This window comes from Rhodococcus sp. FG69 (assembly GCF_057808915.1).
Window position 1 is genome coordinate 1 of record NZ_JBMDIX010000014.1, and the last position, 57,671, is coordinate 57,671.

Genomic DNA, 57,671 nt, shown 5'->3' on the forward strand with positions numbered 1-57,671 from the left:
ACGCAGGCTCCGCCCACACTCTCCTCGAAAGGGCCCTTCATGGTCGGAACCACGCGATCGTCTCGGTACGCAGCCGCAGCCGTTGCGGCGGCTTTGCTCCTCTCTGCCTGCTCCAACTCGTCCGACGACACTGCCGACTCCGGTAGCGACACCGGTTCGGGCGGCGCCTTCCCCGTCACCGTCGAGCACGCGTTCGGCGAGACCACCATCGACGCCGAACCGACGCGTGTCGTCGTCGTCGGATACACCGAGCAGGACACCCTGCTCGCCCTCGGTGTGACGCCGGTCGGGGTCACCGAGTGGTACGGCGAACAGCCGTATGCGACGTGGCCGTGGGCACAGGAAGCACTGGGCGATGCGACACCCGAGGTGCTCAGCGCCGACGACGGATTCCAGTACGAGCGAATCGCGGCTCTCGACCCGGATCTGATCATCGGCACCAACGCCGGCATGGACGAAGAGAGCTACACCACCCTGAGCGACATCGCGCCGACGCTCGCCCATTCCGGTGACTACACCGGATTCTTCGAGCCGTGGGATGTACAAGCCACGAACATCGGTACCGCGCTCGGCAAGAAGGAGGAAGTAGAAGATCTCATTGCGAGTATCGACGAGCAGTTCGCCGCAGCAAAGACCGAGCATCCCGAGTTCGTCGGGACGAAGGCCGTCTTCCTGCAGAACGCGTTCTACGACGGCGCAGCGATCGCGTACCAGGATGGGCTCAGCACCGACTTCATGACCGATCTGGGCTTCGTCGTTCCGTCGGAGATCGACGCGTTCGCACCGCCCGAGGGCGGCGGGCAGGCAAACATCCCGCGTGAAAACCTGTCGGTTCTCAATTCTGCGGACGTGCTGCTGTGGGGTACCGAATCACCGGCGGATCGCACTGCTCTCGAACAGGAGCCGGTTTACCAGAACCTGGACGCGGTCAAGGACAACAAGCTCGTCTTCACCGACGGGGTCACCGCGGGCGCGATCTACTTCACCAGCGTGCTCAGCCTTCCCTACGTGATCGACAAGCTGACGCCCGCGTTCGCGAGCACCCTTGCGGGCGACGGCGCAGCCACCACAGGCTAGACACATTCGCCGAAATCGAGGTTGTGCGTCGAATCGGACGACATTCGCGGCACAACTTCGATCTCGGCGGACGGGCGGGAGGTCGAGCGGTGTCAGGCAGCGTTCGCGTCGGCCCGGCGCTGCATCCACATCGCGGTCGAAAGGACAGCGAGGCCGGCTACCGCCAGGACCGCACCGACCGCGGCCGGGGCGGTGTAGCCGAATCCTGCAGCGATGACCGCGCCGCCGAGCGCTGCGCCGATGGCGTTGGCGAGGTTGAACGCCGCGTGGTTGAGCGACGCCGCCAGCGTCTGGGCGTCATCGGCGACATCCATCAATCTGGTCTGCAATCCAGGGATCACCGACGACCCTGAAGCACCGATCAGGAACACCAGAATCAACGCACTGACCGGATTGTGCGCTGCGATCACGAACATCGCGAGGAACGCGGCCATCGAGGCCAGACCGACAAATGTTCCCCGCAACTGATAGCGATCGGCCAGCCACCCGCCGACGTAGTTGCCCGCGACCATGCCGAGGCCGTAGATCATCAACGCGACGGGCACGAGCGCACGGGCCAGACCTGCGACGTCGGTGAGCGTCGAGGCAATGTAGGTGTAGACCGCGAACATGCCGCCGAAGCCCACCATGCCGACGAACAACGTCATCCACACCTGCCCGCGACGCAGGGCCCCGAGTTCGGTGATCGGATTGGTCGTGGGCATTCCGTCGAGACGAGGCATCCACACGATCAACGCAGCCACGGTGAGCGCGCCGATCACGGCGACGACGGCGAAGGCACTTCGCCACCCGAGCGCCTGACCGAGCCACGTTGCGATCGGTACACCGACGACATTGGCAATCGACAGACCCATCATGACCATGGCAACGGCTTTGGCGCGTTTGCCGGGCTCGGCCAGATGCGCAGCTACCAGAGCCGCGATCCCGAAGTACGCGCCGTGCGGCAGACCGGCGACGAATCTCGATGCCACCAGCTCACCGAAGCTCGGTGCGAACACTGTGCCGAGGTTGCCGAGCGTGAACGCCACCATCAGCACGATGAGCAACGCTCGCCGCGGAACTCGCGCGGCGAGTGTGGCGATCGCAGGCGCACCGACGACCACACCGAGCGCATACGCCGAAATCATGTGCCCGGCGGACGGCTCCGAGATGCCCATCGTCTGCGCGACGTCCGGAAGCAGGCCCATCGATGCGAATTCGGTGGTACCGATTCCGAAGCCACCGATCGACAGCGCCAGCATGGCCAGACGCCTGCGGGTCGAGAGCGGTCTGTGACTGGCGCTCGGCCCGTTCGACACCCTGTCGCGCACAGCGCTGACATTCTTGGCGAAAGCCGAATCGGTGACAGTCACAGCAGAACAACCTTGTCTAGTGTCGGGGCATGAAAAAGGGACGACCCCAGTAGGGAACGTCCCTCGGATCGATTGTCATCCCGGATCCACGTGGATTTCGGACAGATCGACGGTGATTGTCCTCACCTCACTCGGCGCCGCCGAAGGCCAACCATTCCCCCGCAGGTCACAGCACTGAGGCGACTACCGGTGGTGTCGTTGTTTCCTGATCTACCCGTCCCCGCTAGGATTCACGCCAGGTCATGAGTGCCAGCATCGAGCCCCGGCTTGCTGGCCGGCAACCCTCCAACCGCGGTGGGGTGCCCCGGGTGAACGACCGGGTTAGTCGGCTATACGAGAACGTGTAGCCGGAGAACAAGCGCGGGTCCGCTCGAATTGGTTTCTTTCGTCGGCGGACCCACTGACGGAGCACGCCGGAATGCGGCGTGCCCGAGGAGGAGGTCCCCCATGTGTTGTTGTCTCGATACACCCCGCCCCGGCTTTCCCGCCGAGAGCCGATTCGAACCCTGACACATTCTTCGAAGACGGAGTTATCCACACCATGACCGACAGCACCCCTGACGTCGTAGACGCAACAGGCACCCCCATCGAAGATCCCACCGCATCGTGGAGCTTCGAAACCAAACAGATTCATACCGGGCAGACTCCCGACGGCGCCACCAAGGCGCGCGCGCTCCCGATCTACCAGACCACGTCGTACACGTTCGACAACACCGATCACGCTGCTGCTCTGTTTGGGCTTGCCGAGCCCGGCAACATCTACACCCGGATCATCAACCCGACGCAGGACGTCGTCGAGCAGCGCATCGCGGCGCTCGAGGGCGGCGTCGCGGCGCTTCTGGTGGCGTCGGGGCAAGCGGCGGAGACCTTTGCGATCCTCAACCTCGCCGAAGCGGGCGACCACATCGTGTCGAGCCCGCGGTTGTACGGCGGAACCTACAACCTCTTCCACTACACCCTTCCCAAGCTGGGCATCGAGGTCACGTTCGTCGAGGATCCCGACGATCTCGAGCAGTGGCGGGCCGCGATCAAGCCGAATACGAAGGCGTTCTACGGCGAAACGATCTCGAATCCGAAGAACGACGTCTTCGATATCCCCGGCATCTCGGCGGTCGCGCACGAGCAGGGAATACCGCTCATCGTCGACAACACGGTCGCTACCCCGTACCTGATCCAACCGCTCGCGCACGGCGCCGACATCGTGGTGCATTCGGCGACCAAGTACCTCGGTGGACATGGCACCGCGATCGCAGGAGCCATCGTCGACGGAGGCACCTTCGATTGGACGCAAGGGCGCCACTCGAACTTCACCACACCGGACCCGAGCTACCACGGTGTGGTGTTCGCCGACCTGGGCGCGCCGGCGTTCGCGCTCAAGGCACGGGTCCAGTTGCTGCGCGACATCGGCGCAGCGGTGTCTCCGTTCAACGCGTTCCTGATCAGTCAGGGCCTGGAAACACTCAGCCTGCGGATGGAACGACACGTCGAGAATGCGCAGAAGGTCGCGGCGTTCCTCGAAGCGCGTGCCGACGTCGAATCCATCAACTACGCAGGCCTGAAGTCGTCGCCGTGGTACCAGCGGGGTCAGGAACTCGCTCCGAAGGGACAGGGCGCGATCATCGCCTTCGAATTGACGGGCGGAGTCGACGCGGGCAAGAAGTTCGTCGACGCACTGAGCCTGCACAGTCATGTGGCTAACATCGGTGATGTGCGTTCACTGGTTATCCACCCCGCATCGACCACTCATTCGCAGCTGACCCCCGAGGAGCAACTCGCGTCGGGAGTCACTCCGGGACTGGTCAGGCTCGCCGTGGGCATCGAGGGGATCGACGACATTCTGGCCGATCTCGAACGCGGATTCGCAGCGGCGGCATCTTGACCATCGGCTCCGTGCACGACGTCCGTCCGGCGGCGGGATTCCCGCCGCCGGACGGACGGCTCGGCAACATCGACATCGGCCCACTCGCATTGGAAAGTGGCGCCACGCTTCCTCAGGTGACCGTCGCGGTGCAGCGGTGGGGCGAGCTCGCACCGAATCGCGACAATGTGGTGTTGGTGGAGCATGCTCTGACCGGAGACTCCCACGTCAGCGGTCCGGCAGATGCCGACCATGCTCTGCCCGGTTGGTGGAACGGGATGGTCGGCCCCGGCGCACCGATCGATACGGACGAGTGGTGCGTCATCGCGTCGAACGTCCTCGGCGGGTGCGGCGGGACCACTGGCCCCAGCTCTCTCGCTCCCGATGGCAAGCACTACGGCAGCAGGTTCCCGGAGATCTCGATCCGCGACCAGGTGGCGGCGGAGGTTGCGCTCGCCGACGTTCTCGGGATCGAGCGCTTCGCCGCGGTGGTCGGTGGATCGATGGGCGGAATGCGGACCCTGGAGTGGATCGTCGGCCATCCCGATCGAGTGGGCGCGGCGCTCGTCCTAGCCGTCGGTGCCCGCGCGACGGCAGATCAGATCGGTACTCAGACGACGCAGATCGACGCCATCGTCTCCGATCCGGACTGGCAGGGCGGCAATTATCACGGAACCGGCCGAACGCCCCGAACCGGACTGAAAATTGCTCGACGCATCGCGCACCTGACGTATCGCACCGAGAGCGAACTGGATCTGAGGTTCTCCAACTCCGCTCAGGCCGACGAAAATCCCTGGAACGGCGGCAGATACGCAATCGAGAGCTATCTGCAGCATCAGGCGACCAAACTGGCCGACCGATTCGACGCCAGCACGTACGTCCTGCTGAGCGAAGCGATGAACAGACACGACATCGGACGAGGGCGGGGCGGTATCGACGCAGCACTTGCGCTGGCAACCGTGCCCACCATCGTCGGCGGAGTCGACTCCGATCGGCTGTATCCGCTGAGACAACAGAAAGAGATCGCGCGGGGCCTACCCGAATGCCGCGGTCTCGAAGTCATTCAGTCCAGAGACGGTCACGACGGTTTTCTCACCGAGGCCGGAGCGGTGGCCGCGCTTCTCGGCGAGACGATGGCGCACGCCCGGTCCGCTCGTGTAGAGCGGACCGGCTGACACGTACTTTCGATCAATCCGTGCCGAGCGGGTCGATCGATGACGACAGAAAGACGATGGCGCCACCCACCAGCGCCAGCGCCGACACGTCGAAGGCGCGCCCGCGGACCGCCAGCAGGCCTACGCGATTCTCCGGCAGACACAACCGAAATCCCGCGGCCAGGATCGTCGCAATCCCGAGAACGAACGATCCACGGCGCCACCGATCCGCGACAACGAGAACCAACGCCCCTGCGATGACGACGAGTACGGCCAGCAGGGGCAGGTTCTTGCGGATCTGATTTCGCATCGGATCAGACCGCAGTCCGTGCCAGCAGATCCTGTTCCGCTCGCTCCACCACGTTTGCGAGCAGGAAAGCGCGGGTGAGTGGTCCGACGCCTCCAGGATTGGGTGAGAGGAACCCTGCGACGTCCGCGACATCCGCCGCAACGTCCCCGCGCAAACCGTCGTCCGTTCGGGTGACTCCGACGTCGAGAACGGCCGCGCCCGGCTTGACCATGTCGGCTGTGACAATTCCCGGCACTCCTGCCGCTGCGATGACGATGTCTGCGCGTTTCACCTCGGCGGCCAGGTCTGTGGTGCCGGTATGACACAGCGTGACGGTCGCATTCTCGGATTTGCGAGTCAGCAGAAGACCGATCGGGCGCCCTACGGTGACACCGCGGCCGATGACCACGGCATGAGCGCCTGCGATCGCGACGTCGTAGCGCCGCAGCAGGTGGACGATCCCACGCGGAGTGCACGGGAGCGCAGCCTCCTTGCCCAACACCAACCGGCCGAGGTTGATGGGGTGCAAGCCGTCGGCGTCTTTGTCGGGGTCGATGCGTTCGAGCGCAGCATTCTCGTCGAGGTGCTTCGGTAGCGGCAACTGCACGATGTAGCCGGTGCACGCTGGATCCGCATTGAGATCGTCGATGACGGCGTCCAGATCGGCCTGGCTGATATCGGCTGGAAGGTCGCGTCGGATCGAAGTGATCCCGACCTTCGCGCAGTCGTTGTGCTTGCCACGCACGTACGCGGCCGAACCCGGGTCATCGCCGACCAGCACGGTCCCCAATCCCGGAACGATGCCGCTGGCGCGCAGTGTCTCCACTCGCCGGGTCAGGTCGACGAAGATCTCGTCACGGGTGGCTTTGCCGTCCAGAATCGTTGCAGTCACATCGACATTGTTCCAGGGCGGCATCGCGACAGGTTCGTCAACCCTCGACGAACAGCCCGTGCGCCTGCGCGTACGCCACCGCCTGGGTCAGCTCGATCTTCGCTCCGGTGAGGGATGCGGCGACCCACAGGTTCACGTCGGCACGCGCGCCACGCAGGTCCGCGTTGTCGAGTCTCGCTCCGGTGGCCCGGGCACCGGACAGATCGACCGACGCCAACACGGACTTGCGGAGGTCGGTGTCCACCAGATTCGCCTCGACCATCCGACAGCCGCTCAGGTCTACTCCACGGAGGTCCGCGCGCCCTATTCCGACGAGCGTGAAGTCGACCTCGTCGTATGTCGCCGGCCGCATACGGCAGTCGTCGAAGGTGGACCCGATGAACGTGGACCGGCGAAAAACGCTGTGCTGAAGATTCGTCCGGGTGAACGTGCACGACCTGAATGCCGAGTCGACGTGGACCGATTCGGTGAGATCCGTCCCGGTGAAGTCACATTCGGTGAACACCACGGACGTCGTCTTCACACCACTGAGGTCGGCGTCACGGAAGTTGCACGCCACGTAATTGCGCCCGTTCCACTGTTGCTGGTCGAGCTGGGCGTCGGAGAAATCCTCGCCGACAATCTGTTCGTCGTCCACCTGCACCATCCTTCCTTCGGCGGTGATGGCAGAGTGAGCCGGGTGTTTCGACTCATGTTCTTCGAGCCCCGGATTCCGCAGAACACCGGCAACGCCATCCGCCTCGTCGCAGGTACCGGGTGCGAGCTCCACCTGGTCGGCCCGCTCGGCTTCGACATGTCCGAACCGAAACTCAAGCGTGCCGGGCTGGACTACCACGACCTGGCGTCGGTGACGGTGCACGAGAATCTGTCGGCGGCATGGGACGCGCTCGAACCCGATCGTGTGTTCGCCTACACGGCACACTCGACGCGGTTCCACACGGACGTGAACTACCTCCCCGGCGACGTTCTGCTCCTCGGGCCGGAACCCACCGGCTTGCCCGAGAACGTGTTGAACGATCCACGCGTCACCGACAAATTACGCATCCCGATGATCCCGGGTCGACGTTCCCTCAACCTCGCCAACGCTGCAGCCGTCGTGATGTACGAGGCGTGGCGTCAGCACGGATTCGAGGGCAGCGTCTAGGCCTGTGCATCCTTGGCCTCGTTCGGTTCCCCTGCTTCATCCGCTTCATCCGCTTCGTCCAGCCTGCGAGCCGGTGCGCTCGACGTCGGGTGCGTCCTTGCTCGTACGATACGAACGACGCCGTACACCAGCCCGGCACCGATCACGAGCGCACCGACCCACGGGATGGCGCGCCCGAGTGCGACGACACTGCCTCGGAGTGCATCCAGCAACGAGTTCCACCCCGCCACCAGGCCGTCCAAGAAGCTGTCGGGGCCAGGAGACGGTGTCACGTCGTCGGTACTGAATTGCACAGTGATGGTGGACAAATCCACCTGATCGGCCAAATAGTTCTTCTGAGACGTCAGGCTGTCGAGCTCACCCTGTCTGCTGGACAGCGCCGACTCCGCCTCGATCAGGTCCGCGGTGTTGGTGGCGCCTGCGATGAGGGCTCGCAACCGATCGACCGAGGACTGCAGCGCCGCGATGCGGGCATCGAGATCCTGGTATTGCATCGTGACGTCGTCGCGGCTGATGCTGACGCTGGTGACCTTGCCGAGCGCTTCGATGCGGTAGACGGCTCCGGTGAGTTCGGAGGCCGGAATGCGGGCGGTGAGGGAACTACTCGCGGGCGAATTGTCGGTCTCCGGATTCTCGGTGCGATTGTCGATGCGTCCGCCTGCCTTCTCCACGATGCCGACTGCATCGCGTGCGGCCTGCACGGGATCGGCGGCGGTCACATAGATCTGGCCTGTCACAACCTCTTTGCGCTCCGCAGGCTGTGGAGCCTGATCGCGCACGACACTCCCCGCCTCGGGCGAGAATTCCATACCCGAGGCCGGCATCGACGAGTCGACGGCAGGCGCGTCCGCGGTGCCGTTCGAACCACTACAACCCGCGAGAACAAGGAAGATCCCGGCCAGTGCGGCAATCAGACAGCGCTTCATCTTCGGAGATGCTAGAGCAACTGGGTGCCCGAGGAGGAGCTGTGACGTGGGAACGTCGAATTGTTACATCTATAGGGAAGATTCACTGATGACCTCCGGTCGGAACCGGGGTACGGTGTGCCGCATCCACACAATTCGTTTCCCTGAAGGAGCCCCCTGTTGTTCTCCGCTTCGCCCTCGTTCTCCACGCTCGTCCGCTCCGCCCAGGATGGCTCCTTCCACCGCATCGGTAGTCGAATCACCCGCACCGCAGCGCTTTTCATCATCGGCAGCAGTATCGCAACTGCCGGCGTCCTCGGTACAGGCGTTGCCTCGGCCGCGCCGGTGACCTGCGTGTCCCCTCCGTCGGCAAACGACATTCAGGTTGACGGGACGGCGAGCTGCGGCGCCACTGCGGCCGACGCGGCACGTGCAAGTGCGACCGCCACCGACAGCGGCACCGCCGTCAGCGTCGCTGAGGGTGCGGGCAACACTTCGACTCTCGCGACGGGCTACGGAACTGCTCTCGGCGCGTCGCGCGCGGGTGGTACTGCGTACGCCGGTGCACTGGGCGGAGGCATCGCACACTCGTGGGCCGACAACGCAGATACCACCATCGCCATCGCGGGCTGGGGGTCGGGCGCAACCGCCGAAGCCGCCGGTGTCGACTGCGTCGGGCAATGGTCGCTCGCTCTGAATCTTTCGTCCGGCCAGTTCTGCGCATTCGGCAACTGATCTTCCTCGCACTCTTCAGCCCTGCCGCTCGGTTTCTCGAACGGCAGGGCTGAAAGACGTCGGGTCGGTGAAACCGCCGCAATCTACGACCAAAGGTAGTAACTCGAGCCTTCTCCGGTTTACGATGTCCCCACCGCATCCCCAGGAGGATCAGTGACTGCCCTAGCGCCTAGGCCGACTCCCGCTGTTGCTGCGGCGAGACCTTTTCCCCCGCGGATGGGACCGAAGGGTTCTTTTCTTCACAAGGCGGTGACGACGACTGATCCCAAGATGTTGGGGATCATGTACATCACGACGTCTATTGCGTTCTTCCTGGTCGGTGGGTTGATGGCGTTGCTGATGCGCGCCGAGCTAGCTGTGCCGGGAATGCAGTTCCTGTCGAACGAGCAGTACAACCAGCTGTTCACCATGCATGGCACGGTCATGTTGTTGTTGTATGCGACGCCGATCGTGTTCGGATTCGCGAACTACATCCTTCCGCTGCAGATCGGTGCGCCGGATGTCGCGTTCCCGCGGTTGAACGCGTTCTCGTACTGGCTGTACCTGTTCGGTGCGTTGATCGCCTCGGCCGGGTTCATCACTCCCGGTGGTGCGGCCGACTTCGGGTGGACCGCCTACACGCCGCTGACGAGTGCTCTGCATTCGCCGGGTGTAGGTGCCGACCTGTGGATCATGGGTCTGGCAGTGGCCGGTTTGGGCACCATCCTTGGTGGCGTCAACATGATCACCACGGTGATCTGCCTGCGGGCCCCCGGTATGACGATGTTCCGGATGCCGATCTTCACCTGGAACATCCTGGTGACGTCGATTCTGATTCTGCTGGCGTTCCCGTTGTTGACGGCGGCATTGTTGGGGTTGGCCGCCGATCGTCATCTGGGTGCGCATCTGTTCGATCCGGCCACCGGTGGAGTAATCCTGTGGCAGCACCTGTTCTGGTTCTTCGGGCATCCCGAGGTGTACATCATCGCGTTGCCGTTCTTCGGGATCGTGTCGGAGATCTTCCCGGTGTTCTCGCGTAAGCCGATGTTCGGATACACCACCTTGATCTACGCGACGATCGCCATCGCGGCGCTCTCGATCGCGGTCTGGGCGCACCACATGTACGCCACCGGTGCGGTGTTGTTGCCGTTCTTCTCCTTCATGACGTTCCTGATCGCAGTGCCGACTGGTGTGAAGATCTTCAACTGGATCGGCACGATGTGGCGTGGCCAGATAACGCTCGAGACACCGATGTTGTTCTCGATCGGCTTCTTGATCACGTTCCTCTTCGGTGGTCTGTCCGGTGTGCTGTTGGCCTCGCCGCCGATCGACTTCCATGTCACCGACACCTACTTCGTGGTCGCGCACTTCCACTACGTGGTGTTCGGAACGGTGGTGTTCGCGACGTTCGCGGGGATCTACTTCTGGTTCCCGAAGATGACGGGCCGGATGCTGGACGAGACGCTCGGCAAGTGGCACTTCTGGTTGACGTTCTTCGGATTCCACGGCACGTTCCTGGTGCAGCACTGGCTCGGCACCGAGGGTATGCCGCGTCGCTACGCGGACTATCTGGCCTCGGATGGGTTCACCACGCTCAACATCATTTCCACGATCGGTGCGTTCGTGCTCGGTGCGTCGACGTTGCCGTTCGTGTGGAATGTGTTCAAGTCCTACCGGTACGGCGAAGTGGTCACCGTCGATGATCCGTGGGGATATGGCAACTCGTTGGAGTGGGCGACCTCGTGCCCGCCGCCGCGACACAACTTCACGGAGTTGCCGCGGATCCGGTCCGAGCGGCCGGCGTTCGAGCTGCACTATCCGCACATGGTCGAGCGGCTCCGCGCCGAAGCCCACGTCGGACCGGGCAGTCACGGTGGACAGACCACCGAAGTCCTCGAACAGGCACGCCGCGCACCGATCGCCACCAGCGACCACGAACACTCCGGCGACTGACAAGCGGGCCTTCTCAGACCACTCTCAGTACCACCGAGGGATACTGGAGCGATGCCGACGCTGCCCTACTCCGGAACGAGGGCAGCCAGCACACTTCGATCGATACGGTCCGCATTGTTTTCTTATCACCACAGCTTTTCACTGCACAGTCGGATTCGAATCCTGACGATGAGTCTCGCTGCACTCGCCGTAGCGGTCAGCGCGCTCGCGATCTACGTGGTCGCGGAGCAGGCCCTGCGGGACCAATTGGGTGACCGGGTGTCGCGAAACGCCGATGCTCTGATCAGCGGTGCAACGACCGGAGTGCCCTCCACCGCGTTCGGTTTCGGTGCAGGCAATCCCGATGGGCCTGCGATCAAAGCGGCGCTCGTGACGTCCGATGGAGAATTCGTCACGTTCACCACCGACTCCACGCCGTTCACCAACTCGGCCGGTGTGTTCGACGAGCCCGAACAGAACGTCGTGAACGGAACGACCAGCGAGTCGCTTCGTGAAGTGCGCGGATACGCGTTGACCGCGAAGCGCACCACGTCCGGCGAAACCCTCATGGTTGCCGAGTCACTCCATTCGAACGAGCCTCTGCTCACCAAGCTCACACTCGCACTGGTCTCGATCGGCGCATTTCTCGTGGCGCTCGCAGGCATCGCCGGATCCGCGGTTGCCCGTACCGGGCTGAGGCCGGTGAAGAGGCTGCGCAATGCCACCGAGCGGGTGGCACGAACGGGCGAGCTCGAACCTATCGTCGTGACCGGGGACGACGAACTCGCCTCGCTGGCCAACAGTTTCAACGAGATGCTCGCGGCACTTGCGGTGTCCGGTGCGCGTCAGAACAAGCTGATCACCGATGCCGGTGAGGAGCTGATGGAACCGCTGCAGGCATTGCGGGCGAAGATCGATATGGTCATGTCGTTCGACGCCGATTCCCCGTCGCCAGTCAGCCGCGCCGAACAGGATGAAGTGCGGGCCGGCGTCATGTCGGACATGGATGTCATCATCCGACTCGTGCACGATCTCGTCGATCAGGCCCGAGACAGCTCCCCTACCGCACGCACGTGACCAGTGGCGAACGACTGGGCTACGGTGCTCACCGCACGGGAAGCCGGTGGATCTCGACACCGTGCAGGTCCCCGCGCTCGATCACCGCTGTCATGTACGTGCAGAATGGCTGTCGGCGGCGATCGGTCGGAGAACCTGGGTTGAGCAGTCGAATTCCGTTGTCGGTGAAGCTGTCCCACGGAATGTGACTGTGCCCGAACACCAGCACGTCGACGTCCGGATACTGTGCGGCCATTCGCTTCTCGCGGCCCACGGCAGCACCCGTTTCGTGAACAACGGCAATCTTCACACCGTCGAGGGTGGCATCGGCGCGTTCGGGCATACGTGCTCGGAGTTCGTCACCGTCGTTGTTGCCCCAGCATGCGATCAATCGCGTCGCGCGAGTCTGCAACTCCTCGAACAGAGCGACATCTACCCAGTCGCCTGCGTGAATCACGACGTCTGCGGCGTCGACAGCGGCCCAGACCTGTTCGGGTAGGGCCCGCGCGCGCTTCGGCACGTGCGTATCGGCGAGCAAGAGCAGGTTCACGTCTCCAGTGTGCCTGGTGAGTGTTCACTTGAAGTCCCGAGACTTCGAACGCACCCTCAGATCCATGAGCTGCAGATGATCTGCGACGACGGTTGCTGCACCCTCGGCGTTCTGCACCTTGCCACGAATGAGCAGGGCCGGAGCTGTGAGTGCCAACTTTCGGTACTTTGCCCACAGCCCCACCGAGCACACGACATTGACCATTCCCGTCTCGTCCTCCAGGTTGATGAAGGTGACGCCACCTGCTGTCGCGGGTCGTTGACGATGAGTCACTGCACCACCGACGAGTACCCGGTCGCCGTCTGGAACCTGCAGCAGACGATTCGCAGGAAGAACTCCCAACCGATCGAGTTGTTCGCGAAAGAACTGAGTCGGATACGACGTGGGTGATACCCCCGTTGCCCAGACATCGGCCGATGCCAGATCCAGATCACTCATTCCAGGTAGCACCGGCGCCCGCGTCGATGCTCCGAGTCCAGGAAGCAGATGTGGACGTTCCCCCGCTGCGGCACCGGCCGCCCACAAGGCTTCCCGACGAGTGATCCCGAAGCAACCGAGAGCTCCTGCAGTTGCCAGAGATTCGGCCTGAGCCGTGGACAGCTCGACTCTGCCGGTGAGATCCACGAACGACGAGTACGGCCCGTCGAGGATACGAGTCTCGACGATACGTTCGGCGAGATCCTGGCCGATATTCCGCACATCTGCCAGCCCCATCCGAATCTCGAACCCACCCCCGGTGAGGTCTGCATACCAGGAACTGGCATTGACATCGGGTCCATGGATCTGGACACCGTGGCGCCGCGCATCGGCAACCAAGGACTGCGGAGAGTAGAACCCCATCGGTTGAGCTCGCAGGAGCCCGGCGCAAAACGCTGCGGGATGATGCAGTTTGAACCAGGACGAGTAGAACACGAGGGACGCGAAGCTCTGCGAATGGCTTTCGGGAAAACCGAAATTCGCGAATGCCGACAACTTTTCGTAGATACGATCGGCAGCGGCGCCGATGATTCCGTGCAACTCCCGCATACCGTCGTAGAATCTGCCGCGCAACTCGTTCATCTTCTCCGGAGAACGCTTCGACCCCATGGCGCGACGCAGCTGATCCGCATCGGCAGCGCTGAAACCCGCGACATCGATCGCCATTTGCATGAGCTGCTCTTGAAAGAGCGGCACTCCGAGCGTGCGATCGAGGGCCTTCTTCAGCGACGGATGATCGAACGTGACGGGCTCGAGTCCATTGCGGCGTTTGATGTACGGATGAACCGAGCCGCCTTGGATAGGTCCCGGTCTGATCAGAGCGACCTCGACGACCAAGTCGTAGAACTCGGTCGGTTTGAGGCGCGGCAATGTTGCCATCTGCGCGCGCGACTCGACCTGGAACACGCCGATCGAATCGGCGCGCTGCAACATGTCGTAGACAGCCTTCTCCCCCAGGTCTATGTCCGCCAGATCGATCCGAACTCCGTTGTGCTCGTCCACCAGATCGATCATGTAGTGCAGAGCAGACAGCATACCGAGACCGAGCATGTCGAACTTGACCAAACCCACTGCAGCACAGTCGTCCTTGTCCCACTGCAATACGCTGCGATCCGCCATGGTCGCCCATTCGACCGGGCACACATCGGCAATAGGACGATCGCAGATCACCATTCCACCCGAGTGGATACCGAGGTGTCGCGGGAAACCCTCGATCTGCCGCGCCAGTTCGAGAACGGGTTTCGGTATGTCGCTCCCCTCCTGGTCGCCGATGTTGGACCAGCGGGTGACCTGTTTGCTCCAGGCATCCTGCTGGCCCTGCGAGAAGCCGAGCGCACGCGCCATGTCACGCACCGAGGACTTACCCCGATACGTGATCACGTTCGCGACCTGCGCTGCATGCGAACGACCGTACTTCTCGTACACGTGCTGAATCGCCTCTTCGCGCCTGTCCGATTCGATGTCGACATCGATGTCCGGAGGCCCGTCGCGCTCGGGTGCCAGGAACCGCTCGAAGAGTAGTTTGTTCGCGACGGGATCTACATTGGTGATTCCGATGGCGTAGCACACCGCCGAGTTCGCAGCCGATCCTCTTCCCTGACACAGGATGTCACTACTCTTGCAGAACGCGACTATGTCATGGACGACCAGGAAGTACCCAGGAAAGTTCAACCGCTCGATGATGTCGAGCTCGTAGTCGATCTGTGCATAGGCCGACGGATGTTCGGTCGGTGTGCCGTATCTGCGTGAGGCGCCGTCGAGTGTGAGCTTACGGAGATAACTGATCTCGGTATGACCGGCAGGTACATCGAACGGCGGAAGCTGCGGGGCGATCAACCGAAGATCGAACGCGCACTGACGTCCGAGTTCTGCCGCAGCACGTACGACGCCGGGGTAGTGCCGAAACAAGCCGGCCATCTCGTCGCCAGAACGCAGATGCGTCCCACCGGTGGGGGGCAACCACCCGGAGGCATCATCCAGGCTGCTGCGTGCACGCACCGCCGCCATGGCCATCGCCAATCGTCGACTGTCCGGCGTCGCGTAGTGCGCCGCGGTAGTGGCGACAACGGGAAGAGAGCACCGCACTGCTGCCTCGAACAGCGCGTCGTTGCGCTCGTCGTCCTCCGGCACACCATGACGAGTGAGTTCGACGGTGACTCGGTCTGCGCCGAACCTGTCGACCAGATCTCGCAACGCAGCATCCACAGCGTCAGGTCCACCGACCTGCAAGGCGCGTCGAACATGGCCTTTTCGACAGCCGGTGAGAATCTGCCAATGCCCACCCGATGCTGCCGAGAGAGCATCGAAGTCGTACTGCGGCTTGCCTTTGACCCCACCTGCCAGGTGTGCAGTCGCGATTTCGCGTGACAGTCTGCGGTATCCCTCCTGCCCGCGCGCAAGAACCAACAGATGCATCCCGTCCGGATCCAATTCGCCCGCTCTGGACTTCGCCGTCCCCAACGACAATTCGGCACCGAAGACAGTGCCGATACCGAGAGCCTTGGCCGCCTCTGCGAATCGCACGACACCGTAGAAGCCGTCGTGATCGGTGATCGCTATCGATTCGAGCCCGAGCCGCACCGCCTCCTCGACCATCGCCTCGGGTTGGCTGGCACCGTCGAGAAAGCTGAAGGCCGAGTGTGCGTGCAGTTCCGCGTACGGCGTGGCTACAGCCGCCGACCTCGTCACGTTCCCTTCGTACACCTCGCGTTTACGCGACCACGCCGGACTGTCCCCTCCGTCACCGACGATGTCGGGTGTGGAGTGCTTCGGACGCCCCGACAGGACACGTTCCATCTCCGACCAGGTCGGCGGACCGTCGTTCCAACCCATCGTCGAACCCCTTCGCTGCCGGTTGCGGGATACACACGAGGGCGCTGGTGCTGTGCGCGAACGTATGCTCGAGCGAATGACGGGGAAGGCATCATTCGAACGTGTGTTCCCATTAGAACTCACAGCACCGACAGAAATCAATCGACGCCGGAGCCGATAGGCTCGCCCAGGATCGCAGTGCCAATCAAGAGAGCCGGAGAAGAACGTGACACGTTGGGCTTCGTTCGTCGTTTCCCGCAAACGATGGGTACTCGCCATCGCCGTCGTGGTCGTTGCGCTCGGCGGTATATGGGGCCTCGGGGTGTTCGACAGGCTCAGCGACGGCGGCTACATCGATCCCGGCAGCGAGGCAGCCGAGGTATCGACACTTGTCGCGGACCTCGGACAGCAGACTTCGGACATCGTGGCCATTTACACAGCGCCCGAAGGCAAGACGATCGACGACATCGGCCCCGACGTCACCGCGGTACTCGACGAATTCCAGCGCAACTACACCATCGAGAACGTGACGTCGTACTGGACCGCCAACGCTGCTGCACAGCAGTACCTCGTCTCCGAAGACGGCACCAAGGCGCTCGCGACGGTCACTCTCGGCGACGACTCCGGGGTCACCTTCGCCACGTTCGACCAGCTTCTACCGCAGCTGGAAGTCCCGAACGTCACCTCGCAGTTCGCCGGCGGATCGGTCGTAGGCATCTCGTTCAGCACTACTCTCGAAAACGACCTGGTGCGTTCCGAAGCGATCGCCATTCCGATCGTTCTCGTGCTGTTGATCATCATCTTCGGTGGCGTTGCCGCTGCAGCGGTACCGGTGTTCGTCGGAATCCTCAGCATCCTCAGCGCGCTCGCCATCCTTCGAGTTCTGACGTCGTTCACGGAAGTGAATTCGTTCTCCCTCAACGTCGCTTCGCTCCTCGGACTCGGTCTGGCGATCGACTACGGCCTGTTCATCGTCAGCCGATTTCGTGAGGAAATGCGCGGAGGGGCCGAACCGGCAGATGCAGCGATCCGCACGGTCCTCACTGCAGGACGAACAATCATCTTCTCGGGACTGCTGCTGATCTGCGCATTTGCAGGCATGCTCGTGTTCCCACAACCGGTCGTCAAATCGCTCGGATTCGGTGCAATGGCAGCGGTCTTCGGGGCAGCGGTCCTGTCACTGACGGCCGTTCCAGCACTCCTCGCGATCCTCGGCCATCGCATCAACTCGCTCACCTGGAGCAAGACTGCGTCCGACCGCGGCGACGCCCGTGCACAGAAGTTCTGGGGAGGCGTCGTCACCAGGGTCATGCGCACACCGGGAGTCGTTGCCGCCGTCATCATCGCGGCACTGCTCGTTCTCTCAGCGCCGATCCTCACGGTGACTCTGGGTCAGGTCGACTACACCGCACTCCCCAAGGACGATCCGGCTCGCGTTGCAGTCGAGACGTTGAACACCGAATTTCCCTCCACCGGCGAAGGGGCCACCGTAGTACTACGCGGCCTCGACGGCCAGAAACCGCAGGGCTCTCCCATCGCCGACGTCACCCGCCAGGCCGAAGAGGTCGACGGCATCGCCCGCGTCGAATTCTCCGGATCGGCAGACGATTTCGTGGTCCTCGAGGCAACCTACGGCGAGCCGGGTGAAGGAGAAACCGAAGAGCAGTCGACCAGCGCAGCCGTCGCGGAACTACGCCAGATGACGCCTCCGGACGGCACCGAGATTCTCGTCGGTGGAAGCCGCGCGCTCGTCGACGACGGAAACGCCGCAATCGCGAAGTGGCTGCCCGCGATGATCGCGATCATGGTGATCTCGACATTGATCCTGCTGTTTCTGGCATTCGGCTCGATCGTGCTTCCGATCAAGGCCGTACTCATGGCCGGGCTGAGCCTCGGCGCCACCTTCGGCGTCCTGACCTGGATATTCCAGGAAGGGCACGGTGCCGAACTACTCGGAATCACACCCGCACCACTCGAAGCGACGTTCGTCGTCCTCATCCTCGCGGTCGTCTTCGGGCTGTCCACCGACTACGAAGTCTTCCTGATGTCACGGATGGTCGAAGCACGAACCTCAGGAGCGACGACCGAGGAAGCGGTGATCATCGGAGCCCAACGCACTGGACGCATCGTGACGGCTGCGGCCCTGATTCTCATCATCGTCACCGGCGCGTTCACCATCTCCGACCTGTCGATCATGAGATTTCTCGGTGTCGGCATGATCCTCGCACTGATCATCGATGCCACCATCATCAGAATGCTGCTGGTCCCATCGCTGGTGAAACTCATGGGCGAGGCGAACTGGTGGGCTCCCGCCTGGATGAAGAAGGTGCACGCGAAGGTCGGGATCGGGCACTAGCGGAGGCCGCGGGGGTGGCCGAACGCGGCCTCGCGGTGACCGAATGTCTCTTTCGGTCACCTTCGGGGCCGAACGCGCACCTTCCAGCGAACGCGCACGTTGTATGCGGCTGCACACTGCGCACCGGCTGAAAAGTGCGCGTTCAGGCTCGACCACACCGCAAATCGAGCGAATGTCTCTTTCGGTCACCTCACGAGGCCTGGCCTCACAACTTACTTAGGAGTAAGTTGGCGGATATGGCGAACTACATCGTTACCGGCGGTACGGGCTTCCTCGGACAGAACGTGATCCCACTTCTGCTGGAGCGCGACCCGGACGCAGAGGTACACGTGCTGGTTCGGCAACAGTCGGTCGCCAAGCTCGAACAGCAGGCCGCAGCACTCACCGGCAAGGATCGGATCCACCCGCTCGTCGGAGATCTCACCGAACCCGAGCTCGGGCTGAGGGAAGCGCCGCCCACTGTCGATCACATCGTCCACCTCGGCGCCATCTACGACATGACCGCCGGCGACGAACAAGCGTCGACCAACGTCGACGGCACCCGAGCCGTCGTCGAGCTCGCGGTTCGCACCGGCGCGAGGCTTCACCACATCTCCTCGATCGCCGTCGCCGGGGACTACTCCGGAACGTTCACCGAGAACGATTTCGACAATGGGCAAGGCTTCCCGACGGCGTATCACCGGACCAAGTTCGAGTCCGAGGAGATCGTTCGGGAGTCGGCAACCGATTGGCGGGTCTACCGGCCGTCAGCCGTATTGGGTCACTCGGAAACCGGGGCGATCGACAAGATCGACGGCCCGTACTTCTTCTTCCCGTTCTTCGCCGAACTGGCCAAACTCCCATCGACGCTTCCCATTACAGTTCCTGACATCGGATCCACCAATTTGGTTCCAGTCGACTACGTCGCAGCGGCCATCGTCGAGTTGATCCACCGGAACCCGCTCGGACAGCGTGTTTTCCATCTGGTCAATCCTGATCCGCAACCGATGCACGAGGTCTACAGCGCGTTCAGTGCTGCGGCGGGGTCGAAAGCAAAGGTCATCGGAATTCCCGGTGCGATCGCCGCACCGGTTGTTTCCCCGCGTCGGGGGGCTCTCCGCAACGGTCGCAACGCGCTGCTGTCGCGGTTCGGGGTTCCGCCGGTCATGCTCGATCATCTGACTCTGCCGACTACTTTCGACTCGACTACAACGCAGAATGCGTTGAGCGGCAGCGGAATTACTCCGCCCCCACTCGCAGCGTACGCGGACACCCTCTGGAAGCATTGGCAGAAGCATCTCGACCCGAACCGAGCACGCCGTAGTGATCCTCGCGGGCCTCTGGTCGGGCGCCACATCGTCATCACTGGCGGGTCGTCGGGTATCGGCAAGGCCAGCGCCGAGTCCGCGGCCCGCAAGGGCGCCACTGTCATCCTGCTCGCACGCGGCGCTGAACAGCTCGAGACCGTCGTGGAGGAGATTCGCGCCGACGGCGGTGATGCATACGGTTATCCGTGCGATGTGACCGACACCGAATCGGTCGACCAGACGGTGAAAACCATTGTGAGCGAACATGGTCACGTGGACATGCTCGTCAACAACGCCGGCAGGTCGATACGCCGATCCTTGTACAGGTCCACCGATCGCCTGCACGATTACGAACGCACCATGGCAGTCAACTACTTCGGTGCCGTGCGGTTGGTTCTCGCGCTGCTTCCACACATGCGCGCGCGCCGATTCGGACACATCGTCAACGTCAGCAGCGCTGCGGTCCAGGGACATACACCGCGATTTTCCGCATATGTAGCCAGCAAGGCTGCACTCGACGCGTTTGCCGACGTGGCGGCAGCGGAAACACTTTCCGACGGAATCACCTTCACCACCATCCACATGCCGCTCGTCGCGACGCCGATGATCACACCGTCCGGCGACAAGAATGTCGGCCCGGTCGTGTCAGCAGAAAAGGCTGGAGCGATGGTCGTGCGTGCGCTGATCGACAGGCCGAAGAGAATCGATACACCGCTCGGCACATTGGGTCAGTTCAGCAGCATCTTCACGCCCAAGGGCAAGGATCGCACGATGCACCAGTTCTATCGTAAGTTCCCGGATTCCGCGGCAGCCAAGGGCGAGCAATCCACCACGCAGGTCGAGACCGAACTCATGCCGACCAGAAAGTACGACTCCTCGGCACCATCTGCACGGGCAGCCAAGCTGGCGCGCCGACTGGGCCGGTTGGTTCCCGGCGCCAACTGGTGATGGTGCGAAACATCGCGCGTGCCCAAATTCGGCCGAACCCGATTCCGAGGTAGCCGAACGTGCCGACCGCCAGTATCCATTTGGTGATGCTGACTGCTGTTGTTGCGCGCACCACGAGGTCGGTGATGTGCTCGGGGTGATCGAGAAGGTGTAGGCCGACGACGTTCTCCACGTAATCTCCTGCCGCAGAAGCGATCGGGGCGACGTCGAGCGCACGAGTCACCGAGGGCGACAGATCGGTCGACTTCCCCAACCGGGACGTCCCGGCTCGTAGCGCAGCAGCATAGATGGCCGGATGGACGAAGTCCGGGTAGTAGTGACTGCGAAACCGAGCCGTGTCGGCCTCGTCCATACTGCCGATGATCTGTCGATAGCGGTCGGCCGACCATGCCGTCTGCACTTCGAGAACACGAGGTGCAGCCGGGCCGAGCAGACGGACGATAGTGGCCTGCGAGACAACGAAAGCCGCCGACCAGGCAATCAGCGGAATGTCCCGAGTAGTCAGTCCCATACGTCGATAGTAGGGCGTCGACGGGTTCAGCTGTCGCGCATCAGGAACGGCAGCACCACGGCTTCGAAGTCCGAATACTTGTCACGATGAATGCTGTGACCGGTTTCGAACGATACAACCGAGCATTCGTCGATCGCCGCGACCATCGAATCGAGTCGCCCCGGATCCACCATCCCACCGGGCCCGCCACGGAGGACGAGAGTCGATGCTCGAATCTCCGAAAGCCTGCCCCACCACACCGCATTCGGCCGTCGGAACTGGGCTATCGCGGGTGACGTCATGGAACGGTCGTAGGCGAAGACAGCGCGTGGGTGTCTGATGATGCTTGTAGCCGCATGCCAGAGTTCGCCGGGACTCGGCAACCGCCTGGCGAATGTCGGTGTCTCGTCACCATCCTTGATGGGTATCGGCATCTCTTCGATCACGAGCGAGCGGACTATCGACGGCCTGTCCTGCGCAACCACTGTCACTGCGTAGCCGCCGAGCGAGTGCCCGACGAGATCCACCGCCGTCAGCTTCAGGTGGTCGAGCACCGCCGCCACGTCTCGTCCGAAAGCGTCGAACGAGTAGTCGCTCGTGTGTGCGCTTCGGCCATGACCTCGAAGGTCGATGGCAACGACACGACGACCAGCCGCCGTCAATGCGGACGCAAACCGATCCCACGTCCCACTGTCACCACCCATGCCGTGCACCAGGACGACCGGGCAGGAATCGCGCCGGCTGTCGACGCCGCCGGTGTCCCGGAATGCAATACGGACGCCGTCGACGTCGAGTTCGGCCACTTCCACGCTCATGGGTCCAGGTTAGAGCGACGCCTGTGGATCGACCTGCGCCCGGGGTCACTCGTAGATACCTTCGACCCGCCAACCGTCTTCGTCGTAGATCAACAGCAGTGCGCGGCTTTCCTCGAACAACACCTGCACACGTGCACCCTGTGTGCCTATCGTCGGGTCCCACCAGCGCTCGTCGAGCGGCCATGGCCCTGCCCAACCGCTGAGCATCCAGTTCTTGCTGCCCCAGCGAAGGACTGCGGGTCGGCTGTCGAAGCCGCCGCGCTCATCGATTCGTACTCCGTTGCCGCTACTGTTTTCCAGCATCACCCGAGGAGATGTGTCGAGCACCGCGGCAGGTGCCGGTTGCGGCAGCCTTCCCGGCCACGGAGCCGACGGGTCGGACAGCGGGACCAACTCGTCACCCAGGCTGCGCAGAGTCACACGTTCGACCGGCCCCCTGCCTCCACTCAGCACACCGATCTTCACCGCATCACCACCGAGAAGACCCTGTACCCGTACCAGCGCACGCCGTGCCCGTTCCTCTTCGTCGCCGACGCTTCCCCACAGACCCAGCTGAAGCTCCCCCGCAGCGACAACTTCCACCGGCTCCAATCGAAGCGTCGTGATGCCTGCTGTCGGCCGTCTCTCGCTGCGACCGGTCAACCATCCGTCGAGCTGCCACCGCACTCGATCGGCAGTCCCTTCCGGAGTCAGAGGTTCTGCGCACCGCCATATGCGTGAGAGATTCTCCCCGTTTCCAGTCGACGCATGGACGAGGAGACGAGTGCAGGCCACCGCCGCCGCTGCAAGCTTGGTATGCAGTCTTTCCGCCATGCCTCGTCCAGCGAACGCCGCGGCGTCGACACGATCGATCGGCGGGTCACATGCGTACTCGACGTTCAGATCCGGTGGCAGATGCCGCGCCGACGGCGGTCGTTCGGCCTCACCTCTCGCACTCCGATGGGCCAGCACAGCGTCCGTTCCGAATCTGGATGCCACATCACCTGGAGTGAGTGCAGCGAAATCGCCGATGGTGCGCAGACCCAGACGTCGGAGCAGATCGATCAGGTTCTCGCGATCCGCCGCGGCAAGGCTCGGTTCGGCTGCAAGTTCCGAGACAGGTAGTGGCGCGAGATAGTGCGCGCCTCTTCCTCTCGGAACGATCGCCGCATGCCTGGCTGCGATGACTGCCGTCGACAACTCGTCGGCGATTCCTATCTGGCATTCGACTCCTGCGCTCGCGGCCTGATCTATCAAGCGCTCCGCGGCTTTGTGCTCGGATCCGAAATATCTGCTCACCCCTCGGGCACCGAGAATCAGCAAGCCCGGCCGCAGCACCTCGACTCCCGGTGCAATCGCGTCGACAGCTGCGGCAACCGGTTCGAACAATCGCCCGTCTCGATCCGAATCTGCCGTTGCCACATGAACTTCGGGGCAGCGCGCTTGAGCCTCACGTTTACGTAGTCCGCGTCGCACACCCTCTGCACGCGCCGGGGCGGAACAGGCGATCACACGATTGGCCGATACGACCGCCACCGGACTCGTCGCCGGAAGATCTGCAACGGCGGCTGCCGCTACGGCCGGCCAGTCCGGGCACCAGAGTGCAACGACCCGGCTCATGCGAGTACCGCAATCCTGTCGGTAGGACGAATGCCTGCAGAGACACCGAGCGGAACCTCGAACCATTCGATACGACCGTGCTCGGATCGAAGATCGAAACACGTACGTCTGGGACGCATCGACTTACCCTGCGCGCACACTTCCAGTCGCAGAGTTCGCAGCCTGCCCCGACCGGCCTGTTCTCCGGTTCCCACCCCACCGACACTGCGCACAGCGGCGTCGAGTCGCAGGTCGACGCCGTCCCAGTGTCCATCCGCGACCAGCAACGACGCACCTTTGCTTCGAGCGCGCGCAATTACGGCTCGCGCCCGTGACGGAGGCACGGAACGGCCGCCGAGACCCAACACGACGAGATCCAAGCCGTCGAGAAGGATGGCCGCCACCTCTACCGGATCCTCACCTGGATCGGGTACGACAGCCAGCCGATTCAAGTCGGCGCCCATCTCGGCTGCAGCCAGCAACCCGAACCGCGGTTGCCCGACTACCGCCACATAGCCGCCGGACGCCGTGACCGATGCGACCAAACCGAGCATCAGTGACCCGGCACCCGAGATCGCAGTCACCGACCCTCTGGCAAGACCTCGGTGCGGGAGCAGAGCCGCGAGTGCGTCGGGAACGGCCAACACGGCCTTGGCAGGTGACTGATCTTGCCTCTCCTCGTCTTTTTCCCTTTCGGCCGACGGTGCCGGATAGGACGGCGTCGGATATGACAGGGAACGTGCCTCACCCCGCGGGGGAACCCCCGCCATACGTCGCCGAAGATAAGCGACCCTTTCCGGTAGTGACATATCGTCGAGAGAGACGTTCGGATCATGTGGAGCGTCGGCAGGAACAGACATGCTTTTCCTCCCCGGTGAATCGACGAAATCAGGTACACGAGCCCGCTCGCAAGACGACCGGGAAGTTTCGTCTTCGAACAGACTTTCGAACATGCTCCAGTAAAGCCGCTCCGCCGACCATCGTCAAGATGGCCTCGAAGCCCCAGGTGGAGACCTCGGAGTCACCGCCGGGCCACCGTCGTGGGCAGTAACGCTCGCTGTCCACTAACCTGTGGTCGTGACCGAGCAGCAACGCACCGCACGGGTCGTCGGACCCGACTACCTACTCGCCGGCAGGTACCGTCTCGCCTACAAGCTCGGGGGCGGCGGAATGGGCGCGGTCTGGCTTGCGCAGGACACACTCATGGGCCGCAAAGTGGCCGTCAAACAGGTCACGTCGACGGCTAATCTGAGCGACAAGGCCGCTCGCGAGGTTCGCAATCGGGCCATGCGCGAGGGACGGATAGCCGCCAGGTTGTCGAGTCCGCACGCCATCGCCATGCATGACGTCGCCATCGAGGGCGGCGAACCGTGGCTCGTCATGGAGTACATGCCCTCGCGCTCTCTTGCGCAAGCGCTCAACACCACCGATTCACTACCACCCTACGAAGTAGCTCAGGTCGGTGCGCAGGTCGCCGACGCACTCACCGAAGCGCACGCGGCCGGAATAGTGCACCGCGACATCAAGCCCGGCAACATCCTCATCGCCGACCGCGGACGCACTCTCGGCATCGTCAAGATAAGCGACTTCGGTATCTCTCGCGCGAAAGGTGATGTCGAGGAATCGGATTCCTCGGTCATCACAGGGACACCGGCGTACTTCGCACCCGAGGTGGCACGCGGCCAGGATCCTACCGAAGCGAGCGACGTGTTCTCGCTCGGCGCGACGCTGTACACCGCGATCGAGGGAAGGCCTCCGTTCGACATCGACCAGGACTCCATCGCCCTGCTACACCGGGTGGCGCGTGGCCAGATCATCACCCCCACCAGATCCGGCGATCTCACCTCGGCGTTGCTGCACATGCTGGAGCCTGATCCGGCCCGCCGACCGACGATGTCGCAGGCTCGCGACGAGATCATCAGAGGGGCAATCAGCCCCCGCGGAACCATTGCTCAGCTCCGTGGCGTACCACTCACCGCGTCCGACGGCGGCGTGCCCACCTGGGCTCACCGGTCGACCCCGGTAGCCGAAACACGCAGACCCTCACGCGAATTCGGCAACACTATCGCTGGACTTCCAGCCGTCCGCTCGAGTGGACTGGGCGAGGATCACACCCCCAAGGCCTACTCTCCCCCACCATTCGACGCGCCGAAGAAGAAGAACCCACTCGACACCGTGCTGGATCGAATCGACGACGTCGTGGGCGACAAGGTCGACGTCCCGCCCGCCGTCGTACTCGCCGGACTCGTCGCAGTGGTGGTTCTGGTGCTCATCCTGATAGTCGCACTTCTGTAGGCGCTCAACGCGATCGAGAAAGAACGACACTCAATCGATACGCCGATTGTGCGCCCATCGGGTCAGCGCATTCCGGTTCGATTGCTGAGTCTTCCTGAGTACGTTCGACGCGTGGGTTTCGACGGTCTTGACCGAGATGAACAGATCCTCGGCGATCTCACGATAGGTGTACCCACGTGCCAACAGCCGCAGGACCTCGAGCTCACGAGGCGTCAGCGAATCGAGCTCGGGGTCGAGCGGGGGTTCCGGCGCTGCCGACTTCCCGGTGAACGAATCCAGTACGAACCCTGCCAGACGCGGCGAGAACACCGCGTCTCCCCCGGCGACGCGTCGAACACCGTCGGCCAGTTCGGATCCGGAGATGGTCTTGGTGACATACCCACGCGCGCCTGCGCGGATGACGGCGATGACGTCCTCGGCGGCGTCGGACACCGACAGGGCGAGGCATACCGGACCGGCCCCGATCCGACCGAGCACCGCGACGCCGCCTCCGTCGGGCATGTGCACGTCGAGCAGCACGACATCGGGTTTCGTCGCCGCAATTCCGGCTACCGCATCGGCGACACCCCCTGCTTCCCCCACCACTTCGATGTCGCTCTCACGGCCGAGTTCGGCTCGTACACCGGAACGGAACACTGCATGATCGTCGACGAGAAAGACACGGAAGGTGTCGGTCACCTTGGCTGCTCCTGCGGTATCGGTTGCTCGGTGGTCTTCACACGTGCTGCATGAGTATCTTCTACGACAGTGCGGGGCATCAAGATTCGAACCTCCGTCCCTTTGCCTACCTGCGAGCGTACCGACACCTCCCCTCCGCGGCGTTCGATTCTTCCCCGAATCGATCGGGTAAGGCCTTGCCTGTCGAGCGGAACCAGGTTCTCGTCGAAGCCGGTTCCTCTGTCTCGGACGAAGACCGTCACCTTGTCCGGTTCGGTCTCGGCGAACAAATCGATGTTGGTCTCACCAGAGTGTTTCGCTGCGTTGACGAGCGCTTCACGGGTCGCGCCGAGCAGAGCGGTGAAATGCTCACGCTGCAGCCCCGAACTGGAGCCGTCCGCCGACAGCTGTACGTCACCGACCGTAATAGGCCTGACCGTGACTCCGTGCTGATCCTCGACCTCGCCCGCGATGGTCTTGAGCGCTTCGGCAAGTGAGGAGTGGTCGGGATCTCCACCTTCGAACAACCACTTACGGAGTTCGCGTTCCTGGCCGCGTGCCAGCCGCATCACTTCCTGTGGTTGATCGGATTGCTTCTGTATCAACGCCAGCGTCTGCAACACCGAATCGTGGAGATGCGAGGCGATCTCCTCTCGCTCTTCGTTGCGAATTCGAGCCGAGCGCTCGGAATTCAGGGTGCGCCACATCCGCAACCACAACGGAACCGTCAGCAGAGCAGCACCGATAAGGGTGACGATGACGGCCAACAACGACGAACGGACCGAGGCGATATCGACGCGCGCCAGCACCACGACGCCGAGGCCGAGCACAATGAGAGTCGCGCCGCCGACGACTCGAGCCCAACTCAACACAGTCGGTTTCTTCGGCATCCCGAGGATCGAACGCGGACCGTCGGAATCGAACTCCCGCCACACCAACGCCGCACCGACCACGACGACGACGATCGGCACCAGCGCCGACGCTGCCGTCCCGTCCAGCAGCCAGGCCAGACCTGTCGCAAGGCCCAGTCCGAGCGCTGCCAGCCCGAGGGCCCGTTGCCGCTCGGCAGCACTCGGCCTCTCCACGTCTGAACCCGTGGGCGAGAACATCCACAACAACCCGTAGGCGAAGATGCCGGCGCCTGCCATGACCGCAAGCAACACGAACGCGACCCGCACCTTGAACACGTCGACGCCGAGATGATCGGACAGCCCCCCGGCTACACCGCCCACGATGCGTCCGCCGCCGCGCCGGTGGAACACGACCGGTTCGGGGCCCGTGGACGAGGGCAGTGGATCGACAGGGTGCACGTCTCCGATCCTGGCACGAATCGGACTCCTCGTGCATCAGGGTCTCCCCTGATCTTCTCGGCTCGGACCTGCACCCGGGAATTCGTCCCGACTCGGGAGCAAGATCAGGGCGATCCCTGATGTTTTCGCGAGCGCCGAGCGCCACGATGGTATCCATGAGCAACGCAACCGTCTCCGAACAACTACAGCAGATGTGGCGCACTCGCCCGTATCGGTTGCCTCAGCGAGGCCACGTCGCGGGAGTCGCAGCCGGCATCGGATACCGCTACGGTGTCGATCCGGTCCTTATCCGAGTCGCCTTGGTCGTCGGAACCATCTTCGGTGGCGCCGGCATAGTCCTCTACCTTGCGGCGTGGCTGTTGTTCAGCAAGGCCGGTGACTCAGCATCGCCCGCAGAGTCCTTGATGGGAAGGGGCCACAGCTCCGAGTCCAACACCAAGGTGATCGTTCTGGTGGTGGCGCTGGTCATTGCCGTGTCGACGATAGGCCCGGTGGGGGTCGGCCTCGGCGGATCGGGAGTGATCAGCATGCTGGCCCTGCTGGCCGGCGTGTGGCTGCTGCATCAGCGACGACCCGAACCTCCCGAGTTCCTCCCCGGTGGTGCACAGGTGTACGCCCAGCAGGGATTTCCCATCTCGTTCAACACCCCGTACACCCCGAATCCGTGGGCCGGAGCGAACTACCGACCACCGAACTACCCGGCAGGGAACGCGAACTACAGCCCGCCCATGTACACCCCGTACACGACGTTGCCCAAGAGTTACGTTCCGACGCCGCCGAAGGCGCCCGACGAGCAGGCCGAGCCGACCACGGTGGATCTGAGCAAATCGAACGCGGAATCGACACGTCCCGCTGAACCGACACCGCCGTCGTGGGACCCGCTCGGCGTCGCGCCCTTTGCCTGGGATCTCCCCGAGCCGACCGCGGTACACGAACCCGACGTGGCCGAGAAGAAGAAGCGATCGCGGTGGACATCCAGCTTCATCGGACTTGCCCTCCTCGCTACCGCCATCACCGGCGGAGTCGCTGCCGCGACGGGGTCGGAATGGTTGACGCCGGCACGCATCGCCGCGGTCGGACTCACCGTCGTCGCCATCGGGCTGCTGCTCGGCGCGTTCATGCGCAAGGGATACGGCCTGCTGGTCGTGACCGGACCGCTGCTCGCCTTCGTCGTCCTCGCATCCATCGTCGGGCCGATCTCGTTCAACGGCGAATACGCAGGCCAGCAGGTCCACGCGCCGACCACCGTCGCCGAACTGCAATCGAGCTACACCGTACAAATGGGTGACCTACAACTCGACCTTCGGGGACTGGACCTGACCGAAGACACAACGATCGCCGTGTCTGTCGCCGCAGGCAACGCCACCATCCTGGTACCCGAATCGATGAACATCGTCACCGACTGCGAGGCGGTCGCCGCCGAAGCGTCGTGCGGACCCAGCGGTATTGTCCAACAAGGAAATTCGTCCGAAGATTCACCGATCCTGACGATCGATGGATCTGCCCGGGCCGGAAACCTGGAGGTTGTTCGTGGCTGAAACGTGGCAGTACGGAGACAGTGACGAGGACACACCCGAGCAGAACAGGGCACGGACCCGCCCATCGGCGCTGCTGTTCCTCGTCGGGTTGGCAGCACTGATCGTCAGCGTCAGCGCCCTGATAGGGCCGTCCGCGCTCGAGGCTCTCGGCGACGTCCAGTTCCGCTGGGTGTTCGTCGTCGTAGCCATCGTCGTCGGACTGGCCCTACTGATTGCCCCTAACCGAAAGGGCAAGTAGAGCTCTCGCTCACTCCCACTCGATGGTGCCCGGCGGCTTGCTCGTCACGTCGAGAACGACTCGGTTGACCTCCGACACCTCGTTGGTCACCCGAGTCGATATGGTTTCCAGCACGTCGTACGGCAACCGCGTCCAGTCCGCGGTCATCGCATCCTCGCTCGATACCGGCCGGAGCACGATGGGGTGGCCGTAGGTACGACCGTCGCCCTGCACACCGACACTGCGGACGTCGGCAAGCAGGACCACCGGGCACTGCCAGATCTGCTGGTCCAGTCCGGCTGCGGTGAGCTCCTCACGCACGATCGAATCTGCCTGACGCAATGTCGCGAGACGGTCGCGCGTGATCTCGCCGACGATGCGAATCGCGAGACCGGGACCGGGGAACGGTTGCCGGCCGACGATGTCCTCGGGCAGACCGAGTTCACGTCCGACCGCGCGAACCTCGTCCTTGAACAGAGTCCGCAGTGGTTCGACGAGCTTGAACTGCAAGTCGTCCGGCAGCCCGCCGACGTTGTGGTGGCTCTTGATGTTTGCGGTGCCGGAGCCGCCGCCGGATTCGACCACATCCGGGTAGAGCGTTCCCTGCACCAGAAATTCGACATCGGCGCCGTGGGTAGCGTTCTCCCCCAGCACTTCTGCGACCGCCCCTTCGAAGCTCCGAATGAACTCGCGACCGATGATCTTGCGTTTCTCCTCGGGATCCGACACTCCGTCGAGAGCACCGAGGAACGTATCGACGGCGTCGACGGTGACCAGCTTGGCTCCCGTCGCAGCGACGAAATCCTGCTGGACCTGCTCGCGTTCGCCTTCACGGAGGAGTCCGTGATCGACGAACACACATGTCAGGCGATCACCGATCGCACGCTGCACGAGAGCCGCCGCGACCGCGGAATCCACCCCACCCGACAGTCCGCAGATCGCCTGCCCGGTCGGGCCGACCTGCTCTTGGATCTTCTCGACCAGAGCGTCCGCAATGTTCGCGGCAGTCCACTCCGCCTTGATGCCTGCGGTCTCGTGCAGGAACCGGCTCAACACCTGCTGCCCGTGCGGGGAGTGCATCACCTCGGGGTGGTACTGCACACCGGCGAGTCGACGCTCCGCGTTCTCGAACGCCGCGACCGGCGCACCCGCGCTCGTCGCAGTAACGGTGAATCCCTCCGGGGCGTCGGTGACTGCGTCCCCGTGACTCATCCAAACCGGCTGCGTCGCAGGCAGACCGTCGTGCAAGACGCCGCCGTCCACCGACAGCTGAGTGCGGCCGTATTCCCGCGTGCCGGTGTGCGCGACCGTTCCACCGAGCGCCTGCGCCATCGCCTGGAACCCGTAGCAGATACCGAACACCGGGATGTCGAGGTCGAACACCTTCGCGTCGAGCTCGGGGGCACCCTCGGCGTACACGCTCGACGGCCCGCCGGACAGCACCAGTGCGATCGGGTTCTTCGCGGCAATCTCCTCGACCGTCGCGGTATGCGAGATCACTTCGGAGTACACGTTGGCTTCACGCACACGACGCGCAATCAACTGTGCGTACTGAGCGCCGAAATCTACGACGAGAACTGGCCGGGGCATGGCGGGGTCGGGCTGAAGCGATTCGGTCACCGGGTCAGTCTAGTAGGGCCGAATGCCTGCTGAAGACGCAGCACACATCGATCACGCAGCACCGGTGGTCGCGGGCTTGGCGCTGCGGATCTCGACGATCGGCAGTCGCAGCGCAGCAGGCGCAGAGACCGGCACGACAGGATTGTTCGGTGCGATCGGATCGATCCGCTCGTACGTCGAACCTTGCTGCGGACGCAGGTCCTGCTCACCCTTGTTCGGCCACAGTGCGGCCGAACGCTCGGCCTGCGCACTGATGGTCAGCGACGGATTGACGCCGAGGTTGGCCGACACCGCGGAGCCGTCGACGACGAACATCGTCGGGTAGCCGTAGACGCGGTGATACGGATCGATGACGCCGTGCTCTGCGTCGGATGCAATGGCACATCCTCCCAGGAAGTGCGCAGTGAGCGGAATGTTGAACAGCTCGCCCCACGTACCGCCCGCGACGCCGCCGATTTTCTTCGCGATGCGACGGGTTGCGTCGTTGCCCTCGGGAATCCACGTCGGGTTCGGTTCACCGTGGCCTTGCTTGCTCGAGACCTTGCGACCGAACAGCCCGCGCTTGGTGAAGGTGGTGATCGAATTGTCGAGGTTCTGCATGACGAGAGCGATGATCGTGCGTTCGCTCCAGTTCTTCGTGTTGACCACGCGCACGAAATCGAGTGGATGGGAGACGAGGGCGATAAGGAATTTGAGCCAGCGCGGAATCCGCCCGCCGCCGTCGGTCATGAGCGTCTGCAGCAGACCCATCGCGTTGGAACCCTTGCCGTAGCGGACCGGTTCGATGTGAGTGGTAGGCGACGGGTGGAACGACGAAGTGATCGCAACGCCTCGGGTCAGATCCATCTCGGGATCGACCTTCAGTTTCGCGGCGCCGACGATCGACTCGGAGTTGGTGCGGGTCAGCTCGCCGAGCGTGTCGGACAACCGCGGCAGTGCACCCTCGTCCTTCATCTTGTGCAGCAGGTTCTGCGTGCCCCAGGTGCCAGCGGCCAGCACGACATGGGCCGCTGTGTAGGTCTTCGGATGCTTGCGCACCCACGCACCGGTCCGCTCGGTCGCGACGTCCCATGTGCCGTCCGGCAGTGCGCGAAGACCACTCACCGTGGTCATCGGGATGATGTCCGCGCCTGCCCGTTCGGCGAGCGCGAGATAGTTCTTGAGAAGCGTGTTCTTGGCGCCGTGTCGGCAGCCGGTCATGCACTCGCCGCATTCGATGCAACCGGTTCGCTCCGGTCCGACACCGCCGAAGTACGGGTCGTCGACCTTCTTGCCCGGCTCGTCGCCGAAGAACACGCCGACGGGCGTCTGAATGAACGTGTCGCCGACGCCCATGTCCTCGGCGACGGACTTCATGACGACATCGGACGGCGTCATGTGTGGATTTCGCACCACACCGAGCATGCGGGTCGCCTGGTCGTAGAACGGTGTGAGCTCGCTGCTCCAGTCGGTGATGTGGGCCCACTGCTTGTCCTTGAAGAACGGCTCGGGCGGCTGGTAAAGGGTGTTCGCGTAGTTCAGCGAGCCACCGCCGACGCCCGCACCAGCGAGGATGAGGCAATCGTGCAGAAGATGAACGCGCTGGATACCGAAACAGCCGAGCTTGGGGGCCCAGAGGAATCGCTTGAGATCCCAGCTGGTCTTCGCGAAGTCCTTGTCCTCGTATCGCCGTCCGGCTTCGAGGATGCCGACCTTGTACCCCTTCTCGACGAGGCGTAGCGCCGTCACGCTTCCACCGAATCCAGATCCGACGATCAGAACGTCGTAGTCCGTTGTGCGAGTCTGTGAACTCCGGGTCTGTGAACTCATGGTGACCTCCGCCTCGTACGTACTGCAGCCGGCTTCGCCAGCGCGGCACACACTCCCACTTCGATGTGACTCGAAACACACCATAGATGACAGCAGACCGCGCACTGACTACAACCTTGTGACAGCTGACACAACAAGTCTAGCTGTAACCCTGGGTATCACCAACTGAGGCAAGGCTCAGTCCGTTCGTCACACGCCCCCCACGAGCCGAACGCGCACCTTCCAGCCCAGGCGCACGCTGCAACCTGCGCGCTCGCTGCAACCTGCGCGGCGGGCCGACACCACACCGAAAAGGCGCGTACCCCGACCGATCGGGGTACGCGCCTTCGCGAGCGAAGCAGAGATCACGCTCTGACGTTCAGGCCCACCTTCTGGAATTCCTTGAGGTCGGAGTAGCCGGACTTCGCCATCGAGCGGCGCAATCCGCCCACGAAGTTGATCGAACCGTACGGCTCACTCGACGGCCCGTGCAGCACCTGGTCCAAGCTCGGACGGTCTTCGGTCGCGACAGGAAGTAGCGCTCCTCGCGGCATGGACGGATGCGCAGCTGCCGACGGCCAGTACCACCCGCGGCCGGGAGCCTCGGCAGCGGCAGCCAGCGGTGCGCCGAGTACCGCGGCATCGGCACCACAGGCGATGGCCTTCGCGAGGTCACCGGAGGTGGTGATGTCACCGTCGGCGATGACGTGGACGTAGCGTCCACCGGTCTCGTCCAAGTAGTCCCGACGCGCCGCGGCGGCATCGGCAATGGCGGTGGCCATCGGAACGCCGATGCCGAGGACTTCGCCGGTCGTGGTGCCGCCCTCGACCGAGCCGTATCCGACGATGACACCTGCGGCTCCTGTCCGCATCAGGTGCAACGCAGTGCGGTGGTCACTGACACCGCCCGCGATGACGGGTACGTCGAGTTCGGCGATGAACGTCTTGAGGTTCAGCGGCTCCTCGTTTCCGTGCGCAACGTGCTCGGCGGAGATGATGGTGCCCGCGATGACAAGCAAGTCGATGCCGGCGGCAACGAGAGCCGGAGTGAGGCTCCTTGCAGACTGCGGACTGACGCGCACGGCGACGGTTACGCCCGACGCCCGTACCTTGGCGACTGCGGCTGCCAACAGATCGGGCTGCAACGGGGCCGCGTGCAACTTCTGGAGGAACGCGACGGGCGCGTCGGCCTCGAAATCGTTCTCGGCGATCGCGACCAGCTCGTCGATCTTTGCCTCGACGTCGGAATGCCGGGCCCACAGCCCTTCACCGTTGATGACACCGAGACCGCCGTGCTTACCCAGCTCGATCGCGAACTCGGGCGATACGAGCGCGTCGGTCGGATGGGCAAGGACCGGGATGTCGAATCGGTAGGCGTCGAGCTGCCAGGCGGTGGACACTTCCTTCGACGACCGGGTACGGCGCGATGGCACGATGTCGATATCGTCGAGCTGGTAGGTTCGCCGGGCTTCTCTGCCCATGCCGATTTCAACGAGGTCGCGCACGCGCGCCCCTTTCTCGAGAAGTGTCGTGGATCTTCAAGTGCGAGGCCGAAAGCCGGTCAGCGCGTGGAATAGTTGGGCGCTTCGGCCGTCATTGTGATGTCGTGCGGATGGCTTTCCTTCAGGCCCGCAGCGGTGATCTGCACGAACTGTGCATTCTGGAGATCCTCGATGGAGTTGGCCCCGGTATAGCCCATCGCCGCCCGCAAACCGCCGGTCAGTTGATGGATCACCTGGGTCAGTGGTCCGCGGTAGGGAACGCGTCCTTCGATTCCTTCGGGCACGAGTTTGTCCTCGGCCAGCACATCGTCCTGGAAGTAGCGGTCCTTGGAGAACGACTTTGCAGCGCCGCGTCCTTGCATCGCTCCGAGCGAACCCATCCCTCGGTAGCTCTTGAACTGCTTGCCACCCACCAGAATCAGTTCTCCAGGCGATTCGGCGGTGCCTGCAAGCAGCGAGCCGAGCATCGCGGTCGATGCTCCTGCTGCGAGCGCCTTGGCGATGTCGCCGGAGAACTGGAGTCCACCGTCGGCGATCACGGGTACACCGTGCGGCTTGCACGCGGCGACGGCTTCGAGGATCGCGGTGATCTGGGGTGCCCCGACGCCGGCAACGACACGAGTGGTGCAGATGGAGCCGGGACCGACGCCGACCTTGACGGCGTCGGCACCTGCCTCGACGAGTGCCAGCGCACCGGCCCGAGTCGCCACGTTGCCGCCGACGACCTGAACTCGTTCTCCCACCTCGGCTTTGAGCTTGCTGACCATCTCCAGGACCTGCGAGTTGTGCCCGTGCGCGGTGTCGACGATGAGGACGTCGACGCCTGCATCGGTGAGCGCCATCGACCGTGCCCACGCATCCTGACCGACACCGACCGCAGCACCGACCAGCAGACGCCCGTCGCGGTCCTTGGTGGCGTCGGGGTGCTGTTCGGTCTTGACGAAGTCCTTGACGGTGATGAGCCCGGTGAGTGCACCCTGCCCGTCGACGATGGGCAGCTTCTCGATCTTGTGGCGACGCAGCAATCCGAGGGCAGCCTCGGCTGTGACGCCCTCCCGAGCGGTGATAAGGGGTGCCTTGGTCATCACGTCGGCGACGCGGCGGTTCTGGTCGACCTCGAAACGCATGTCGCGATTGGTGATGATGCCGACGAGCGCGCCGGTCTCGTCGGTGACCGGAAGACCTGAGATCCGGAAGCGGGCACACATGGCGTCCACCTCGGCGAGCGTGTCGGTCGGCTTGCAGGTGACCGGGTCTGTGACCATTCCTGCTTCGGATCGCTTCACCGTCTCGACCTGAGACGCCTGATCCTGCAGCGACAAATTGCGGTGCAGGACACCCATGCCACCTGCGCGGGCCATTGCGATGGCCATCCGCGCTTCGGTCACGGTGTCCATCGCGGAGCTGACGAGTGGAACTCGCAACCGAATCTCGCGGGTTATCTGGCTCGAGGTGTCCACTGCACTCGGAATGAGATCCGATGCGGCGGGCAACAGCAGAACATCGTCGAAGGTCAGACCGAGCATGGCGACCTTGTTCGGGTCGTCGCCACCGGTACGGACATGTGCTCCGGAACTACTCATGCGGTTCTGGCCCTCCCTAGAGCCTGGGTGCATCTCTTCGACGCACGAACGATGCGGAAGAAAGGCGTGTGTTCGAGAACGGATGGAGAACAAAGACGCGTGCGCTCGCTCGGCCGCACGCCTTCTGTCCATGGTATCGCCTATAGATCAACCAGCGTGAACGCGCACCACGAAGGGTCCACGAACCCGCGTGAACCAACCGAAGAATACGGATGGGTCGGTGTGTCGGACGACGAACGGCTGGCGCAGACCCACCAGTCCTGCGTACCGTGGAGGTGTGCGCGATCAATTGCCTCCAGGTCTACCGCCGGATCCATTCGCCGGTGACCCCGCCGACCCTTCGGCCGCTCTCGACGCGATCGAGCCCGGACAACCGCTCGACCCGCAAGAGCGGCTTGCAGTCGAGGAAGACCTAGCAGACCTGGCGGTGTACGAGGCACTTCTCGGACACCGCGGGATTCGTGGTCTCGTCGTCTGCTGCGAAGACTGCCAGCAGGACCACTATCACGACTGGGACATGCTCCGGGCCAATCTTCTCCAACTACTGGTCGACGGCACCGTGCGGCCTCACGAGCCGGCATACGACCCGGTTCCGGACGCATACGTCACCTGGGACTACTGCCGGGGCTATGCCGATGCGTCGATGAACGACGCACTTCACGGCGACGGGTTCGAGAACTAGGTTTCAGTGCCGCTTCGGCGACAAACGAGCTTCGGTGGCAACGAAGAGGTGCCCTACACAACTTGTGTAGGGCACCTTTTCGTTGCTGAGGCCGCCGGCAGAACTGGGTACGTCAGCCTCCGTTGTCGAGCGTGTCCACCCCGGACTGCGATGTGCCGCCGTCAGTCGACCCACTGGCGGTAGCCGTCGTCGAGTTCGGCTCGCGCATGATCGAGGCTGCAGGATCGGTTGTCGTCGTGACCGAGGCATCCGTCGGCGGCGGTGGTGACACCGGATCGCTGGTCACCGGTGGCAACGTGACGGCCGTGGTGCTCACCAGCGGGGGCACTTCTGGCACCGACGTCACCGGAACCGCGGGGATCTCGGGGGCCACTGGGTCCGGCACGACCACTTGTTGCTGTGGTAGCAGAACAGGCGGAATCGTCGGGACGATCGTCTGCAATTGTTCCATCAGCCGCTGCAACCAGACCTCGAGATCGGTGCGCTGAGCTTGGTCGATAATGCCGCCAGACGTCGCCGATGCTCCATCGAGCAAGGCCTGGGCTCCCGCAACGTCGCCCGCGGCGATCAGCTGCTCCGCCTCTTCGAGCTTCGACGTCGTATCGATCTGCGCGACGGTCGAATCAGCCTGTTCCGAGAACACGACGGACTTGACACTCCAGAGCGCGTCGCCTGGAGCCGAGTTGTACGAGAAGACGACAAGCCCGCCCATCACCAACGCGATCGCCGCGGCAGCACCGGCAACCGGACGGAGCAGACCGTGCCTCGACCGGCCGGATGCCTTGCGCCGCAACCCGGCTGCCGCGATTTCCTGATCTACCGCGGCGGCAACCTCGTCCAGATCCGGGCCGGCGGGCAATGCGGGTGTACGTATTTCCGCGCGCCAGTTCGCAAGCAACAGAGCCAGTTGATACTCATTGGCGCTATCCGTTGCGACGGGACCGTCACCACGGATGGCTTCGATGAACTCGTCGTCTCGACGTACCGCCGCGATGTCCACCATTCCCGTGTCGGACAGATCGCCGAGAGGGCTGCTGGCTGGAGTATTCGGCGCCCGATCCGGTCGACCGATGCGGGGAATGCCATCGCGGCCGTTGTTCCTAGCCATACATTTCACCCGCTTTCACAACTTCGTTCTTCAGTTTCGCGATGGCTCGGTGTTGAGCAACGCGGATGGCGCCTGCAGTACTACCGACTGCCGCTGCTGTTTCCTCTGCCGATAGTCCGACGACAAGGCGGAGCACGAGAATCTCTCGATGCTTCGCCGGCAAAGTGTCCAGCAGGGCGATCATCTGTCTACTCGACTCGGACTCCAGAGCTCTCTGCTCCGGTCCGTGTTCCGTCGACACGACATCTGGTACTTCGGCGGCCGGATCCGATTTGTTACGTGATGCGCTTCGGTGGGCGTCTGCGACCTTGTGTGCCGCGATGCCGTACACGAACGCCATGAATGGTCTGCCTTGATCCTGGTAGCGCGGCAAGGCGGTCATGACTGCCAAGCAGACCTCCTGCGCGACGTCGTCCGCAGAGAGCTGACCACGCTCGGCGGACCCCACTCGGGCGCGGCAGTACCGCACGACTAGTGGACGGATGATTTCCAATACTCGGGAGAGTGCGGCTCGCTCGCCTTGCGCTGCGGCAACGACGAAGGAGTCCAACTCCTCACCCGTGTTGTTCATCGCTCAAGAGATCCCCGCGTTACAGTGACGCCGCCCAGTTCGACAAGCGTTTCCACCAGCAGGTGGAACCTAGTAAGGATAGCGACCTTGGATCCGCGTAATCGAACCACTCGGTCCGTGGTCTTATCCATCAGCGAGTACACCGCCACGCTGATGGAGTAGGGCAGCGCACTCGGCGATGATCGACGGCGACGCCGGGGCGTCTCCCAAACCCGTCGTCAGCATGGCCGCAGCCCATCGCAACGGCACGAGCCCGTGTTCCGAGCAGGCGTCGAGCACGCTGTGCGCAATGTGACGACTGCGCTCGATATCTCCCAGCGAACTGACAGCCGCGGCGACTATCAATTCGGTTTTCGTGATGTGTCGTAACGAATCGGTCTCGGTGGCGAGTTCGCGCGCGTCGAGTGCGTGTCGTACCGCCCCGGCTCCATCGCCCGAGACCATGGCAAGTTCCGCTCGTACCCACCGCAGCCGTAGTTGCTGTCGCCACAGCGACCCCTGACGACCTTGGCGCATCACCAGCTCTTCGCATCGAGTCAACAGCGCGTCTGCGGCCGAGAACCGCCCGACGCCGAGGGCATCCGCCGCCAGTCCGGTCAACGCGTCACACCTGGCATGGGTGATGAACGGGCCTACGCGCGTCGTGGCGAGTCCGACGAGGGCGATCGCGGCTCCGTCGTATCTCGCCGCCCGGACGTGCGCGCCCATCTGCCTGAACCATGATGCCCTCGTCGAGGCCATGAGCGACCGCAACCCTGCTTCCACGACGAGAGTGCGCTCGGCCTCGTCGAGTTCGGCGCACGCGGCGCTGTACCTCCCCTGTCCGCCGAGCGCCACCGCACGATGCCACCTGTCGAGCGGATCGGTCGCCGCCGGCAGCGGCCATCGGCCAGGATCGTCACCCCACGCGGCGGCGCGAAAGCCGTCCTCGCCGGCGGGCAACACGGCTGCATCCTCATCCAGTAGCACCCACCAACGGTACGACGGAGAGGTTCTGGCCCTTCCGGCGAGCACTTTCAGGTCGGTCGCCGCTGGATTCTCGCTCTTTTCACCCGCAGAGAATCGGACATTGACTTGGTTCGCCATTCAATGTCATTCGTTCATACGATTTGTTTCATGGAATTAACATATATTTTCATGGACGCTCGGTGAGTAGTTTCTGACGATTCTGTAGCCGACAGGTTAAGCGGAAACATTGCGCCGCCTATCGGAGTAGCCCACCGAGCAGAGCACGATGCGTTCATACGACGGAACCGCGGCCGTCACCGAGCACTCGAAGGCACCCACCGAATCTGTGTGAGGTCGATATGTTGCCGCTGCCGGTCTCCCGCGTCCCGCAGCGCGACACCATCAAGTTCAGCAGCTCGAGCAGCAGAAACAAAGCAGCTCCGAGGCCAACAGTCGCACTCGCGCCGCCACGCCGCGAGGCGACGTTCCACGCGAGACAGACCGATCGCGCTTCCAGTCCGAGGCCCCACGCAGCAATAGTGGCACGGGTCGGAGATTTCATCTCCAAGAATGCGTCGCACGGGAATGTGCTGTTGTAAATGTCGGCCGCGTTAACTTCTCGAGTTCTGCCTATGCAAATGCACACGGTGAGGAACTATTGACGCGATTTCATCGCCGCGAATAACGTTGGCGTCGTACCCGAAGTCCCAGCGAAGTTCTGACCGGTCCTTCGGAACGAGTTCACCACAAGTTCGACCTCACCGCCGAGCGAAGCACACATTCACACTGTCAGGCGTCTTCTTCACGCGTCGCCGCACACGTTCACGGCGAGCACACACCCTAGGAGCCCTCATGCCACAGCCGAACCACCTCCCTGGGCCCAATGCCGATATCTGGGACTGGCAGATGCACGGCCTGTGCCGTGGCGTCGACTCGTCGATGTTCTTCCACCCCGATGGCGAACGCGGCCGTGCGCGTGCCCAGCGTGAGATGCGCGCGAAAGAGATGTGCCGCAGTTGCCCGGTGCTGGCACAGTGCAGGACACATGCCCTCAGCGTCTCGGAGCCGTACGGAATCTGGGGTGGCATGTCCGAAACCGAGCGTGAGATGCACGCGCGCCACAATCGACGACGAATCGCGGTCTGACGTCGGCCGACAGCCTGGACCGAACACAACAGCGTGGGCCGAACAGGAGACGGGCCCCTTCCGTAGATCGGAAGGGGCCCGTCTCTTATCTCGTGGAGCGTGAAGCTCAGTGGCTGTGACCGTGTCCGCCCGTGGGCTCTTCGGCGTCCACCGGCTTCTCGACGATCGCACTTTCGGTCGTCAGGATCATGCGCGCAACAGATGCGGCATTGACGACGGCCGAACGCGTGACCTTGACCGGATCTACGACGCCGTCGGCGAGCAGATCACCGTAGGTGAGGGTTGCGGCATTGAAGCCGTGCCCCTTGGCCAACTCGGCGACCTTGCTGACGACGACCGATCCGTCCAGGCCTGCATTGGTGGCAATCCAGAACAACGGAGCGTTGAGCGCGGCGCGTACCACGGCGACACCGGTCGCCTCGTCGCCCGTCAGGCCCAGATTGTCCGCAAGTGACAGTCCTGCCTGCGTCAGCGCGGAACCGCCGCCGGGGACGATGCCCTCTTCGACGGCAGCCTTGGCCGCGTTGACCGCATCGTCGACGCGGAACTTGCGTTCCTTCAACTCGGTCTCCGTTGCAGCACCGACCTTGATGACCGCAACTCCGCCGGACAACTTCGCCAGACGCTCTTCGAGCTTCTCGCGATCCCATTCCGAATCGGTGTTCTCGATCTCGCGGCGCAGTTGGCCGACGCGGGCATCGATATCGACCTGGGTGCCGGCACCGTCGACGATGGTCGTCTCGTCCTTGGTGACGACGACGCGACGCGCTTGCCCGAGGAGATCGAGTCCGGCCTCCTTGAGGCTCAGACCGACGTCTGCGGTGATGACCTGACCGGCCGTCACGACTGCCAGGTCGTCGAGGAACGCCTTACGACGGTCACCGAAGAACGGAGCCTTCACAGCGACTGCCTTGATGGTCTTGCGAATCGAGTTCACGACGAGGGTGGAGAGAACTTCGCCCTCGGTGTCCTCGGCGATGATGAGAAGGGGCTTGCCGCTCTCGGCGACCTTCTCGAGCAACGGCAAGAAGTCGGGCAGCGAGGTGATCTTGTCGCGGTGGAGCAAGATGTATGCGTCTTCGAGCACCGCCTGCTGCGCATCGAGATCGGTCACGAAGTACGGCGACAAGTATCCCTTGTCGAACTGCACGCCCTCGGTGACCGTCAGCTCGGTGCTGAGGCCGGAGGACTCCTCGACCGTGACGACTCCGTCGGCACCGACACGAGTAAGTGCCTCGCCGACGAGTTGACCGATCTCCGGATCGCGTGAGGACACCGTCGCAACCTGTGCGATCGCTTCCTTGCCCTCGACCGGTGTTGCCGCAGCCAGGAGCGCTTCGGCGACCTTGTCGGCTGCCTTGGCGATTCCCGAACCGAGCGCGATCGGGTTGGCGCCCGCGGCGATATTCTTCAGGCCGCCGCGCACGAGTGCCTGCGCCAGGACGGTCGCCGTGGTCGTGCCGTCTCCGGCAACATCGTTCGTCTTGGTGGCTACGCTCTTGACGAGCTGAGCGCCGAGATTCTCGAACGGATCTTCCAGGTCGATCTCACGCGCGATGGAAACACCGTCGTTGGTGACCGTCGGGCCGCCGAATGCCTTGGCCAGCACGACGTGCCTGCCGCGGGGCCCGAGCGTCACCTTGACGGCGTCGGCGAGCTTGTCGACGCCACGCTCGAGAGCGCGGCGTGCGTTCTCGTTGAATTCGATTTGCTTGGACATCTTCTGGGGCTACTCCTTCGAGTTCGGGACTCGATCGAAACGCAGTCCGCCCCGGGACCGAGTGTGTCGGGCTCCGGGGCGGACCTGCGTGTTGCTTACTTGGCGATGACTGCCAGCACGTCGCGTGCCGAGAGGATCAGGTACTCCTCGCCGGCGTACTTGATCTCGGTGCCGCCGTACTTGCTGTAGATGACGGTGTCGCCTTCTTTGACGTCGACCGGGATCCGGTTGCCCTTTTCGGTGACACGGCCTTCGCCAACAGCGACGACGGTGCCCTCCTGAGGCTTCTCCTTGGCTGTGTCGGGGATGACCAGACCGGAGGCGGTCGTCGTCTCGGCCTCGTTGGCCTGGACGAGGATCTTGTCCTCGAGCGGCTTGATTTTCACGCTCGCCACGTTGAGCCCTCCATTGTTATGGGGTACGCGTCCGGGGTCGGATCCCCGGACTGCTGTGTTGGTACTTCATGTTCACTGCACTGTGCTCGATCCCGTCGTCGCGGGTTCCGGGACTTCACTCAGCGCTGACTAGCACTCTATACACGCGAGTGCCAGCACTCAAGGGCTGGGTTCGCCAGATGCCGTCGACTCGTTACGCCTGCAGCGAAAACCCCCATCTTTCGGGTTGCCGAGGTAGAGCACACCTATTTCGTCCCGCCTACCTGCTTCCTCGCTTGTCCGCGCCGCACGGCTGCGAGAAGTAGACGACCACCGAAAGCGATGATCACCAGATTTCCGACCATCTGCACCGACACGACGGCTCGCGCGAAGTCCGTGGATGCGGTGATGTCGCCGAATCCGACGGTGGAAAACACCGACAGCGTGAAATACAAGCTTCCCATTCGAGAGATCGGCTCGTTGAAATTCTGCGCGGACGACGCTGCTATCAGGTAGTAGGCGCTGGAGAACCCGATCAGATAGATCGGTACGACGGCGGCGAGAGCCTCGACGGCTTGAACTGCCGGGTAATCGGCGCGAATTACCTTGGCCAGCTGCCAGACACACACGACCACGACCACAACCAGCACCGACAGCAGGAAGACAACGGACCCGAGGTCTGCCACATTGGTCATCGGAACAACGAAGTACAGCGCAGTCAGAACCACGGTCGTGGCAAGTGGCCGAACCGATGCTCGAATCAGCAGGGCGCGTCGGGTCTCGTCGTCCAGCGTCGCATAAGACCCACCAGTCGCCATTCGTCCACTTTCGCCTGAAGTAGTTCGAGCACGATGCGTCCTAAGTCATAGGCCCTCATCGGGTGCGGCGTTTCACATTCGGGCAAACCGTTCTGTAACGTTACGATAACGAGAAGCAATAGTGATGGGTAACGCCCAATCACGCCGGTCGAGACCAGCGCCGGAAATTTCGAGCTCGTCAGCGGCATGCGCCCTCTGACGGAGTCGGCTGCGACGGACGAGTCGTTGCGAAGACAACACAACGGCTCGACGCACAGCAGGGGGAGGTGGCATGAGGATCGCAATCGGTGTGTCCACCGGAACCGAGGTCGTGTGCGCTGCCCTCGTCGTCGAGGAAGCCGACGGTTCGCGGACCGTCGAGTATCGGACTGTGTCCGCGGACTGCGAAGTCAATACCGACCTAGGCGACCTGGTCGCATCCGCCATCGAACTGATGGCCTCGCTGGCGCCCACCCCCGCAGGCGTCGGCGCGCACGCCGACGAGCGGCTCGTACCCGATGTGATCGCGGTGTCATACCGAACGCAGGAACAAGCCTCGTCGATACGCTCGGCCCTGTCACATACCCGGTGGGCAGCATTGCTTGTCCCCGAGTCCGCGGCAGCGTACGCATTCCTCGACGATTCCGGCCTGATCGCGCGCTATCGGACCGTCACGATCATCGACGTCGGGGCGACGGGAACGACCGCGTCGGTCGTCGACGCCCAATCCGGCGAACTCCTCGCCGAGGATCGCACCAAGCACTTCAGCGGCGACGTCGTCAATCGACTGGTGAAGGACCTCGTACACGGCAGTGCTGCGGTCGACACCCCGGTGCGCGACGATCTGCGTGACGATCGCGGAATCGGGTCCGCGCGGTACCGAGCAGTCAAGGAACACCTGTCCACGCACGACGCCGCCCACGTCGGTGATGCCGTGGATGGGTCGACGCTGGACCGTGCCGCATTCGACCTGGCGGTTCGCCCGTATGTGATGAATACCGTGCACTTCACCGAACGCAGTGCAGGACTGAGCACGTCGACGCCGGAGGCAGTCGTGCTCATCGGCGGCGGCGCCAACATCCCGATCGTCGGCACCGCATTCGGGTCCGCACTTGCCCTGCCCGTCGTGATCCCGACCGAACCCGACACCGTTCTGGCCAAGGGATCTGCACTGCTCGCACTGAACTCGAGTCCGGGCCGGTACCCCACCGTCGGCCACGGTGCGGGAAGCAATGCTCGATCGATCGGCCGATTCACCGGGGCGTTCGTCGGTGCATTGGTGGTCGGCGGAATCGTTGTCGCATACGTGGTGCAAACCCTTGTCCCGAGTGACGGACCGTCGGTGTCGCCGGCCGGTTCCGCCGCCCCGACTGCCGAGCAGGTCCTCGATCGGCCCGCCGCCGATGGCACAGCGCTGGACCCCGACATCACGGCCGGCACCAGCACCACGTCAGGGCAGACCGCCAGTTCGACGAGGTCGACTGAACCGGCATCGGCCACTGAAAGGCCTTCGGCTACACCGTCGCTGCACCCAGCACCCGACCTGCCGGTCATTCCGTGGCCTGCCCAGCCGCGGGGGACGACACCTGCGGCCGATACCACCACACCGATCCCCATGACCACGCTTCCCACCACGACCGACCCCATCTCCACTCCCCCGGACGGTTCGACCGAGCTGTCGCCGACCGGTAGCCCTGGTGAATCGACAACATCGCCGGAGCCGACCCCGGACACACCGTCCACGACTCCGGAGGAGTCGACCGAAACGTCAGCGCAGCCGACGTCGTCGGGGGGCGTGCGCACCACTCAGGTAGGAGCCACACCGTCGTCACCGCCGCTGTCGCCACCGGCGACAGTGTGGACACCACCACCGACGGGCACCGGTGAACTCGAGGAAGCACCCAGGACAGAGTCGACGGACATCGCTGCTCCGCCCGAGGGCTGAGCCTACGAACGCCCGGGAAGAATGCTGGTGGAGACCGGCAGCCCGGGATCCGTCGCAACTCGGAGATCCGACGCGCTCGCCCCAGCCGAGATCAAGTGCGCCCCGAGAGTCGCAATCATGACCCCATTGTCGGTGCACAGCCTCGGCTTCGGAATACGAAGCGTCACACCCGCTGTGGTGCAACGTGATTCGATCATCGAACGGATTCTGGAATTCGCGGTCGCTCCGCCGCCCAGAACCACAGTATCCACATCCATGTCCGCGGCGGCCCGAAGTGCCTTCATCGTCAGCACATCGGCGACCGATTCCTGGAACGACGCGGCGATGTCTGCGACCGGAATGGCATCGCCGGCACGCGTTCTCGCCTCGACGAAGCGCGCCACTGCCGTCTTGACGCCCGAGAACGAAAAGTCGTAGCGCGCGTCACGAGGACCCGTCATCCCGCGGGGGAACGCGATCGCATTCGGATCTCCCTTGCGCGCAGCATCATCGAGAGCCGGCCCACCCGGGTAGCCGAGGCCGAGCAACCGAGCCACCTTGTCGAACGCTTCACCCGCAGCGTCGTCGACGGTGGTGCCCAACTCGACGATCGGGGCGCCGAGATCGTCGACATGCAGAAGGTGCGTATGACCACCGGAGACGAGCAGCGCCACACACGGCGGCATCGGCCCGTGCTCGAGAGTGTCGACGGCGACATGCCCACCGAGATGATTGACCGCGTAGAACGGCACTCCCCAGGCAGCTGCGTAGGCTTTCGCCGCGGCGACCCCCACCAGCAGAGCACCCGCAAGGCCCGGCCCGATGGTGACGGCGACCGCGTCGGGCCGATCGATGTCAGCGGCGGCGAGTGCCCGCCTCATCGTCGGAACTATTGCTTCGAGGTGTGCACGGGATGCGACCTCGGGAACCACACCGCCGTATCTGGCATGCTCGTCGACGCTCGACGCGACCTCGTCGGCAAGCAGTTCACACACACCCGAATCTCGCCAGCGGACGATGCCCACACCGGTCTCATCGCACGAACTCTCGATACCCATGACGATCATGCCGGTGCACTCGCCCTTCTGCTCGGTCGCTGCATCGTGAAAGCATCTGCGCCGCTTGGCTGGTAGTAGTTGCGGCGGGTACCGACAACGACGAAGCCCTCGCGCGTGTACAACTCGATGGCCGGGGTGTTGTCGGTACGCACTTCGAGAAACACAGACCCGCCGTGACGATCGGCTTCGACCAGAAGCGCGTCGAGCAGTTTGCCACCGATTCCACGACGATGCGCGGCCGGATCGACACCGATGGTGTGCACCTCGGATTCGGCGGTTTCACCTCGCCCGAGCAAGGCGATTCCGGCATAGCCGAGAAACACGCCATCTTCCCTGGCGGCGAAGTAATGAATGTGCGGCGCAGCAAGTTCGGACAGAAATGCGCGTTCGGTCCACGGACCGTCGCCGGGAAACAACACGGCCTCCAGCTCTGCGCACCTCGCGGCATCCGCAGCGACCATCGGCGTGATCTGCAGCGTCACTTCGTGACCTGCTTCGCCGCTTCACGTTCGGCGATGGTCTTGGCATCGGGTCGGCGCAGATACAGCGGGACCAACGGCTCCGGCTCCACACCGGACGCGAGCGCATCTCCGGCGGCCAGGACTAGGCCCTCCGGTGACGGTGAGATCACCTCTCGGGCTTCGAGTTCGAACAGCGAGGCATGCGCAGAAGATCCAGCTACTGCGGTCGCCTTGCCGACATCGACGAGATCCGCTGCACCCACGTCCGGACCGGCGATTCGGGTGCCGTCTCGGTACCGCGCCGAGTACACCTCACGACGGCGCGCATCGGTGACGACGAGCAGTTCGGACTCGGATGTCAGCTGGGCGGCAATGGCGTCGAGGCTGCACACCCCATGTACCGGGAGACCCAGTGCATCACCGAAAGCAGCCGCGGTGGCCATTCCGACACGCAAGCCGGTGAACGGTCCAGGCCCGACACCGACGACGACTGCGTCTAGATCGGCCGGGGCCAGATCGGCCTCGGCCAAGCACTCGAGGATGTTGGGAGTGAGAACCTCGGCGTGCAACCGAGCGTCGACGACGATACGCGCCGCGAGAGTCTCCACCGCACCATCGTCGAAACGAACCACTCCTGCGGTCACGGAGGGCGTGGAGGTATCGACGGCGAGAACGAGCACGGTAGCTCAGAGTACCCGCGAGTGAAGTACCCATTCCACACGGCTCTTCGTGCTCAGCGGGCCGTCCCCGAGACACGACGGACGCGCACATATCGTTCGTCGGTCTCCACATCACGACGAATGCGCACCGACACGTGACTGTCCACCAATTTCTCGACCAAACCTTCGCCCCACTCGACCACCACGACCGCGTCCACGAGATCGGAGTCGAGGTCGAGGGCGTCGAGTTCGTCCAGCGCGGACTGACCCGTCATACCCAACCGGTACGCGTCGACGTGGATGAGCGTCACCGGAGGTTTCCCGCCCGGGCGTACACCAGGTCGATGTTCGCGCGCGATGACGAACGTCGGCGAGCTGACGCGCCCGACAACGCCAAGACCTGCTGCGATGCCCCTGGTCATCGCGGTCTTCCCCGCACCGAGCGGGCCGTCGAGAATCACCAGATCGCCTGCCTGCAGGGAGTGCGCCAGCCGGAAACCGAAGTGCTCGGTGTCGTCCACCGTCGACAACACAACCTCTCGTCCGTCGACGAAGATGTCCTCCTCGTCAGACAACGCCCCTCCGGCCCGATCGCTTCTTCGTCCGCAGCTGGAGTGCTCGCGTACCCAGCCGCGTGAGTGCTGCATTGACCTTGTCCGGAAATTCGAGCTGCACCAGATGTCCCGCTTGGCGGATGCGCACCATCTCGGCCTCAGGAAGGGCGTCGGCGAGAGCGACGGAACTGTCGAAGGGGATGATCCAGTCGTCGTCGCCGCAGACCACCGCCACCGGGATTCGAGCCAGGTCGACCAGAGCATCGCTCTCGTCGTGCAATTCGAGAGTCTTCAGGAAGTTCACGATGGTGATGACCGAGGTGTCATCGATCATCTGCTGCGAGAAGTCCACCAGCCTCGGGCTCACCCGGGTGCCGTACGACGCTGCTCGCAGCACCGGAGAGATCAACTTCTTGGCGGCGCCGCGGCCGAGCTGTACCACCCCGGGTGACGTCCGTACCGCCAGCCTGAACGCGTCGACGACTGGATTGTCGAGGCTGCGTCCGAGCCCGGTTTCTGCTAGTCCTGCGGCCGTCGTGGAAATGAGTGCGACGCCGATTACCCGATCACGCACCAGTTCTGGCTTCTGCCGCGTCATCGACAGAATCGTCATCCCACCCATCGAATGCCCGATCAGGATCAGGTGACCTCGCGGTGTGACACTTCGGATGACGGCATCGAGATCGAGTCCGAGCTGCTGGATCGTGCAGCTCTCCGGGGAGGGCGTTCCAGACCGGCCATGTCCACGTTGGTCGTAGAACACCATCCGGACCTTCGACCCCCACTCCTGCTCCAGTGCTTGGCGCTGAAAGTGCCAGGAGGACATGCGGAGGCAGTAGCCGTGGACGAAGATCGCCGTCACCGGAGCGTCCGACGGCCCGACCTCCCGAACCGCGAGCGGCACTCCGTCGTCCGCGACCACGATGGACCCGCGGTCGGCGTCCATGAGCTCGAGATTCTCCGTCGCCAACGGATCTTTGTTCGAACGAAGGACGGTCTCGCGGAGAGCAATTCCGACGCTGTTCAAAATTCCCAGGCTGCCCATCAGGTTCACGTCGAGGTCTCCTCGGGTGTCTGCAGTACCGTGCCGACCGGGTGCTCGACAGCAGGGCTGTACTTGCGGCGCGTGCGCCCACCGATTCCGGTGACGACCTCGTAGTGAATCGTGTCGAGCGTATCCGCCCATTCCTGGGCGAGCGGCTCGCCGTCCGCACCTGATCCGAACAGCACCGCGGTATCACCTTGCTTGACACCGCCGCCGTCGGGACCGAGGTCGACCACGAACTGATCCATGCAGACCCGTCCGACGGATGGGAATCTGCGTCCGCCGATGGAGACATCGAAGCGACCGCTCAAACTCCGAGTCACGCCGTCGGCGTACCCCATCGGAATCAACCCGAGGACAGTGTCGCGGGGCGTCGTCCACGTGTGCCCGTACGACACGCTCTGACCTGCAGATACGCGCTTGACGAGTGCCACGGAGGCAGACACCGTCATCGCGGGCTTCAGACCGAACTGCCCCAGCTCGGGAACCGGCGACAGGCCATACGCGGCAATTCCGGGTCGAATCATGTCGAAACGAAGATCAGGCCTGGTCAGAGCGGCCGCCGAGTTCGCGAGATGCACGATCTCCGGACGCACCCCGGCCGACGCTGCGGCCGCGACGGCGTCCTGCAGAACCTTCGCTTGTCGGTCGTTCGCGGGATGGTCGGGGACATCGGCACACGCCAAGTGGGAGAACACTGCGCGCAACCGCACCGACTCGTCGGCGATCGTGCGACCGAGAAGTGCAAGGACATCCCCGAACTCGTCGGACGCGACGCCGTTGCGGTTCAGACCCGTATCGATCTTCAGCGTGACGATGGCAGTACGGTGCGTACGCACTGCGGCCGCTGCCACCGCGGCCAACTGGGCCCTCGAGGAAACACCGATCTCGATTCCCTCGGTGATCGCCGGTGCGAAGTCGGCGTCCGATCGGTGTAGCCACGACAGGATCGGAGCCGTGATCCCGGCCTGTCGCAGCGCGATGGCCTCACCGACCGTCGTCACTCCCAGCTCGGTCGCGCCCGCTGCGAGAGCGGTGCGCGCGACTGCGAGGGCACCGTGGTTGTACGCGTCCGCTTTCACCACGACCATGGTTGCGGCATCCCCCGCGTGTTCTCGCAGTACTCGCACATTGTGGGCGATTGCGCCGAGGTCGATCGTTGCCGTCGAGCCGGCACCGGTGTCGGGGCCGCTCATCGCAGCAACCCTTGCGTTCTCCACAGCAATCGATAGTGCCACCCGCAACCGCGAAAGGTGCATTCGGCATCGGAATAACCGCCCTGACCACTGCTCCCGCGTACCGATTCTGTTGCCGCGATGCCAAGTGCACTCGCGGGAACCCATCGCGATCGCGGGAAGTGCTCAGACCGCACCCGAACGCACGATTCTGATTGCTTCCGGGACCGCCGCGAGCAGTGGACCTGCAGAGATAGGAGCTGCCAGCTCGCCACCGGATCCGTACGCGGCAGTGGCGGCCGCGAGCGAATGGACACGAGTTCCACACGCAGCGGCAGTCAACAGGTCCAACCCCGAGGCAACGAGCGCCCCGAGCAACCCGGACAGCACGTCGCCGGAGCCAGCCGTAGATGCAGCCGAGCCACCGGCGTCGCTCACCAGCACTCGGCCGCCTCTGTCCGCGATCACCGTTGCGCGACCCTTCAGCAACACGGCGACCCCCCACTCCGACGCGAGGGCGCGGACCGATCGCACACGATCCGGACCCGGAGCAGAGCCGGCCAGTCGTTCGAACTCGCCCGCATGGGGCGTCAGCAACGTCGGAGCTGTTCGCCCCCGAATCGATTCCGGCGAGGAGGCGAGAATCGTCAGTGCGTCGGCGTCGACGACGACCGGAAGGTCGGAGCCGAGTACGTGCATCAGCCGCGACCTCGAATCCTCCCCCGTTCCGAATCCGGGACCGACGACCCAGGCCTGCACACGCCCGGCCGCGTCGAGATCCCTCGCAGCCACGACCTCCGGGTAGTGCGAGACGACTTCCGTGGCGGCACTCCCGACGTAACGGACCATGCCGGACGTCGCAGCGACCGCCGCACCGGTGCAGAGCAGCGCAGCTCCCGGATACCGGTCGCTTCCTGCGAGAACACCCACCACACCCTGTGAGTACTTGTCGTCTTCCGCCATGGGGATCGGCCATACCGAGCCGACGTCGAACGGGGACAGCGACTCGAAGAACGGATCCCCGAGCGAGAGACCGATGTCGACGAATTCGACTCTGCCGCAGTACGGTGCAGCAAGAACGTGTGCGGGCTTGCGGGCGCCGAATGCAACGGTGACCTGTGCACGCACAGCCGCCCCGACCACCGCGCCGGTGACGGAGTCGACGCCACTGGGAATGTCGGCGGCAACGATCGGAGCGCTGATCCCCGCCACCAGTGCCGCCGCGTCAGGGCGAAGAGCACCCTGACCGGAGATCCCGACGATCGCATCGATCACGATGTCCGGCGCTCCTGGTGCAGCAACCACCCGGCCGCCCGAGCGTCGGAACGCAGCGAGGCCATCGCGATGAGCTCGTTCCGGATTCAGGAGCACGGCGGTCACGGCCGCACCTCTCCGTCGCAGAAGCGCTCCCGCCCATAGACCGTCGCCGCCGTTGTCGCCGGAACCGACGAGCACGCACACCTCACGGCCGAAGACGCCGCCGGTTCGATGGAGCAGCTCGGCAGCCACCACCGTGGCCAATCCGTGCGCAGCCCTGCGCATCAGCACTCCGGCGGGCAACGACTCGAGCAGGGGTCGCTCGGCCTCGCGGACCTGATCGGGGGTGTAGTAACTCCTCAACGCTGTCCTCCTCCGCTCCCGTCGAACCAGTCGAACCAGGTCGCTCCGCTCCAGTGGCGCGATTGAGTGTCCCCCAGTGCACTTAACCGTGCCACTGCCGCGGAGCTGCCCAGAGGCACTGCGGCGGAGCCGCCCAGAGGCACTGCCGCGGAGCCGCCCAGAGGCACTGCCGCGGAGCCGCCCAGAGGCACTGCGGCGGAGCCGCTACTCGACCGTGACCGACTTCGCCAGGTTTCTCGGCTTGTCGACGTCATAGCCCCGGGTCTGAGCAACTTCGGCGGCGAAGACCTGTAGCGGGACCGTGGAGAGCAGCGGCTGCAGCAGGGTCGGGGCCGCCGGGATCTCGATCAGGTGGTCGGCGAACGGCCGCACCGTTTCGTCGCCTTCTTCAGCGATGACCACGGTCCGCGCCCCGCGCGCCTGGATCTCGCGAATGTTGCTGAGCAGCTTCGAATGCAGCACCGCACGGCCCTTCGGCGACGGCATCACGACGATGACCGGCAGGCCGTCCTCGATCAACGCGATCGGACCATGCTTGAGCTCGCCGGCCGCGAAGCCCTCGGCATGCATGTAGGCGAGTTCTTTGAGCTTGAGCGCACCTTCGAGAGCCACGGGATAGCCGACGTGGCGACCGAGAAAGAGAATCGTCGGCGAGGTCGCGAGCTCTCGTGCGAGTTCACGCACCGGCTCCACTGAATCGAGCACGCGCTGAACCAGTTTCGGCATCGCTTCCAGATCTGCGAACTCGCGTGCGACCTCGTCGGGATACTTGGTGCCACGAGCCTGCGCCAGCGCCAGACCGACCAGGTAGTTTGCAGTCACCTGCGCCAGGAATGCCTTGGTCGACGCGACGCCGATCTCCGGGCCGGTCCGCGTGTACAACACTGCGTCGGCCTCGCGAGGAATCTGCGAACCGTTGGTGTTGCAGACAGCGAGCACCTTCGCGTTCTGCTCTTTGGCGTGTCGCACTGCTTCCAGCGTGTCCGCAGTTTCGCCGGATTGCGAGATGGCAACGACGAGGGTCGACCGATCGAGAACCGGATCGCGGTACCGGAATTCGCTGGCCAGTTCGACCTCGACTGGAAGACGCGTCCAGTGCTCGATCGCATACTTCGCGAGCAGCCCGGAGTGGTACGAACTGCCGCACGCTACGACGAAGATCTTGTCGACGTCCCGCAGTTCCTGATCCGAGAGTCGCTGTTCGTCCAACACGATCCGACGGTTCTCGAAGTGGCCGAGGAGCGTGTCGGCGATGGCTGTCGGCTGCTCCTGGATCTCCTTGAGCATGAAGTAGTCGAAGCCGCCCTTTTCGGCCGCCGCGAGGTCCCAGTCGATGTGGAACGGGCGGCCCGACGCCTCGTTGCCGTCGAAGTCCGTGATTTCGTAGCCGCCCGAGGTAATGACGACCACCTGATCCTGGCCGAGCTCGACGGCCTCGCGGGTGTGCTCGATGAACGCCGCGACGTCCGAACCGAGGAACATCTCACCGTCGCCGACTCCGACCACGAGCGGCGTCGATCGACGTGCCGCGACGATGGTGTCGGCGTGATCGGAGTGAGTGAACACCAAAGTGAAGGCGCCTTCGAGTCGCCTCAGGACTGCTTTCGCGCTCGCGACGAAGTCGCCCTTGGTCTCGCCGGAGTCGTAGGCGCGGGACACCAGGTGGACAGCCACCTCGGTGTCGGTGTCGCTGGAGAACTCGATGCCCTCGGCTTCGAGCTCCGCCCGCAGTGGACCGAAGTTCTCGATGATGCCGTTGTGGACCACCGCCACCGAACCCGACGCGTCGCGATGCGGGTGCGCGTTGCGATCCGTCGGTCGGCCGTGCGTCGCCCAGCGGGTGTGACCCATGCCAGCGGTGCCCGCGAACTTGTCGGCGCCGACCTCGTCGAGTTCGGCTTCCAGGTTGGCCAGACGACCCGCCTTGCGCTCGACGGCAGTACTACCGGATCCGTCGAGAATCGCAATGCCCGCGGAGTCGTAGCCCCTGTATTCCATTCGCCGAAGCGCCTCGATCACTACACCCAGAGCTGGGCGGTGACCGACGTATCCCACGATTCCGCACATGGTGATTGAGGGTACCCGCCCCTCGGGCGCCCCCATACCTGCCTCGCACGCACTCGATCCGATAGCGTTGCGACTGTGGCGACACCAAAGAAGCTCGCAGCTCTTCTCGGCAAACGTGGACCGCACAAGGTGCTACGCGGCAACCTTGCGCTGGCCGGCCAGCCCGGCATCGTGTTCACGCCTGCTAGCGGCTACAACCTGCCCGCCGTTGCCTTCGGCCACGGTTGGCTACTCGGCGCCGAACGGTACGAGAACACGCTGAAGCATCTGGCATCGTGGGGCATCGTCGCCGCAGCGCCAGACACCGAACGCGGGCCACTCGCGTCACACCGTGGTCTTGCGGCCGATTTGGCCACAACGCTCGATATCGTCACCGGCGTTCGCCTCGGAACGGGCGATATCAGTGTCCACCCCGACAAACTTGCAGTAGCCGGGCACGGGATGGGAGCGAGCGTCGCCGTGTTGGCCGCCGCCGCCCGGACCGACGTGAAGGCGGTCGCCGCACTGTATCCAGCACCGTCGTCGCCCAGCGCCGAAGAGGCGGCGCACACGCTGTCGATACCTGGCCTCGTTCTCGGCGACCCCGCGTTGACCGACTCACTCAACGACAACACTCTCGCGCTCGCCGGAGCGTTGGGTGGACCGTCGACGTTCCGCCGGTTGGCAAAAGGCACCTCCGACGGGATCGTGGAGGGGCGCCGACTGCTGAGCCCGTTGGGTGTCGGCGGCACCGAGAGGGCGACGGCCCGGACGACGCGGATCCTCCTCACCGCCTTTCTGCTGTTCCATCTCACCGGTGACAGGGACTACGAGGGTCTGGCCGGATCGGCGGAGTTGAAGAACACCAAGGTCGTGGATCCACACGCTCCGATCGAGGATCAGCCGAAGCCGAGCCCGATCTCCGCTGTCCGCGCCGTGATCGGCCGCTGACCGAGGGTCAGACCAGCCAACTCGTCGGCTCGGGATCGTCCGGGGGTTCCGCCGCCGAGCCTCGACGCATTCTCGTGTCCAGGTTGGCCGGCATCAGGTACGAGAGAGGTTCATGCTCGGCCTCGTCTGTGGGCTCATCGGATGCGGATGCCCTCCCTTTCGGGGCAAGTGTGGCCCGAACCGCCTCGTCGTAGCGCCTTCCTGCTGCAGCAATCGAGTCTCGACAGTCACTGCCGATCCGGTCCATAAGGTCGGCCCACGACCGATCGGGTCCACTCACAGCGGTCCGGCCTCGGTGAGCTGCGCCCCCGACATATCCGGCGCATTCTCGGGTTGTGGTTCGGGCTCGGACGGAGCAATCGGGGCATCCTCTGCAAGCACCAGGTCCTCCACAGCCGCAGCGTCACCAGGGACAGCATCCTCGGATGTCGCCGGGGCCTCAGCGGGCCCAGCAGGTACTTCGGGGACTCCCGGTGCTGCATCGGCGGCGGTTCCGGTGTGCGTCGGTCCGAAGACCTGCTCGACGACCGGAACCCCGAACGGCCCCGGTCTCAGTTCGAAACGACGGTTCTCGCCGCTCGGGCTGCCGAGATCGAGGGCGATGATCCCGTTGTGGGCCAGGGACACTCGTGCGCTGTGTCCATCGAACGCCGCTTCGACGTGACCGCGTTCGGCACTGCCGTCGACGATCGGTGCCGGACCACCAGGGGGAGGAGGCGATGCAGGTGGCGTGGCTTCAGGTGGAGGTGGCGCCTGGGGAGGTGTCGACGTGTCCGAACCGGACCTCGATTCGGACAATCCGGCTCCGTCGTCGACGGTCTGCGGTAGTCCCTCCTGTTGGCCGGCCGGGTCGGCGGACTCACACAGCCGTCCGATCACCTCTCCGAGCACGGCTTTCAACTGCTCGGTCATTTCGTGTCCGGTCCGCCCGATCGCGGCAATGACGTCCTCACCGCTGGGCAGATCGCCGAACATCGACTTCATGGCCGGTAGGAGAGACTCCCGAGTCGGTGGGAGGTCGGGCGTGGCCGGCATCGGTGTGGAAGGCAGCGGCGTGGAAGGCAGCGGCGTGGAAGGCAGCGGCGTGGAAGGCAGCGGCGTTCCAGACGCGGACGGCGTGCCACCGAGTTGCGGCTGCCCTGGTTCCGATCCACCTCCGCCGGACGTAGTCGATTGCGGTGCGACCCCGAGGGCGTCGGGCGCCACCGATGGAGCCCGCGAGCCACCGTTGTCAGCTCCGCCAACCCCGCCACCGCCACCCACACCGGGTGCTCCCTCGCCTGCATCAGCCGTCGGGAATGCTCGAGTGTCGATCGTTTCGGCGACCGCTGCCACCGTCGACAGATAGTCGCGGACCGCCCGGTCGATCGACTCGCAGATGTCGACCAGGTGCTGACAGGCCGCAGACACGAGCGGCGCGAAGAGGGTTCGAAGCCACTCGTCGCATACGCGTTTGGCGTGAATCAGCATCGCCTCGGGCGACAGCGAGACGGGGTTGGGCGACAAGGGTGCCGGCAGAGCATTCGATACCTCGGCGGGGATCGGCGCAACGACGGCAGGAAGGAACGGCGACACATGTGCGATCCAGGCCGGTGCCGAACCCCAGGCCAAGGACTCGCCCGGATCGAGAGTCGCGAGGAGATCGATGGTCATGACGACATCGAGCGGTTTTCCGTCCACCAGCCCCCAACCGGTCACCTCAGGCCCCGAAGGGTCGAATCGGCCGATCTCGGTGGCCTTGCGCTCGATCGCGTCGGCAATACCGTCGACTGCTGCGGCCATGGCCAGCGAGAGCTGGTTTGCCGCTTCGGCGCGCTGGCTGCCGATCGTCCGGTCGGACCGAACGTCGGCAAGGGCCGCTTCACCCGCGGCGTCTACCCACGACGACGCGAGCGTCGTCGCCAACCCATCGTGCCGGTCGACCTCGGCTCGTGCGGCCACGACACTGTCGGTGAGGAGCCGTGCGTCCTCTTCGAGCGCCCCGAGATCGAGGCCGCGTTGCTGGTCGTACCGTGCACACAACCCCGGGTAGGTCCAGGATGAACCGGAGGTGACTCGATGCAGAATGGGAAGATACTTCTCGAAGTACACGAGTCCCACCGCACCGGCGTCGAGGATGGCGTCGACGCTGTGGTCCGTTGGGCTCATCGTTCTCCCGCCGGATACTCGATCGACCGGGCTGCAGCACCGTCCGTGTCCTGGTACGAGGCGACACTTGCCCGCAACCGGACCGTGTTGTCCTTGCTCGCCACGCCCCACTGACGGAAACTCGACTCGACCCCGTCGTACCCAGCGGCGATCCGCGCGCCGACGTCGCCGTAGTTTCGCCCGGCCTTGTCCGTGCCGAAAGTCAGCGTCGTGATCTGGGCCGCGATGCGACCGATCGCGTCGGCCGACTGCTCGAACCCTCTAGCCACCTGCGCGACCTGAACGACATCGATCTCCATCTCGGCCATTCCCCCAACTACCTCGAATCAGTCGGAACGAAAGTCGCTCCTGTCATGTTCGACGCAGCCCGGCGGGAAACGGTTCCTGGGACTGCAGGTAACGTCCGAGATCAAGAACTCGGGTCGCGGGATTCACGCCTGCGGAACGACCACGAAAATGTGATCTCACCTGCGAGGAGTCCCATGCACAT

At 64.1% G+C, this 57,671-nt stretch carries 51 protein-coding genes and 1 riboswitch (1 of these 52 running past the window's edge); of the genes, 17 read left to right on the plus strand and 34 right to left on the minus strand.

The window, feature by feature from the left end; all coding sequences use genetic code 11:
• The coding region (locus ACODSO_RS12890) for an iron-siderophore ABC transporter substrate-binding protein (protein WP_489037267.1) at positions 1–1,077 on the plus strand (1,077 nt) is incomplete at its 5' end.
• A 92-nt stretch (positions 1,078–1,169) separates the two neighbouring features.
• Here ACODSO_RS12890 and ACODSO_RS12895 read toward each other — a convergent pair.
• Positions 1,170–2,429 (minus strand): MFS transporter, encoded by a 1,260-nt coding sequence (locus ACODSO_RS12895; protein WP_489037268.1) that lies wholly within the window; start codon positions 2,427–2,429, stop codon positions 1,170–1,172.
• Between the two features lie 238 nt (positions 2,430–2,667).
• A riboswitch (SAM riboswitch) is annotated at positions 2,668–2,796 on the plus strand.
• A gap of 174 nt (positions 2,797–2,970) precedes the next feature.
• Here ACODSO_RS12895 and ACODSO_RS12900 point away from each other — a divergent pair.
• Positions 2,971–4,308: a bifunctional o-acetylhomoserine/o-acetylserine sulfhydrylase gene (locus ACODSO_RS12900; RefSeq protein WP_489037269.1), complete on the plus strand. Its 1,338-nt coding sequence runs from the start codon at positions 2,971–2,973 to the stop codon at positions 4,306–4,308.
• Positions 4,305–5,462 (plus strand): homoserine O-acetyltransferase MetX, encoded by a 1,158-nt coding sequence (gene metX, locus ACODSO_RS12905; RefSeq protein ID WP_489037270.1) that lies wholly within the window; start codon positions 4,305–4,307, stop codon positions 5,460–5,462. Before ACODSO_RS12900 ends, metX begins: the two co-directional genes overlap by 4 nt.
• Before the next feature lie 13 nt (positions 5,463–5,475).
• Here the strand turns inward: metX and ACODSO_RS12910 are convergent, their stop codons facing one another.
• From ACODSO_RS12910 to ACODSO_RS12920, 3 genes are read right to left on the minus strand one after another with little or no spacing between them, the layout of a single operon-like run.
• Entirely contained in the window at positions 5,476–5,751 is a 276-nt protein-coding gene (locus tag ACODSO_RS12910; protein ID WP_068380509.1) for a DUF3017 domain-containing protein, read from the minus strand.
• A gap of 4 nt (positions 5,752–5,755) precedes the next feature.
• Positions 5,756–6,622 (minus strand): bifunctional methylenetetrahydrofolate dehydrogenase/methenyltetrahydrofolate cyclohydrolase, encoded by an 867-nt coding sequence (locus tag ACODSO_RS12915; protein WP_489037271.1) that lies wholly within the window; start codon positions 6,620–6,622, stop codon positions 5,756–5,758.
• Positions 6,623–6,659: 37 nt separating this feature from the next.
• Positions 6,660–7,268 carry a pentapeptide repeat-containing protein gene (locus ACODSO_RS12920; RefSeq protein ID WP_489037272.1) on the minus strand — a complete coding sequence of 203 codons (609 nt, stop codon included), beginning with the start codon at positions 7,266–7,268 and terminating at the stop codon, positions 6,660–6,662.
• A 33-nt stretch (positions 7,269–7,301) separates the two neighbouring features.
• Here ACODSO_RS12920 and ACODSO_RS12925 point away from each other — a divergent pair, with 33 nt between their 5' ends.
• The gene (locus ACODSO_RS12925) at positions 7,302–7,766 is read left to right on the plus strand and encodes a tRNA (cytidine(34)-2'-O)-methyltransferase (RefSeq protein ID WP_489037273.1); all 465 of its coding nucleotides are present in this window, start codon (positions 7,302–7,304) and stop codon (positions 7,764–7,766) included.
• On the opposite strand, the gene ACODSO_RS12930 is transcribed toward ACODSO_RS12925, so the two are convergent.
• Positions 7,763–8,692 carry a DUF4349 domain-containing protein gene (locus ACODSO_RS12930; protein ID WP_489037274.1) on the minus strand — a complete coding sequence of 310 codons (930 nt, stop codon included), beginning with the start codon at positions 8,690–8,692 and terminating at the stop codon, positions 7,763–7,765. The genes ACODSO_RS12925 and ACODSO_RS12930 overlap by 4 nt on opposite strands.
• Positions 8,693–8,929: 237 nt before the next feature.
• Here ACODSO_RS12930 and ACODSO_RS12935 point away from each other — a divergent pair, with 237 nt between their 5' ends.
• The 3 genes from ACODSO_RS12935 to ACODSO_RS12945 all read left to right on the plus strand — a co-directional run bounded on the left by ACODSO_RS12935 (position 8,930) and on the right by ACODSO_RS12945 (position 12,394).
• Positions 8,930–9,406, plus strand: coding sequence for a DUF6764 family protein (locus ACODSO_RS12935; RefSeq protein ID WP_489037325.1), 477 nt, complete (start codon positions 8,930–8,932; stop codon positions 9,404–9,406).
• A gap of 153 nt (positions 9,407–9,559) precedes the next feature.
• Complete coding sequence (ctaD, locus tag ACODSO_RS12940; RefSeq protein ID WP_489037275.1) at positions 9,560–11,338, plus strand: aa3-type cytochrome oxidase subunit I; 1,779 nt, start codon at positions 9,560–9,562, stop codon at positions 11,336–11,338.
• A 168-nt stretch (positions 11,339–11,506) separates the two neighbouring features.
• The gene (locus ACODSO_RS12945; RefSeq protein WP_489037276.1) at positions 11,507–12,394 is read left to right on the plus strand and encodes a HAMP domain-containing protein; all 888 of its coding nucleotides are present in this window, start codon (positions 11,507–11,509) and stop codon (positions 12,392–12,394) included.
• Between the two features lie 28 nt (positions 12,395–12,422).
• Here ACODSO_RS12945 and ACODSO_RS12950 read toward each other — a convergent pair whose 3' ends face one another.
• The gene (locus tag ACODSO_RS12950) at positions 12,423–12,923 is read right to left on the minus strand and encodes a metallophosphoesterase family protein (protein ID WP_489037277.1); all 501 of its coding nucleotides are present in this window, start codon (positions 12,921–12,923) and stop codon (positions 12,423–12,425) included.
• Positions 12,924–12,947: 24 nt separating this feature from the next.
• Entirely contained in the window at positions 12,948–16,232 is a 3,285-nt protein-coding gene (locus ACODSO_RS12955; RefSeq protein ID WP_489037278.1) for an error-prone DNA polymerase, read from the minus strand.
• A gap of 205 nt (positions 16,233–16,437) precedes the next feature.
• Between ACODSO_RS12955 and ACODSO_RS12960 the strand changes: the two genes are divergently transcribed.
• Both ACODSO_RS12960 and ACODSO_RS12965 read left to right on the plus strand, forming a co-directional pair.
• Positions 16,438–18,567, plus strand: coding sequence for an MMPL family transporter (locus ACODSO_RS12960; protein WP_489037279.1), 2,130 nt, complete (start codon positions 16,438–16,440; stop codon positions 18,565–18,567).
• A 236-nt stretch (positions 18,568–18,803) separates the two neighbouring features.
• Complete coding sequence (locus tag ACODSO_RS12965; RefSeq protein WP_489037280.1) at positions 18,804–20,801, plus strand: SDR family oxidoreductase; 1,998 nt, start codon at positions 18,804–18,806, stop codon at positions 20,799–20,801.
• Here ACODSO_RS12965 and ACODSO_RS12970 read toward each other — a convergent pair.
• Genes ACODSO_RS12970 through ACODSO_RS12985 form a run of 4 tightly spaced genes read right to left on the minus strand, consistent with a single transcriptional unit; the run spans position 20,704 to position 24,544 of the window.
• Entirely contained in the window at positions 20,704–21,312 is a 609-nt protein-coding gene (locus ACODSO_RS12970; RefSeq protein WP_489037281.1) for a hypothetical protein, read from the minus strand. The genes ACODSO_RS12965 and ACODSO_RS12970 overlap by 98 nt on opposite strands.
• Before the next feature lie 26 nt (positions 21,313–21,338).
• Positions 21,339–22,106, minus strand: coding sequence for an alpha/beta fold hydrolase (locus ACODSO_RS12975; RefSeq protein WP_489037282.1), 768 nt, complete (start codon positions 22,104–22,106; stop codon positions 21,339–21,341).
• A gap of 45 nt (positions 22,107–22,151) precedes the next feature.
• Positions 22,152–23,705, minus strand: coding sequence for a DNA polymerase Y family protein (locus ACODSO_RS12980; protein ID WP_489037283.1), 1,554 nt, complete (start codon positions 23,703–23,705; stop codon positions 22,152–22,154).
• Positions 23,702–24,544 carry a hypothetical protein gene (locus ACODSO_RS12985; RefSeq protein WP_489037284.1) on the minus strand — a complete coding sequence of 281 codons (843 nt, stop codon included), beginning with the start codon at positions 24,542–24,544 and terminating at the stop codon, positions 23,702–23,704. The genes ACODSO_RS12980 and ACODSO_RS12985 overlap by 4 nt, the downstream gene beginning before the upstream one ends.
• 211 nt (positions 24,545–24,755) lie before the next feature.
• On the opposite strand from ACODSO_RS12985, the gene ACODSO_RS12990 reads away from it, so the two are divergent.
• On the plus strand, positions 24,756–25,979 hold the full coding sequence (locus tag ACODSO_RS12990) for a serine/threonine-protein kinase (protein WP_489037285.1): 1,224 nt from the start codon (positions 24,756–24,758) through the stop codon (positions 25,977–25,979).
• Between the two features lie 30 nt (positions 25,980–26,009).
• Here the strand turns inward: ACODSO_RS12990 and ACODSO_RS12995 are convergent, their stop codons facing one another.
• Complete coding sequence (locus ACODSO_RS12995; protein WP_338893156.1) at positions 26,010–26,657, minus strand: response regulator; 648 nt, start codon at positions 26,655–26,657, stop codon at positions 26,010–26,012.
• Positions 26,654–27,946, minus strand: coding sequence for an ATP-binding protein (locus ACODSO_RS13000; RefSeq protein WP_489037286.1), 1,293 nt, complete (start codon positions 27,944–27,946; stop codon positions 26,654–26,656). The genes ACODSO_RS12995 and ACODSO_RS13000 overlap by 4 nt, the downstream gene beginning before the upstream one ends.
• Before the next feature lie 155 nt (positions 27,947–28,101).
• Between ACODSO_RS13000 and ACODSO_RS13005 the strand changes: the two genes are divergently transcribed.
• Positions 28,102–29,484, plus strand: coding sequence for a PspC domain-containing protein (locus tag ACODSO_RS13005; RefSeq protein ID WP_489037287.1), 1,383 nt, complete (start codon positions 28,102–28,104; stop codon positions 29,482–29,484).
• Complete coding sequence (locus ACODSO_RS13010; RefSeq protein ID WP_489037288.1) at positions 29,477–29,722, plus strand: hypothetical protein; 246 nt, start codon at positions 29,477–29,479, stop codon at positions 29,720–29,722. Before ACODSO_RS13005 ends, ACODSO_RS13010 begins: the two co-directional genes overlap by 8 nt.
• 9 nt (positions 29,723–29,731) lie before the next feature.
• Here ACODSO_RS13010 and guaA read toward each other — a convergent pair whose 3' ends face one another.
• The 4 genes from guaA to guaB form a co-directional block, all read right to left on the minus strand.
• Complete coding sequence (gene guaA, locus ACODSO_RS13015; protein ID WP_068380455.1) at positions 29,732–31,291, minus strand: glutamine-hydrolyzing GMP synthase; 1,560 nt, start codon at positions 31,289–31,291, stop codon at positions 29,732–29,734.
• Between the two features lie 81 nt (positions 31,292–31,372).
• The gene (locus ACODSO_RS13020) at positions 31,373–33,130 is read right to left on the minus strand and encodes a GMC oxidoreductase (RefSeq protein WP_489037289.1); all 1,758 of its coding nucleotides are present in this window, start codon (positions 33,128–33,130) and stop codon (positions 31,373–31,375) included.
• A 344-nt stretch (positions 33,131–33,474) separates the two neighbouring features.
• Positions 33,475–34,614 (minus strand): GuaB3 family IMP dehydrogenase-related protein, encoded by a 1,140-nt coding sequence (locus ACODSO_RS13025; protein WP_068380447.1) that lies wholly within the window; start codon positions 34,612–34,614, stop codon positions 33,475–33,477.
• 56 nt (positions 34,615–34,670) lie between these two features.
• On the minus strand, positions 34,671–36,194 hold the full coding sequence (gene guaB, locus ACODSO_RS13030; RefSeq protein ID WP_197480989.1) for an IMP dehydrogenase: 1,524 nt from the start codon (positions 36,192–36,194) through the stop codon (positions 34,671–34,673).
• A 277-nt stretch (positions 36,195–36,471) separates the two neighbouring features.
• Between guaB and ACODSO_RS13035 the strand changes: the two genes are divergently transcribed.
• Positions 36,472–36,876: a DUF5319 domain-containing protein gene (locus tag ACODSO_RS13035; protein ID WP_026347520.1), complete on the plus strand. Its 405-nt coding sequence runs from the start codon at positions 36,472–36,474 to the stop codon at positions 36,874–36,876.
• Positions 36,877–36,988: 112 nt separating this feature from the next.
• Here ACODSO_RS13035 and ACODSO_RS13040 read toward each other — a convergent pair whose 3' ends face one another.
• From ACODSO_RS13040 to ACODSO_RS13055, 4 genes are all read right to left on the minus strand, one after another.
• Entirely contained in the window at positions 36,989–37,984 is a 996-nt protein-coding gene (locus ACODSO_RS13040) for an anti-sigma-D factor RsdA (RefSeq protein WP_489037290.1), read from the minus strand.
• Positions 37,977–38,555: a sigma-70 family RNA polymerase sigma factor gene (locus ACODSO_RS13045; protein ID WP_068380444.1), complete on the minus strand. Its 579-nt coding sequence runs from the start codon at positions 38,553–38,555 to the stop codon at positions 37,977–37,979. Before ACODSO_RS13045 ends, ACODSO_RS13040 begins: the two co-directional genes overlap by 8 nt.
• 123 nt (positions 38,556–38,678) lie before the next feature.
• Entirely contained in the window at positions 38,679–39,641 is a 963-nt protein-coding gene (locus tag ACODSO_RS13050) for a hypothetical protein (RefSeq protein WP_489037291.1), read from the minus strand.
• 154 nt (positions 39,642–39,795) lie between these two features.
• Positions 39,796–40,065 carry a hypothetical protein gene (locus ACODSO_RS13055; protein WP_489037292.1) on the minus strand — a complete coding sequence of 90 codons (270 nt, stop codon included), beginning with the start codon at positions 40,063–40,065 and terminating at the stop codon, positions 39,796–39,798.
• 290 nt (positions 40,066–40,355) lie between these two features.
• Between ACODSO_RS13055 and ACODSO_RS13060 the strand changes: the two genes are divergently transcribed.
• Complete coding sequence (locus ACODSO_RS13060) at positions 40,356–40,649, plus strand: WhiB family transcriptional regulator (RefSeq protein ID WP_082898115.1); 294 nt, start codon at positions 40,356–40,358, stop codon at positions 40,647–40,649.
• Between the two features lie 106 nt (positions 40,650–40,755).
• Here the strand turns inward: ACODSO_RS13060 and groL are convergent, their stop codons facing one another.
• The 3 genes from groL to ACODSO_RS13075 all read right to left on the minus strand — a co-directional run bounded on the left by groL (position 40,756) and on the right by ACODSO_RS13075 (position 43,561).
• Positions 40,756–42,369: a chaperonin GroEL gene (gene groL / locus ACODSO_RS13065; protein WP_489037293.1), complete on the minus strand. Its 1,614-nt coding sequence runs from the start codon at positions 42,367–42,369 to the stop codon at positions 40,756–40,758.
• Between the two features lie 95 nt (positions 42,370–42,464).
• Positions 42,465–42,764 (minus strand): co-chaperone GroES, encoded by a 300-nt coding sequence (gene groES / locus ACODSO_RS13070; protein WP_008718149.1) that lies wholly within the window; start codon positions 42,762–42,764, stop codon positions 42,465–42,467.
• A gap of 245 nt (positions 42,765–43,009) precedes the next feature.
• Positions 43,010–43,561: a potassium channel family protein gene (locus tag ACODSO_RS13075; protein ID WP_489037294.1), complete on the minus strand. Its 552-nt coding sequence runs from the start codon at positions 43,559–43,561 to the stop codon at positions 43,010–43,012.
• Positions 43,562–43,832: 271 nt separating this feature from the next.
• Between ACODSO_RS13075 and ACODSO_RS13080 the strand changes: the two genes are divergently transcribed.
• Positions 43,833–45,485 carry a DUF7159 family protein gene (locus ACODSO_RS13080; RefSeq protein ID WP_489037295.1) on the plus strand — a complete coding sequence of 551 codons (1,653 nt, stop codon included), beginning with the start codon at positions 43,833–43,835 and terminating at the stop codon, positions 45,483–45,485.
• 2 nt (positions 45,486–45,487) lie between these two features.
• Here ACODSO_RS13080 and tsaD read toward each other — a convergent pair whose 3' ends face one another.
• The 8 genes from tsaD to glmS form a co-directional block, all read right to left on the minus strand.
• Complete coding sequence (gene tsaD / locus ACODSO_RS13085) at positions 45,488–46,531, minus strand: tRNA (adenosine(37)-N6)-threonylcarbamoyltransferase complex transferase subunit TsaD (RefSeq protein WP_489037296.1); 1,044 nt, start codon at positions 46,529–46,531, stop codon at positions 45,488–45,490.
• Positions 46,528–47,004: a ribosomal protein S18-alanine N-acetyltransferase gene (gene rimI, locus ACODSO_RS13090; protein ID WP_489037297.1), complete on the minus strand. Its 477-nt coding sequence runs from the start codon at positions 47,002–47,004 to the stop codon at positions 46,528–46,530. Before rimI ends, tsaD begins: the two co-directional genes overlap by 4 nt.
• Entirely contained in the window at positions 47,001–47,663 is a 663-nt protein-coding gene (gene tsaB / locus ACODSO_RS13095) for a tRNA (adenosine(37)-N6)-threonylcarbamoyltransferase complex dimerization subunit type 1 TsaB (protein WP_068380421.1), read from the minus strand. Before tsaB ends, rimI begins: the two co-directional genes overlap by 4 nt.
• A 53-nt stretch (positions 47,664–47,716) precedes the next feature.
• Positions 47,717–48,217: a tRNA (adenosine(37)-N6)-threonylcarbamoyltransferase complex ATPase subunit type 1 TsaE gene (gene tsaE / locus ACODSO_RS13100; RefSeq protein ID WP_489037298.1), complete on the minus strand. Its 501-nt coding sequence runs from the start codon at positions 48,215–48,217 to the stop codon at positions 47,717–47,719.
• Positions 48,210–49,241 carry an alpha/beta fold hydrolase gene (locus tag ACODSO_RS13105; protein WP_489037326.1) on the minus strand — a complete coding sequence of 344 codons (1,032 nt, stop codon included), beginning with the start codon at positions 49,239–49,241 and terminating at the stop codon, positions 48,210–48,212. The genes tsaE and ACODSO_RS13105 overlap by 8 nt, the downstream gene beginning before the upstream one ends.
• A 5-nt stretch (positions 49,242–49,246) precedes the next feature.
• Positions 49,247–50,437: an alanine racemase gene (alr, locus tag ACODSO_RS13110; RefSeq protein ID WP_489037299.1), complete on the minus strand. Its 1,191-nt coding sequence runs from the start codon at positions 50,435–50,437 to the stop codon at positions 49,247–49,249.
• A 165-nt stretch (positions 50,438–50,602) separates the two neighbouring features.
• Positions 50,603–52,036: an NAD(P)H-hydrate dehydratase gene (locus ACODSO_RS13115; protein ID WP_489037300.1), complete on the minus strand. Its 1,434-nt coding sequence runs from the start codon at positions 52,034–52,036 to the stop codon at positions 50,603–50,605.
• A gap of 204 nt (positions 52,037–52,240) precedes the next feature.
• The gene (glmS, locus tag ACODSO_RS13120; protein WP_489037301.1) at positions 52,241–54,103 is read right to left on the minus strand and encodes a glutamine--fructose-6-phosphate transaminase (isomerizing); all 1,863 of its coding nucleotides are present in this window, start codon (positions 54,101–54,103) and stop codon (positions 52,241–52,243) included.
• 75 nt (positions 54,104–54,178) lie between these two features.
• On the opposite strand from glmS, the gene ACODSO_RS13125 reads away from it, so the two are divergent.
• Positions 54,179–55,033, plus strand: coding sequence for a dienelactone hydrolase family protein (locus ACODSO_RS13125; protein WP_489037302.1), 855 nt, complete (start codon positions 54,179–54,181; stop codon positions 55,031–55,033).
• Between the two features lie 276 nt (positions 55,034–55,309).
• Here ACODSO_RS13125 and ACODSO_RS13130 read toward each other — a convergent pair whose 3' ends face one another.
• Together ACODSO_RS13130 and ACODSO_RS13135 are read right to left on the minus strand one after the other, a co-directional pair.
• Positions 55,310–57,181, minus strand: a complete 1,872-nt coding sequence (locus tag ACODSO_RS13130) for a hypothetical protein (protein WP_489037303.1) — start codon at positions 57,179–57,181, stop codon at positions 55,310–55,312.
• Complete coding sequence (locus ACODSO_RS13135; RefSeq protein WP_489037304.1) at positions 57,178–57,489, minus strand: hypothetical protein; 312 nt, start codon at positions 57,487–57,489, stop codon at positions 57,178–57,180. The genes ACODSO_RS13130 and ACODSO_RS13135 overlap by 4 nt, the downstream gene beginning before the upstream one ends.
• A gap of 174 nt (positions 57,490–57,663) precedes the next feature.
• Here ACODSO_RS13135 and ACODSO_RS13140 point away from each other — a divergent pair, with 174 nt between their 5' ends.
• Positions 57,664–57,671: the 5' portion of an LLM class F420-dependent oxidoreductase gene (locus tag ACODSO_RS13140; protein WP_489037305.1), read on the plus strand. Its footprint extends 1,033 nt past the window's final position; only the first 8 of its 1,041 coding nucleotides appear in the window; its start codon is at positions 57,664–57,666; the stop codon falls past the right edge of the window.

Coding starts and splice junctions, on each gene's coding strand:
- ACODSO_RS12900 (WP_489037269.1), top strand. CDS start 2,971: ATGACCGACAGCACCCCTGACGTCGTAGACGCAACAGGCACCCCCATC.
- ACODSO_RS12910 (WP_068380509.1), bottom strand. CDS start 5,751: ATGCGAAATCAGATCCGCAAGAACCTGCCCCTGCTGGCCGTACTCGTC.
- ACODSO_RS12920 (WP_489037272.1), bottom strand. CDS start 7,268: ATGGTGCAGGTGGACGACGAACAGATTGTCGGCGAGGATTTCTCCGAC.
- ACODSO_RS12930 (WP_489037274.1), bottom strand. CDS start 8,692: ATGAAGCGCTGTCTGATTGCCGCACTGGCCGGGATCTTCCTTGTTCTC.
- ACODSO_RS12945 (WP_489037276.1), top strand. CDS start 11,507: ATGAGTCTCGCTGCACTCGCCGTAGCGGTCAGCGCGCTCGCGATCTAC.
- ACODSO_RS12955 (WP_489037278.1), bottom strand. CDS start 16,232: ATGGGTTGGAACGACGGTCCGCCGACCTGGTCGGAGATGGAACGTGTC.
- ACODSO_RS12965 (WP_489037280.1), top strand. CDS start 18,804: ATGGCGAACTACATCGTTACCGGCGGTACGGGCTTCCTCGGACAGAAC.
- ACODSO_RS12970 (WP_489037281.1), bottom strand. CDS start 21,312: ATGGGACTGACTACTCGGGACATTCCGCTGATTGCCTGGTCGGCGGCT.
- ACODSO_RS12975 (WP_489037282.1), bottom strand. CDS start 22,106: ATGAGCGTGGAAGTGGCCGAACTCGACGTCGACGGCGTCCGTATTGCA.
- ACODSO_RS12980 (WP_489037283.1), bottom strand. CDS start 23,705: ATGAGCCGGGTCGTTGCACTCTGGTGCCCGGACTGGCCGGCCGTAGCG.
- ACODSO_RS12985 (WP_489037284.1), bottom strand. CDS start 24,544: ATGTCTGTTCCTGCCGACGCTCCACATGATCCGAACGTCTCTCTCGAC.
- ACODSO_RS13005 (WP_489037287.1), top strand. CDS start 28,102: ATGAGCAACGCAACCGTCTCCGAACAACTACAGCAGATGTGGCGCACT.
- guaA (WP_068380455.1), bottom strand. CDS start 31,291: ATGCCCCGGCCAGTTCTCGTCGTAGATTTCGGCGCTCAGTACGCACAG.
- ACODSO_RS13020 (WP_489037289.1), bottom strand. CDS start 33,130: ATGAGTTCACAGACCCGGAGTTCACAGACTCGCACAACGGACTACGAC.
- guaB (WP_197480989.1), bottom strand. CDS start 36,194: ATGAGTAGTTCCGGAGCACATGTCCGTACCGGTGGCGACGACCCGAAC.
- ACODSO_RS13040 (WP_489037290.1), bottom strand. CDS start 37,984: ATGGCTAGGAACAACGGCCGCGATGGCATTCCCCGCATCGGTCGACCG.
- ACODSO_RS13045 (WP_068380444.1), bottom strand. CDS start 38,555: ATGAACAACACGGGTGAGGAGTTGGACTCCTTCGTCGTTGCCGCAGCG.
- ACODSO_RS13050 (WP_489037291.1), bottom strand. CDS start 39,641: ATGGCGAACCAAGTCAATGTCCGATTCTCTGCGGGTGAAAAGAGCGAG.
- ACODSO_RS13055 (WP_489037292.1), bottom strand. CDS start 40,065: ATGAAATCTCCGACCCGTGCCACTATTGCTGCGTGGGGCCTCGGACTG.
- ACODSO_RS13060 (WP_082898115.1), top strand. CDS start 40,356: ATGCCACAGCCGAACCACCTCCCTGGGCCCAATGCCGATATCTGGGAC.
- groL (WP_489037293.1), bottom strand. CDS start 42,369: ATGTCCAAGCAAATCGAATTCAACGAGAACGCACGCCGCGCTCTCGAG.
- ACODSO_RS13075 (WP_489037294.1), bottom strand. CDS start 43,561: ATGGCGACTGGTGGGTCTTATGCGACGCTGGACGACGAGACCCGACGC.
- ACODSO_RS13080 (WP_489037295.1), top strand. CDS start 43,833: ATGAGGATCGCAATCGGTGTGTCCACCGGAACCGAGGTCGTGTGCGCT.
- tsaD (WP_489037296.1), bottom strand. CDS start 46,531: ATGATCGTCATGGGTATCGAGAGTTCGTGCGATGAGACCGGTGTGGGC.
- ACODSO_RS13105 (WP_489037326.1), bottom strand. CDS start 49,241: ATGGGCAGCCTGGGAATTTTGAACAGCGTCGGAATTGCTCTCCGCGAG.
- alr (WP_489037299.1), bottom strand. CDS start 50,437: ATGAGCGGCCCCGACACCGGTGCCGGCTCGACGGCAACGATCGACCTC.
- glmS (WP_489037301.1), bottom strand. CDS start 54,103: ATGTGCGGAATCGTGGGATACGTCGGTCACCGCCCAGCTCTGGGTGTA.
- ACODSO_RS13130 (WP_489037303.1), bottom strand. CDS start 57,181: ATGAGCCCAACGGACCACAGCGTCGACGCCATCCTCGACGCCGGTGCG.
- ACODSO_RS13135 (WP_489037304.1), bottom strand. CDS start 57,489: ATGGCCGAGATGGAGATCGATGTCGTTCAGGTCGCGCAGGTGGCTAGA.